Consider the following 57671-nt stretch of genomic DNA (forward strand, 5'->3'; position numbering starts at 1 on the left):
TAATGAACCAAAAGAACTTGCAATTTCAACGCCAAATTCAGTTAATAATGTTTCCCTAACAGCCTCACCGTCAACCCCTTCAGGAATCTCCACACAAGTAACTGTCACCATCTTACTTTTAGGATTGCCAAATAACGTCAAGCCCATAGCAATTAGCCCTTCCATCATTGCTTTCTCATTTAATTGATGGCGTGCGTATCGTGCTTCAAGCCCTTCTTGTTGAACAATTCTTAAGCCTTCGTGAATACCATAAATCATGGAAGTCATTTCGGTATGATGATTAATCCGCTCTGCTCCCCAATAGCGTTGAATTTGACTCAAATCAAGGTAATTACTTTGGATAAAATGGTCATTTCTAAATTGATCAGATAATCCTAATTCCATTTGATAACGATCAGTTAAGCATTCTTCCACTCGCTCATTATAAGTAATCGGCGCCATCCCTGAGGGAACACTAAGACATTTTTGAGTGCCACCAATGGCAATATCGATACACCATTCATCAACCTTAACTGGTGCTCCGGCAAAAGTTGCCACTGCGTCAACTAAAAATAAACATCCATTTTTACGACAAAAATGACCGATTTCTTTTAATTCTTGGATTTGACCTGTAGAAGTTTCACCATGAACCATAGCTACTATTTTTGGATTAAATTCTTTGATAGTGTCAATAACTTCTGTTGGTTCAAAAGTTTCTCCCCACTCTTTTTCAATTAACTTAATTTCTGCCCCTGCACGTTCTGCTAATTCAACAAACAAATAGCCAAAACGACCATAGGCAGGAATCAGAACACGATCGCCTTTTTCTATTAAGCCAAACATAGCTGCTTCTAAACCAGATCTTGACGTTCCATCAACAACAAAAGCTTGTTTATTCTTAGTTTCAAAAGGGGTTTTCAATAATGTTGAAACTTCTCCCATAATTTCAAAAAAAGCTGGATCATATTGCCCTAAAATAGGTGTTGCAAGTGCTCTTAAAACTCTTGGCTCTGCTTCAACTGGACCTGGTGTCATAATGGTTCTTTTCGGTACTGAAAGTTCTTTAATCATTGATATACCTCCCAAAAGTTTGACAATCTCTACTACTTTCTATTATAAAACAAAGGACTTTGTGATTCTTCATTCAAAGTATACAATAGATGTTTAAATCTATATTCAAAACGGCTAAAATAACGATTGACTTTTTAATTTACTATCGATAGAATAATACTATCTATTCTTTTAAGATATGGGGGAACTAATTTTATGACTACACTAGGGGAAATTTTGACAATTCCACGTTTTTCAACCATTCATACATTAAATAAAAAGGCGGATTTATCAAAAGTAGTTGATACCATTGAAATATCAGAAACACCTGATGTAGCGCTTTTTTTACCTAAAAATTCATTTTTACTTACAACTGCGATGGTCTTTGAAAATGATCCAGCTGGTTTGTGTAGCATGATTCAAAGCTTGCATGATTTACCTGCAGCTGGTATTGGAATCAAACTAGGTCGCTTTATTGATGAAATTGACCCAAAGGTACTTGAATTTGCAGATAAGCTTCAGTTTCCTATCCTCCAAATTCCGAGTACCGTTACTTTAGGAACGATTTCTCATCAACTGTTGTCTTATATTTGGGATCAACAAACAGAAAAACTCAACTATGCATTGGATATTCAAAAGAAATTTGCGAATATGATGATTAAGGACGCAACGCTAGCTTCTTTAATTCGTCACTTAGGCTCAATTTTAAAACGTCCTGTTTTATTAGTGGACTCTTTTCTTGAAATTGTTGCTGAATCCAGACACTTAAAACAACAACCTCACATTTTAGAGGCTCATTTTAATAAAATGATTCCTAAACTTAAAGAGGCGCAAAAATTAGGGAAAGAATACTCATTTATCTTAGAAAGTGATGCCGAACAGCAGCTTTTAGTTTCTGTATTCCCAGTTCAAACAGGTTCATATTTCCCTTATTTATTAGTTATTTTCAAAGCAGATCAAATTCCTTATCCTTTTTCACAATTTGCAATTGAACAAGCAAATATTGTGTTATCTTATACCTTATATAAAAATCAAAAATTGTTAGAAAGTAATTTGATATTACGAGAAGATTTCTTTCAACAACTGCTTGAACTAAGCAATAATGAAAAAATGCTCAACTGGTTAGAGTATGGAAAAGATTATGGACTTAAGTCGTCTACTTCTTATCAAATAGTTTTAGCAACAATTCAGTTAACTCTTGAAAATCAAGTGCCCCCAAAAAATCAATCGTATTTAGCTTATCAATGGTTGGAAAAACAGCTAGAAGAAGTCCTTCCAAACGCGTTACTATTTCCAATAAAAAATTCAAATTATTATGGGATTCTATTGCAGGACTCTACAGCCAAAATGACCAAACAGTTAGAAGCAATTCACCATAAATTAAAACATTTATTGCCTCTTCATTTAAGCTTTTTTATTGGAAATACAGTTTCTGAATTATCAGCTTTGCATTTTTCATATAACGAAGCTTTAGAAATCCTGCAACAACAAGAAAACAAGTTACATGAATGTACTATTTTAAATCATTACCAATTAAAAGGAATCAACAAATTGGTAGAATACGTGCCAAAAAAAGAAATTGAACATTTTTGCGCTGTTTACTTAAAAACGCTAGCTTTTCCTAAAGAAGAAACGTTAATTGAACTACGGAAAACATTAAAAGTCTATCTGGAGTGTCAGTGTGAAATTACTGAAACTTCCAAACGGTTATTTATCCATCGTAATACCGTAAAATATCGCATAGCAAAGTGTGAAGACTTATTTCAAATGCCAATCAACGATCCGGACTTTTCATTAAAAGTAAGACTTGCATTGGTTCTCTCGGAGCCTAAAAATGACTAACAACTAACGCAAAAACCTCCAAGATTTTTGGAGGTTTTTTTTCTTATTTATTTGGAACAATTCTTGTCCCTGCATGACCAGCTAAGGCTGCCACTGCTTCATCTAAAGAACAAATAATGGCTTCTTTTCCACCAGCTGCAAACGCAATCGCAGCTTCCATTTTAGGTCCCATACTACCATCTGCAAAATGCCCTTCACTCATATATCTTTCAGCATCTGCAAGAGCAACTTCTTCTAATTTTAATTGATCTGGTTTTCCGTAATTTAAATAAACATTAGGAACATCCGTTAAAATCATAAAGACATCTGCATCTGTTTGTTCAGATAATGTTAAGGCTGAACGATCCTTATCAATAACAGCCTCCACACCTTCTAATAAGTTTTGCTGATTTCGAATAACTGGGATTCCGCCTCCACCTGCACAAATGACGATTTGATTCTGTTCGATTAAGGTTTTAATTGCTTCAACTCCGTGAATTTTAATTGGTTTAGGTGAAGGAACCAAACGACGATAACCACGACCCGCGTCTTCCCCCATGGTCCAATTTTTTTCAGCTACTAGCTGTTTGCTCTCTTCTTCTGTGAAAAAAACACCAATAGGTTTCGTTGGATTTTGAAAGGCACTATCCGCTGGATCGACTTCGGTTTCAGTGACAAGAGTCACTACTCCAGCAGTTTCTCCGCTTAATTGAAGTGCATTTTTTAATGTTTGTTCCATCATGTACCCGATAAAGCCTTGCGATTCAGCACTGCAAACATCGATTGGTAAAGCTGGAACAACAGCTTTTGCTTCTTCATTTTGACGTAAAATATTGCCAACTTGAGGCCCATTTCCATGAGTAACAATCACTTTGTGACCTGCTTTTTTTACATTTGCAATTAAATCTGAACTAATTTGTACATTTTTTAATTGATTTTCATAAGTTGCTTCTTGATTTGGACGCAATATGGCATTTCCGCCAAGTGCGATTACAACACGTTTCCCCACTCTTATTCCTCCTAATATTGCTGTTTTTCTTTAATAAACAATCCCAGTAGAATTCCAGTCAATGTATCTAAACCAGAGGTATGTCCAGTTGTTGATAGTTGCTTGATAAGGTACTTCAATTGAGTATTCTGTTTTTTATTTGTTTTCAGTTCACTTAATAAGTCATTAATTGTGGTAGTGAATTGATTTGAAAGGGATACTTTTAAATAGGCTTTGCCAATGTCAGTTGTAAGGGTTTCGGTGGATAATAGCAGGTTTAATTGCTTTCTAACATTTTGGGATAATATTTGATAAGCTGTATCAACACTTAATAAACCGACTAGAAGATCATCTCCAGATGGTGTTTCCCCTTCACCGCGGCCTATAAAATAACGTAGCCCAGCTTCTATCTGATTTTCATCACTACTTTGTAATTGATTAAAAGCATTCGTAAATCGTTGGTCGTAGCCTGCCAACTCATGATTTAATGGTGGCTTGTTTCCAAAACCATTTTTCCCTGATAAATCATTAACGAAGCGTGTTAGCTCTTCAATTTGTAAAAAATCAACAGATGTTACTATTTCTCCCTCTGAACAAAAATCAATGGTATAATCTAATGAAATTTTTATCCTCTCATCCTCACTAAGCCACTTATTGTTTTTAAAAATAAATAGTTGATTTAAATGAAGTTGCTGGATTAATTCTTGAGTATGACTAAGTGTTAAATGGACTGCAAAAGGCAACTCCCCATTTTTATTTGTCCCTATAAAGAGCAAATCCTCCCCATTTGATAAATTCAAACCATTTTTAAAAAGACTGTGAACCCTCCAACTTGAGTTTTCATGTAAAAAAAATTTTAGATAACTTGATTTTTTTTGAGGATAGAATACTAACATCTGATGCGCCTCACTTTATTTAGATTTTCATACCTAATTTTTTAGCATAAGCAACAATTGCTTTTTCAAAGCATTCAACAGGTGGATGAACTGTTCCAGCCCCAATTTGTCCTGCTCCAGCTTTAATATTAGCAATTCCAGTATTGATTACTGGAGTAATTCCTGTTTCAACTACTTTTCTAGCATCAATTCCAAGACAAATACCTTGGAAATCCCATGTAGGAACTGGGAAATTTGGATTTTGATCAATCACGATTTCCAACATTTCATTGCTGATTGCTAGAGCATCATTAAAACCGCCTGTCCCAACAAAACGAGTCACGGCAGGAGCCGCAATCATCGCCATTCCTCCAACTCCAAAAGTTTCAGTAATGGCACTATCTCCCATGTCTGGACTAGCATCTTCCCCTGAAAAACCAGTAAAGTACAAACCTTGCGGAGTATTAACAGGACCTGTAAACCATTCGTCCCCCATTCCACTAATTCGGATACCAAAATTTTCTCCATTCCGGCACATTGCGGTTACAATTGTTCCTTCTTGAATCATACGGGCGCCGTCCATAATAGCTTTACTTGCTGCCATCATAATATTTAAGAAGAATTGATCCGTATCTGCTAAAAATTTGATGACTTCTTGACGTTCTTTTTCATCAATATCTAAACCGACAATAATCGGTGCCATTTCTTTAAGGAATGCAAGGGATGCTGCAATATTACGTTGGTGGAATTCATCTCCCATTGCAATTGCTTTTGCAATTAAAACATTTAAGTTCATCCCATTTTCAATAGTACGGATAGCTTTTCCTAATACTGGTCCTAAAACATCACGCATCCAACGTAAGCGGGTAATAACTTCATCTGAGTAAGCTCCAAAACGTAGTACCGCTCCAATTCCTTCGTTCATTGTACAGTAAGCTACATTGTGATCTGTTTTATTTTCTACAACAAAAACGGGCATATTTCCAGAGGTAATTCCCCCCATTGGTCCAACAGCATCAACATGGTGACACGGAATAAATTCAATGTGACCCTGTTCTAGTAACGTACGTGCGTCCTCTTCTGTCGTTTCCCATTCTTCAAATAAAACAGCTCCGATACAAGAGCCTTTCATTGGGTCTGGCATATTTTCCCATTTAATTGGAGGACCTGCATGTAGTAAAACTTTTCCATTTAATACTGGAATCACTTCTTTTGCTGGCACCACATCTAATAAAAAGGGAGAAGATGCCACTACTTTTGCTGCAACAGCTTTATTTGCTTCGTCAATTGTTTGATAAGTCATAATATCCTTTACCTCCTAAATAATTTAACCTAGATTCATTTTTGATTGTTTCTTTTTCTTATGCATGGTAATGATTTAAGAAGTATAATACTTTTTGTAATTTAAGATCGCCACCAGCAACTGGTTTCCAATTAAATTGAAGTGCTTTCCCACCTGTTTCACGAATTGCATCTGAAAAGCTCTTTAAACCTAAGTTGATAACATATGGTTTTTCAGATAACATGTCTAACACTCTTTCAGAAGGCGTATTTTCTTCACTTGTTGTTTCTTTTTCTATTGTTTTTATTTCTTTATGACTATCATTAATTTTTAAGCCTAAGATACCAAGTGCCGTACGAACAGCTTGATTGTTGCTATCACATACCAAAACACCAGCTTCTTCTAAGAGTTGTTTTTGATGGAAGAAATTTTGTGGATCACTTGTAGTACCCACAACGGTACCAATTACAATTAATTCTCTACCTTTTGCTTTCGCCTTTGCAATTGTTTCTTTAATAGTTGGTGCTAAGGCTGTCGCCATATCGTCATGTGCACCATACCCTAAAACAACATCCAGTAAAATAATCGCAGTTGTTTCATCATCGGCTGCTTGCTGAATCATTTCAATTCGTTTTTCTGGATCAATCATTGGATGAGGTTTCCCTTGAGTGTACATATCATCGCCTAAATCAATGACTTCATTTCCATCCGTTTTTAATACAAAACCATCTTTTTTAATTAAGCCATCTTCTAATTTCATTGCATCTGCAATCAACATTGCGGTTTCACTAGCCAATGTTCCACCTGAATAATACCCTTTAATGTGTTTTTGACTATCCTGTAAGTGAACCGTTGGAATTTCAATTTCTTCAGACATCACTTCGATTGGTTGATGATTTAAGAGGTCCACAGCAATTCTTGCGGTCTCTTCTAATGTATAAGCATGATATAAATTTTCTTCATGATACGTTGGTTTTTCACCTAAGAAAATCGTTACAACAGGCTTTGTTACATTACGAAGGGCTGCTAAAACTTTATCACGAACGGCTTTTGCAGGTGGCTTTGAAATGACTACGATTACTTCAGTATTTGCATCTTTTTCTAAAGCTGCAATACTATCTAACATCGTAATGCCGCCAATTTTTTCTGATAAATCGCGTCCACCTGTTCCGATTGCATTTGTAACACCTGCACCTAATTTATCAATTAAAGTAGATACTTCTTGTATACCTGTTCCTGAAGCACCAACAATCCCGATTTTCCCTGGTCGAACAATATTTGTAAATGCCATTGGTACACCATTGATAATTCCTGTACCACAATCTGGACCCATAACAAGTAGGTCTTTTTCATGGGCTTTTTGTTTTAAATGCAATTCATCTTCAATCGATACATTATCACTGAAAATAAAAACGTTTAGTCCTTCATCAAGAGCTGTTTCTGCTTCAAGCGCAGCATAGGTTCCAGGAATAGAAAGCATTGCGATATTTGCATCCTTACCAATTTTCATGGCTTTATCCCATGTATGAATCGTTTCTTCTGCAGCCTCATTGCTTGAAGTTGCTTGAGAAAGTAGGAAGGCATCGATTTCCTCTAAAACAGTAGGAACAATTTCTTCACTTTCAATGTCTAATACAATTGCCATATCGTTAGCCGATGCTGCTTCTAATTCAGGGGTTCTAAGACCGCTACCACCAAAAATATCTTTATTCGCTGGTGTTGCCATCATAATGGACACACGGTTGATTCCGTCCATTGTGTTGATTTTATTTGTTAATAGCATTAATACAACTGAATCTTGATAAGCATTTTCTTTAATTATTGTGTGTAACATATCTTATTTCCTCGCAATCTTATCATTTTAATTGAGTGAGTTACTCAGCAAATTTATTTTTATGGTCGTATTTATTCTCATGGATTGTGTCACTGATTAAATAAGTGTAAATATCATCTACTAATTCAATTCCCAATTCTTCATAGCGCGTTTCTCTTAAACGACCACGTTCTCCTGGGAAATTTACCTCAGTAAAGCCATTAGCAGGAGTGATTTCTTTTAATTCATCTAACATCTGTGAGATATTTTGCTTAAATTCTGTTAAATCAGTAAAAAATGCTGGATTGAACACTATATGCAGTTGTCCTAATTCACGCCCGTTGGATAAGTCATGATACATTGATGAAACATGTTTGCCAAAAGGTAAACCCAATAAAACACCTGATAAAATATCTACCATCATCATTAAGCCTGATCCTTTTGGACCAGCAATTGGAAGCAAAGCATTAACTTTGGTTGGATCTGTGGTTGGTTCGCCATTTTCATCTACTGCCCACGTATTGGGTATCGGTTCTTTTTTAGATCGAGCATGTAACACTTTTCCCCATGCTTGAACCGTTGTTGCCATATCAAAAGTAATCATCCGTTCATCGGCTGATGGTGCTGCAAATGCAATAGGATTAGTCCCGTAGTAGGCTTCACTACCACCAAAAGGAACCACCATTGGATCTGACTGACAGACTGACAAAGCAACTAAATCTTCTTGAGCCGCCATTTCAACAAAGTAAGCCAAGGCCCCACTATGAGACATATTGCGAATACCGACTGCACCTATGCCAGTTTCTTTTGCCATCTTCATTGCTTCACTCATTGCTTTAGTAGCAGCTACATGACCTGAACCGTTGTCTGCTTCAAAAATCCCACAACTCGGAGCTGTTTTTTTGAATTCAAAATGAGGTTGATTGGTAATCCCACCTTTTGCAATGCGTTCCGCATAATATTCCACCCGAACTGCGCCATGAGAATGAATGCCTCTAGCATCTGCAAAGGTTAAAACATCACTAACAATTTCAGCCTGTTCTTTACTTAAACCCGCTCGTTGAATTTTAGTTTGAATCAATTGATGTAGTTCTTTTTTTGATAGTTTCAAAGAAACCCTCCTTTAGTCCTTTTATTGGACTTTTTCACCAAAAGCACTTGCTTTGTTGTATTGATCAAAATGAATCGTATCACTTTGTAAATAATCATAAATCGACTTAACGATTGGAATGCCTTCTTTTTCATATTTAGCTTCAATAATTTCTGACAATTCACCTGGATAAAGCACTTGATCAAAACCATTAGCTGGTTTTGATTCGTGAAGTTCTTCCACCATTTGATTAATGTCTTTTTTAAATTGCTCTAAGTCAGTGAAAAAGCTTGGATTGATTACAATATGGAGTTGACCTAAGTTTCTACCCGCGGTAATATCGGTATACATAGACGAAACATGTTTCCCAAATGGCAAACCTAATAATGTACCCGATAAAATATCCACCATCATCATCAAACCATAACCCTTTGGACCAGCAATTGGCAATAGCGCTTTCACTTCATGTGGATTTGTTGTCGCATTTCCTTCACCGTCCACTGCCCACGTATCTGGAATATCAACATTTCTTGAACGAGCATCTAAAATTTTACCCCATGCTTGAACGGTTGTCGCCATATCAAATACGACGGGCGAATGACCAAAGCGCGGCGCTGCAAACGCAATCGGATTTGTTCCAAAATACGGCTCTGCCCCGCCAAAAGGAACCACCATCGGATCGGATTGACAAACAGATAGGGCAATCATGTCTTGTTCAGCAGCTTGTTTAACAAAATAAGCTAAGGCCCCACTATGTCCCATTTGATGAACACCGACAACTCCTATACCCGTTTCTTTTGCAAGTGTAATCGCTTCTTTTAAAGCTTCATTTGCTGCAAAATGACCGACTCCATTATCTGCTTCAAAAATACCGACACTTGGTCCCGTTTGATTAAATTTAAATTTAGGTGCTAAATTTGTGCCACCTTTTGCAATGCGTTCTGCATAATAATCGACACGAACTGCTCCATGAGAATGGATACCTCTTGAATCCGCGAAAGCTAGTGTATCTGCTACAGTATCAGCATGAATACTGGATAAGCCTGCTTTTTCTAATTTTTTTTGAATCAACTGGTGAAGTTCCTCTTTTGTTATTTTTACCATTTCTAATTCTGCCATGTCAAAAATCCGCCTTCTTTAATTAAATTTGTGCATCACGATTGCAATCTTTTGAGTATAAATAACTAAAGCTTTCGTCACGTCCTACTGCATATGTTGCTTGTGGTACGTATGCGCCCATAAATAAATAATCACCTTTTTGAATTGGAATCCATTCATTATCCAGTACATAAACACCTGAACCTGATAACATATATGCGCCATGTTCTTGAACATGCGTTTCAATATAACCATGACTTGCTCCTGGTTTAAACGAAAGAATATGGAAATTCATATCAAAACCTAACTCTTTTGGCAATAAATCCGTTAATAAAACATCTGACATTCCTTCATAATGTTCTGCTGCCATTTCATTTGTGTTGCCACTCACCACATGGGCGGTATGACCAGCAATCGCTTCGTAACGCTTTTTATATAAGAATAATTCAGTATTTGCTCCATTTACGTTTTCTAAATACATTTTTTTACCCGCTGGTAGATAAACATAACCACCAGTTGTATGAATGTATTCGGTTTCACCATCGCTTATTTTAACTTTTCCATCTAACACGTAAACAAAGGTTTCAACACCTTCTTCTCCAAATCCTAGTTCATTTCTACCATTTGGCAGCATTGTTACAATATAGTCTACGAAGGTTGCTCCTAATTTTGGTGTTGAAAGGATAGATAACTCACAGTCTTCAAAACCAGGAACTGTATTTTTTACTAGTCCGTCTGGTGGAATCAATGCAAAATTTCCTCTTCTAATAATTGAACGTGATGATAATAATTCATCACTATAACCAATACGATTATTTTTATAACCCACTTTAAAAACCTCACTTTATTATTTTTTGATTAGGAAATGGATGACTATTTTTAGTCATCCATTCCAGTTAAGCATTTTCTTTATTACGCATCATTAAATTAGCTACTAAGAATAAAACAGTTCCTACAACCATAATTAAGGCTGATAAATAAAATCCATTTACTTTAGATCCAGTAGCATCCGAAATCAATCCTGTTACCCAAGGAGCTAGTACAGATGAACTCATTCCGAAGAAGTTGAAGACGCCAAAAGTTGTTCCATAGCCTTTTTTAGGTGCTGTATCCGCAATATACGAAATAATAATGGGTTCTACAGCTAATTTTCCAAGTAATCCATACAAAATTAAGCCAACTAATAAAATTCCTGATGTTGGCGCTAAAACAGTTAAAACTAACATAACAGCTGCTAGTAGTTCCAACACAACGATAAAATGAATTTTTTTAGATTGAAATTTATCTGATAGTCGACTAAAGAATAGCGCTCCTGGAATTGCTGAAAAAGCAACTAATGCTGCTGAAAAACCAATTGCAACGCCTTGGAATCCGCGCTCTTGTTGTAAGAAGGAAGGCAGCCAAGTAACGACCATATAGTAGCCATAACAAGTTGCAAAATATAAAATATAAGAAGCAATCATATTAGGAGCAAATAAACGTTTCATTGAAACTTTATCTTCAGGTGCGTGCTCAATTTTTGTTTTAGAACCTTTTTGAACCACCTCATCTGGTGTTGAACGAATGACTTTAACAAAGGCAATCATAATTAAAATAACTAAACCAGCCACTAAATACATCATAATTTGCCACGGTAGATGCAATTGTTTTACTAGTAAGCTTGATAAAATCAAGCCAATTCCCATTCCGATTGCTGAACCACTATTAATAATTGCGGTTGAAAGCCCACGACGTTCGGCGGGGATACTTTCAGATGATAGCGAGTATGCTGAACCATAATAAGAGCCACAACCAATACCTGCTAACAAACTACCTGCGTAAACCATCGTAATCCCATTTGCATTGGCAATCAAAACTGCTGCTAATGCAAACAAAGTAAATCCTGGAATCAATACCATTTTCTTACCAAATTTATCAACTAAAATCCCGGCTGGAATTTGCATTCCTGTATAGCCAAAGAAATAAAAACTTGAGATGGCTCCTAGTGAAGCATCACTAATTCCACCACCTAATGAAGCATTTAATTCTGGGAAAATTGGGGATAGTGCTGAACGATACACCCAAATAATGGCCCACCCTAAACACAACATGACAATGATTTGTTTCCAGTATTCCATACCTTTTTGTTTGATTGCTTGACTATTCTCCATACCCTTCACTCCTTTTAATCTACGTATGCTAGCTCATACAAGACTAACGCCATTGTTTTAACACCTTCAACTAAATCTTCTAATTTCGTGTCTTCTGCTGGATTGTGACTAATGCCATCAATACTTGGGACAAAAATCATACCTGTTGGTATTTGAGGGGCAATAATTTGAGAATCATGACCTGCGCCACTATGCATCATACGATAATTAATGCCTTCTTTTTCAGCCACATTTTTAATAACCTCAATCATTTTTTTATCCATTGGAATCGGTGTTTCGTCCATCCATAAATCCACGGTTAACTCTAAACCTAATTCATCAGCAATTTGATGCATATCTTCTTCAATCTCCGCTGTAAAGTCATTTAGAATGTTTTGATCTGTATGACGACAATCCATTGTGAACAAAACTTCTCCAGGAACAACATTCACAGTATTGGGTTTTGGCTCTACTTTTCCAAAAGTCAGTACCAATGGTTCTCCAACTAATCGTGCTTTATCAATGGATTGGGAACAGATTTTACTAAATCCATAAATCGCGTCTTTTCGATACTTCATTGGAGTTGTTCCTGCGTGATTTGCTTGACCTTTTAAAATCATTGTATAGCGCTTTTGACCAACGATACTTGTCACCACGCCGACTGATTTATTTTCTAATTCTAATACATTTCCTTGTTCGATATGAATTTCCAAGAAGGCTTTAATATCTTTACGAAGCGTTTCTTCTTCATCTTTAAAATCAAAACCAGCGTTTCTCATAGCATCAACAAATTTCACTCCATTAAAATCGGCTATTTCAGATACGTCTTCTTTTTTTGCAAGACCCATCAAATTTTTACTTCCCCAAAAAGCAAATGGAAAACGGCTTCCTTCTTCTTCTGCCATTGAAATTACTTCAAGCGAACGAAGAGGTGTTCCGTATTGTTCTTTTAAATACTTAACTGCCAGATAAGAAGAAATAACACCAAATTGTCCATCTAATTTCCCACCATTTACCACAGTGTCAATATGTGATCCTGTTAAAATGGTTTCAGTTGGATACTTGCTTCCTTCCAAACGACCGAAAAGATTGCCTATTGCATCAAAACTTGTGACCATTCCAATATCAGAAAGCCTTTGTTTCACACCATTTTGAGCTTCTAACCAGAAATCAGAATACAACAAGCGAGTGGTTCCTCCGGTTGGATCTGCCCCTATATTTGAAAGCCATTTAACATTTTCTGCCACTTCTTTTGTTAAATCCATCATGTATCATCTGTCCTTTCTTTTATAAGCTTTCTTACTACACTTCTTATTGTAAGCGCTTATCAATGGAATTGCATTGTATAAACACGCTAAATAGTCTTATATCTTTTTGTTCATAACAAACAATTATCTTCTTTTTTTTAGATACTGTTGCTATATCATTCTTTTTCTATCATCCTTTACAATGAAGATAGAATTATTCTTAAGGAGGAAAATAAATGGATTATCAAGAATTTACGTATAGTACCTTACAAGGACTTCCTTTAATGGCTACTTTTTATCCATCAACACATTCCGAAGGCAGTCGCACTATTCTTTACATTCATGGTGGTGGCCTTGTTTGGGGCAGTCGCAAGGATTTGCCTGCTGATTATATCGACCTTTTTCATAAAGCTGGATACAATTTTTTAACTTTTGACTATCCATTGGCACCTGAAACCACTTTACCTGAAATAGTAGCCTCTATCAAACAAGGGATTCAATGGTTTCATAAGGTTGCGACTTCAGAGTTAAACCTTTCTTCTTCGGATTTTCATTTATTTGGCCGTTCAGCAGGTGCTTATCTAGCTTTTTTAGTTTGCAAAGATCAAACACTTCCTCAGCCTAAAAGTTTAATTAGCTTTTACGGATATGAAGCGATCAATGCTTCTTTTTACTCAAAACCAAGCCACTATTATTTACGCTTCCCTAAGGTTTCAGTGGAACTTAAAAATGCAATTATTGGAAATAAACCTCTTGCTTCCGGAGCAATTGAAGAGCGTTATGGCATCTATATGTACGCAAGGCAATCTGGTCACTGGCTAGACATGGTGCTGCCTGCTATTTTACAAGCAACAAAATATTCTCTAACCGATACGGATCTTCTGTCATTGCCTCCGACCTTTTTAGCTCAAAGTACTACTGACGAGGATGTTCCTTATGAGATTGGAGAATCCTTAGCTAAAAAAATCCCAATAAATCAATTTGTATCTGTTGAAAATGAGCCTCATGATTTTGATAAAAATCCTAAAAATCCAAAAGCATTAGCAGTTTATCATCAGTTGATTCAATGGTTAACCTCTCATGAAATAAAAAAGGATTCTAACTGAATAGAATCCTTTTGAATCTTATTTATTTTTTTCAATTAATTCAAGCGGTGAATCTACTTTTGCTTGAACGTCTTTTAAATTAAAGAAATCATAGGCCGTTTGCAAGGCAAGACGTCCCATTTCAGTTGGTTTTTGAGCGACGGTCGCATCTAATTTCCCTGATTTAATCGCTTTTAAGCCATCTTCCGTTCCATCAAAACCAATCACTTTAATCTCTTTTTTACCTGCTGCTTCAATGGCTTCAATTGCTCCTAGCGCCATTTCATCATTTTGAGCAAAAATAGCCGTTACTTCAGGATTTGATTGGAGCATATTTTCCATAACCGTTAATCCTTTTGCTCGGTCAAAGTTGGCTGTTTGTTTGGCAACAACGGTTAAATGTTCTTTTGCATAATCTTCAAATCCTTTACCGCGCTCTCTGGTAGCCGAAGCTCCTGGCACGCCCTGCAATTCTCCAACTAATGCCTTTTTTCCACTCACTCTTTCAAGATACTCTCCAGCCATCTTTCCGCCTTCACTATTATTCGAAGCCACAAGACTTAACAACTTGCCTGATTCACTGCTTCGATCAATAGCAATGACAGGAATATTGGCTTGATTCGCAGATTCAACGGCAGGAGCGATTGCAAAAGAATCTACGGGATTAATCAAAAGGACATCTACATTTTGTTGAATCAAATCGGTGATATCGTTACTTTGTTTAACTGAGTCATCTTGCGCATCGACTATTTTTACTGTCGTATCATGTTCCTTTGCCAAGTCACTAATCCCTTCTTTAACAGAGACGAAGAATGGATTATTCAAAGTTGATAAAGAAACGCCCACAACCAATTGATTTTCAGCTTTTTTTTCAGGTTTAAGCTCCTTCACATTTTCGCCTTCTAATGTCGCTATTTTACAACCTGACAAAACCAGCATACTGACAAGGAATAATGCGATTGTTTTTTTCATTTGTTATCCCTCCGTTATTTTTTCTTTCTATCCAATAAAACAGCGATAATAATCACAATACCTTTAACAATTTGTTGGTAAAAGCTAGAAACACCTAGCAAGTTTAATCCATTATTTAAGGTTCCAATAATCAATGCACCAATCAATGTCCCAAAAATACGTCCCTTCCCACCAGAAAGACTCGTTCCTCCTAATACCACTGCAGCAATTGCATCCATTTCATACGCTTGTCCTGCTGTAGGTTGGGCTGAGTTTAAGCGTGAAGTGATAATAATTCCGGCAACTGAAGCCATCATTCCTGATAATGCATAGATCAATGTTTTAACTTTATCAATCTTAATTCCTGCAATATAAGAAGCTTTTTCATTTCCCCCAATTGCGTAAGTTTTACGTCCAAATGTCATTTTGTGTAATAAAACATATAATAAAACAAAAGCCATTACCATTAAAATAACTGGAACCGGTATATTGAATAAATAGCCACGTCCAACAAATTTGAAAATAAAGCTATCGCCAATTCCCGTAATCGGGTTTCCGTCGGTATAGACTAGTGTTGCCCCACGGTAAATCGTCATTGTTGCTAACGTTGCAATAAAAGGTGCCATTTTGCCTTTAGTAATTAACAAGCCATTGACTGCACCTAAAACGCCACCGATGACCACACCAATAATCATTGCTAAAATTGGATCTAAACCGCTTGCAATCATTCCAGCCACTAATGCTCCACTTAATGCTAATGTTGACCCAACAGATAAATCAATCCCTCCTGTCAAAATAACAAAGGTCATCCCGAAGGCAATCAATGCATTTACCGATACTTGTCGTAATAAATTCAACAAGTTAATGGGTGCTATAAAATTTGGATTTAAAATGGTAACTATGACCATTAAAACAAGTAGTGCAAGAACTGGGCCTAATTTTCCTAACAACTCTTTTAACTGATTTTTTTTCATTGAATTTTCCATTTTAATAGCCTCCAGTTGCAAGTTTCATAATATTTTCTTGAGTGGCTTCTGATTTTGGGTATTCTCCGGCAATTTTTCCTTCATGAATCACAATAATCCGATCACTTACACCAAGTATTTCAGGTAAATCACTGGACACCATCACAATGGCAACACCACGTTCTGCTAGTTCATTCATTAACTGATAAATCTCACGTTTAGCTCCCACATCCACGCCACGAGTAGGTTCATCTAAAATCAATATTTTAGGACCAATGCCAATCCATTTTGCTAAAACAACTTTTTGTTGATTCCCACCAGATAAACTTCCTACAGATATGTCTTTATTTTGTGCTTTTACCGTTAAACGCTTCATTAGTAACTCTGCAAATTCATCTTCAGCTTTTTCGTCAATAATTCCCTTCACCGTAAAGCCGTCAATACTTGGTAAACTAATATTGTCTTCTATTGAAAAATCTAAAATTAACCCTTCTGATTTACGATCTTCTGTTAAAAAGCCAACCCCATTTAAAATAGCCGTGCTTGGATTTTTCAATACAACTTCTTTTTTCTCAATGTAAATTTTTCCTGAGTCGATGGGATCAATCCCAAATATAGCTCGCATAATTTCGGTTCGTCCTGCTCCCATTAAACCAGAAAACCCTACTATTTCACCTGAGCGAACAGCAAAAGAAACTTGATTGAATTTTCCTTTACTAGAAATATTTTTGACTTCAAATCGAACTTCGCCAATTCGTGCAGTTTTTTTTGGATAATAGTCACTTAACTCACGACCAACCATTTTGCGTACCACATCGTCAACGTCTGTTTCTGCCACTTTCATTGTGCCAACTGTCAATCCATCTCGCATAACTGTGATGCGATCACTAATTTGAAAAATTTCTTCCATTCTATGAGAAATATAAACAATTGCGACATTTTTTTGTTTTAGTAGCTCAATAATTTTAAATAAAGCAAGAATCTCTCGTTCCGTTAAAGCAGCAGTTGGCTCATCCATAATGAGTACTTTAGCATCTGTCATTAAGGCCTTAGCAATTTCAATCATTTGCTGTTGACCGACAGATAAATCGCTGACATTCGCTGACAAATCTAATTCGATGGTTAATTCTTCAAAAATAGATTTTGCTAACGCTTCCATTTTTTTGTTTTGAATGATTCCAAATTTATTTTTTAATTCTTTTCCAATAAAAAGATTTTCTAAAACGGTCATCTCTGACCATGTGTTCATCTCTTGATGGATAAAACTAATGCCGTATTCCTCTGCTTCTTTAGGATTACTAAAGTAACGCTCCTTGCCATCTATAAAAATAGTGCCTTGATCTTTTTTATGCAGTCCTGTTAGAATATTCATTAATGTGGATTTCCCTGCACCATTTTCTCCCATCAGCGCATGGACTTCTCCGCCAACACAGTCAAAATCAACGTTGACAAGTACCTTATTTTCTCCAAATGCTTTTGATATTCCTTGTAATAAAATATTCATTCTGATTCCTCCTAAAAAATAACCCCAGCTTCTAGTATGATATTGGAATATGGTGTGGCTTCACCAGTTCTGATAATGACTTTTGCTTCTTTAGTTTGTTCTTTAAAAGCTTCATGGCTTACAAATGTCAGTGGTCGGTCTAACATTAAAGCATGGATCGACTTTAACTGTGGCACATTCATTTGTTGAATCTCATCTGCTAAAATAGCTGATTCCACCTCCATTTCTTGAAGAAGAAGCGCCAATATTTTTTGAAAAGGAGGATCTTGTAGACTAAGAGCTAAGTCTATTTTAGCAACCCCTTTAGGAATCGGAAGTCCTGCATCGGCAATCACAATTTGATCGGTATGTCCTAAATCGGCTAATACTTTGGCAATCTCGCTATTTAAAATCCCATTCTTTTTCATAGTGATCACTTCCTTTCAACTCTTCTAGAGTAGGCATTCCACCTTGTGCACCAAATTTTTGAATTGATAAAGAGGCAGCTAAATTTCCAAAGCGAATGCTTTCTTTGAGAGACAATTGATTCATCAATCCCACCACAAATGCTCCGTTGAAAGTATCTCCAGCACCAGTTGTGTCTGTTGGATTAACTTGATATCCTGAAATAATCAGTTGTTCTTGACCATTGTGGTATACAACCCCTTTACTCCCTAATGTAACTAGTAATTTATTGGGGTACATCGCTAAGCCAGATTCAAGCGAATGATTAGGAAACAACAACTCAAATTCATGTTCATTAGGTGTAAGGTAGGTTACTTTATCGATTGTTTTTTTAGCAATTTGACGCGCTGGAGCCGGGTTTAAAACGGTTTGAATCCCATGTTCAAAACAATAATCAATAATGATTTCTACTGTTTCACTTGGAATTTCTTGTTGTAATATAACAAAATCTTCCTTATTTAAGGTTGTTAGTAACGGCTTAATCTTTTTTTTATTTATCGCGTTATTAGCTCCTGGTATCACTATAATACTATTATCCCCTTCAGATAGTGTAATGTGAGCTGATCCTGTCCCTATATGTGGAACCCGTTCCACATTTGTTACATCAATCTTTTCTTTTGATAAATTCTCGATAATTTCATCCCCATAAAAATCCTTGCCAACAGCTCCAATCATTTTTACCTTTGCTCCTAATCTTACCGCAGCAACAGCTTGATTGGCGCCTTTTCCTCCAAAGGTTGTTTGAAAATCTTGGCCTATTAAGGTCTCACCTTTTTTAGGGCGCTTTTCAGTTTTTACAACAAAATCTGTTGATGCACTTCCAATCACAATAATTTGGTTCATGATTACTCCTTCTTTCTTAAAGTTTCTCTTTGTTTTAATAGAACGGGTAGTTGAATTATTTTTTTATCAATAGGTTGGTTTTCCATGATGCGACATAATAATTCTGCTCCTTTATACCCCATCTCATAGGCTGGCTGAGCTATCGTCGCTAAACTAGGATAGACCATTTGACTAAATGGAATGTCATCATATCCAATGATTTGAAGCTCTTCTGGAACCTTAATTCCTCGACGTAAGGCTTCTTTTAAAATAGCTAACCCGTGTACGTCATTTGAAGCAATTACGCTATCCACTTTTGGAAACTGTTCAAATAATTCTAAGGAAGCTTTCTTTGCTGAATCAAATTGAAAAGAATCCGTTTGAAGCAGCTGATACGTTAAGTTTTCCTCTTTAAAAACAGAGACACTACCTTTTAAACGTTCCACAGAACCTTTAATTGATTTTGGTCCTACTAACAAAACAATTTCTTTTGGGCTTCCCTCAGCAATCGTTTTAGCTGCAAGTATTCCACCTTCAAAATCATTGCCATGAACGGCGTATTCTTTTTTTGTTGCCACGCGATCTAGTAAAACAAAAGGGATTTCTTTTAAATTACTGGTTCCACCATCCACAGCAGATAGTATTCCAGCAACATTGTTTTGCATAAATGCTTTTAAATAATCTTGCTCTTTTGCCATATCTTCTTGTACATTTCCTAGAATTAAATGATAACCTGCTTCATTCATTTTATCCTCTACCCCTTTTGCTAATAGAGGAAAAAAAGGATTGGAAATATCAGGCAACAGTAAACCTACTAATTTCGATTTTTTTTGATAGAGAGACCGAGCCACTTCGCTTGGATGAAAATCCAATTTTTTGATGGCTTTTTCAATTTTTTGTGCAGAGTCAACACCTACATAGCCACTTTGATTGATGGCTCTTGATACTGTCGCAACAGAGACACCTGCTAATTTAGCAACATCTTTAATGGTTGTCATTCAATGGATTCTCCTTCCTACCAAACATGTAACCGATTACACAACTATAGTAACACGCATATTTTTGATTAGCAAGTTTTTTTATAAAATCAATCTTGTAATTTAACACCAATCAGTTTATTAATCACTTGGCAAGGATAAGACCGCGTCGTTAGCAATGGGCCTGCTTCAAAATAACAATCTATTAATTGATCGACGGCAATTTCTTCTATCTCTTCTAAATAATCTATAGGAATCGTCAATCTTACACTTCCTTCATTGTTCTCATCTACAATACTTTTATGATAAAAATTAACACGCATTTTCATTACTTCTTCGTTTATTGATTCAATTTTTCGTATTTTAAAAGTGGCAGTTGAAAATTGGCTCACATTTAAATCTGTTTTCAAAATAAAACAACTCCTAACATTGCATTCCAAATCTTTTTAAGTATAACATCTCTAATGACACTACCTTACCAATTTAAGAAAATCTTGAGGTAAATTTAATACTTTAAATTAAAAAAAAATTAAATTTTTCCGGTTTTATTAACTTCTTATGTGAAAAACGCTATCAATGTTTATTTTACTATTCAATTATTGAAATTTTAGAGTATAATCTTACTTTATAGAACGCTTAAATTTGATAAAGCTAAATTGTTAGAATATTTCAAATTCAAGCGATATTGGAGGATGAATTCAAGTGAAAAAAGAAAAGACCTTCTTTGGTCAACCAAGAGGATTATCCACTCTCTTCTTTACTGAAATGTGGGAACGATTTAGTTATTATGGCATGCGCGCAATTTTAATCTATTATATTTACGATACTGTTGCAAATGGTGGACTAGGTTTTTCTCAAACACTAGCTGCTTCGATTATGGCCATTTATGGGTCGTTAGTTTATATGTCCAGTGTAATTGGAGGTTGGGTAAGTGATCGGCTTCTAGGTAGCCGTAAAACCATCTTCTATGGTGGTGTGTTAATTATGGTTGGTCATATTGTCTTAGCAACGCCATTTGGTGCCGGTGCTTTGTTTGCCTCAATAGCCATTATTGTTCTTGGAACCGGAATGTTAAAACCAAATGTTTCAGAAATTGTTGGAGGTCTTTACGATAAAAAAGACAATCGCCGCGATGCAGGTTTTAGTATCTTTGTAATGGGAATCAATATTGGGTCATTTTTAGCTCCTTATATTGTAGGAACAATCGGTCAAACTTATAATTATCATCTTGGTTTTTCCATTGCTGCAGTCGGAATGTTTGTAGGATTAATTCAATTCCATTTCCAAGGGAAAAAATATCTTGGTGAGTTAGGAATGAAACCAACAAATCCTATCAATGAAAACGAAAAGAAACAACTTTTAAAAAATCTTATTATTGGTGCAATTGTTGTAGTTGCAGTCTTTCTTATAGCGTTCTTAATGGGACAACTTACAATTGAATTCGTTATTTTATTACTAAGTATTATGGGTGTTGCTTTACCTGTCTTTTACTTTACGAAGATGATTCGTAGTAAAGATGTTGACGATACAGAGCGTTCAAGAATTTGGGCTTATATCCCACTTTTCATTGCCAGTATTTTCTTTTGGTCAATTGAAGAACAAGGCTCAGTTATTTTAGCAATTTATGCAGATAAACGTACGAACTTAGACTTTATGGGTGTTCACTTAATGTCAAGCTGGTTCCAATCGTTAAATCCATTATTTGTTATTTTAATGTCACCTATCTTCGCATGGTTATGGACTAAGTTGGGTAGACGTCAACCTTCTACTACAATTAAATTTTCAGTAGGGATTGTTTTTGCCGGACTTTCATTCGTCGTTATGGTGATTCCTGCCATGATGCATGGCGTTGATACACGTGTAAATCCAATGTGGTTAGTTTTAAGCTTCTTCTTAGTTATTATCGGGGAAATGTGCCTTTCTCCTGTCGGTTTAAGTGTTACTACTAAATTAGCTCCTCGTGCTTTCCAATCTCAAATGATGAGCATGTGGTTCCTTGGAGATGCTGCAGCTCAAGCAATTAATGCTCAAATCGTTTCATTATATAATCCAAACAATGAAATTGTCTACTTTGCAGCTGTTGGTGGCTTTACTGTAGTAGTTGGATTATTGCTATCCTTTATGAATCCAAGAATTAAAACGTTAATGCGTGGTTTAAATTAAACAAAAAGAGATCCTTTAAAAGGATCTTTTTTTTATGCTAGCTAATAAGTTAACCATAATTTAATTATGTAATCATTACAAAGTAACAGTTCCGTTAATAAAAGATTAAAGTTTTGACCATTCGACCTTTTTACTTTTAGAGCATGTTATAGTTAACAAAAATAGCTATAGAAAGTCAGGAATAAATATGTCGCCTAATAGAAAATGGATTAAATTTGGTTTGCTCGTAACAACGTTCATCATTGGAATTTTATTTATTAATGAGCGTTACATTAAAGCCGATCAAAAGAACGACACGATTGGAAATCAATCACCTCATCAAACAGAGAAAAAAGCTTTGTCTGTTCCAATAAAAGAATCTTCTCAACTTGATGTCCCTTTATTGTACCAATTTGATGAACCTAGTCTTTATAACGGATGTGAAGTTACTTCGTTAGCAATGATTTTAAATTATTACGATATTGAAGTGACAAAAAATGAATTGGCTGATGAAATAAAAACAGTTCCTTTATTAAATGAGGACGACGAATATGGGAACCCTCACAAGGGCTTTGTTGGAAGCATTAGTGGTGAAGAACCTGGTTTAGGCGTCTACCATGAGCCAATTGTAAAACTTGCGCAAAAATATGTTTCAAAAAATAAAGTAATTGATCTTACTGGCAGTGATTTTAACGAAGTTCTTGCAGCCTTATCAAGTGGTCACCCTGTTTGGACGATTACTACTGCTACTTTTAGCCCAGTTGATGATTTTGTAACATGGGATACAACTGACGGTGAAATAGATGTTACTTATAGTATGCACAGCGTTGCAATTACTGGTTATGATAGTGAAATGGTCTATTTTAATGATCCATATGGCGAAAAAGATTCTTCAATGGATCGCGATACATTTGAAGAGACCTATGAACAAATGGGCAGCCAAGCTGTTTACTTTAATCTATAAACAAAAAAGCTAAAATCAACCTAGTTGATTTTAGCTTTTTTTATTTATTCAGTTTTTATTCATTGGTAAGATTATCAATTGTTCTTTCCTTACTATGAATCGTCAAACTGGAAATCAGCAAATTTAAACGCTAGCGTTCATCTGAAAAACTTCTCCAATTGATAACAAACAAATATAGCTTTTTTTGACGGGTTTTCCTAAAATTGAGGATAATGCTTCCTGATACAAATTTAATTGACCTCGATATTTTTGAATAATTTTTTCAGTTCCATTTTTAGGAACATAATCTGTTTTAAAATCATACAATATAATATAGTCATCAAATTCAATAAACCCATCTACGATTCCGTGAATTAAAATTTTATCTTCTGTCTGCTCAGCCATATCATGGAAAATATCTTCCGCCCTCATTAATAATGAAAAAGGTTGCTCTCGACGCACTAACGAATGATAGTTAACTAATTGATTCCCTAGTTCCGTTTCGAAAAATTGCAGCATCTGATTGAGTGATAGTTTTTTTTCAATTTGAGGAGTCACTAACTCTTCTTCAACTAACTTTTTGATTAATTTTTCCAGTGATTGAAAAGTTGGTTTTTCTTTTAAATCAATTGATTGCATGACCAAATGAGTCGCTGTTCCAATTTCTGCAGCTGTTGGTTCAGTTAATTCTTGCATAAATTTAGGGCGAGCTAATTTTTGTTCAACAAATCGATTTCTTGGTTGATTGATATCAATTTTTACCATCCGTGTATCTTCTGGTTCTTCAAATAGACGTTTGATTTCTGAAACCGATTGATAACTTGTTGTTCGTGTTGCCCCCTCGTAAGGATAGGTGAAATCCATTAATTGGATTGCTTTTTGAAGTTTTTGATTCGCTTCAACTTCTTGAACATCATAGGTTTGTTCAGCTAACTCAACTAAAATATTTCGTTCTGTTTGACTTGTAACCAGCTTCATTGACTCTTGTATTTCCTCTTCATTTTTGAATTCAATCGAAAAAGAGGCTGGATGTTGACAAATTTCACCAATTGGAGCAATTTCTGTCACATAATCGTTTTGACTACTTGGATGACGAACAAGCGTTGAACCAATCCATTTCATCATATGACTGGCTGTTAATCGCATATCACTTGGTAAAACAACTTCTTTATGGTTGCTAACGCTTCCCCATTCCTTCCAAGCAGCTTCTTGACTCTCATAAGAACCTACTAGAAATAATTTTTCTTCAGCTCTTGTTAAGGCTACATATAACTTACGCATTTCTTCTGCTAAAAGTTTTTTCTTTTTCTCTATTTTCAAAGCGATTTCTGGTAAGGTTCGATAGGTAATTCGCTTTTCTAAATCTTTATAATTCGTTCCCACACCATATTCCTCATTGAATACATATGCGCTTCTTGTATCTTGTAAATTAAATCGTTTTGTTAAGTCTAAGATAAATACAACGGGAAATTCTAAACCTTTACTTGCATGAATCGTCATCACGCGAACTGCTTTTTCATCCGGTGCAACGGCAGTCGGCTCTGCTAAATCTTTATCTTTTTCTTGCATTTTTTCAATAAAACGGACAAATTGAAAGAGACCTTTAAAACTACTTGCCTCATAACGACTTGCGCGCTCATACAAAGCATGAAGATTGGCTTGTCTTTGTTTTCCGGCACTCATCCCACCAACGTAATCTAAAAAGCCAGTTTCTTCATAAATACGCCAAATTAAGCGAACCAATTCTTCTCGTCTCGCCATCTCTCGCCAGCTTAGCAATTGGCTACGAAACTTCGCAATTTTTTCATAAAGTGCAGTCGTAAAATGACTAGCTTTATCTCGACCTTCGTACTGATGATAAAAAGATTCTAATGCTTCATAATATTCTCCTGTTTTCTTAGTAATCCGGATGGATGCCAATTCATTTTCATCTAAACCCACAATTGGTGATCTTAAAACAGCCGCTAATGGAATATCTTGATAAGGATTGTCAATCACTTTTAGTAAAGACATCATAATTTTGATTTCAGTCGTTTGAAAATAATTTTGTGTATCATTGACATGAATAGGAATCTCCAAACGCTTAAAAATATCTAGTAATACTAAATTATTTTTTTTTGTCGGAGTTAGTAGTACAATATCTTGATAGTGAATTGGACGATTTTGTTTTAACTCTTTATCATAGATTGGAAATTCACTGGCAATTAATTGCTGAATTTTTTGCCCAACCATTAATAATTCCCCTTCTGTTTTATCATCAATTCGCATATTCCATTCAAGAGATTCAACTTCTGTTTCCTCTTCTTCTGATACACTCGTACCTTTTTCATAAATTAATATTTCCGGTTGATGAAGAGTACTTTCTGGAAAATTAGGAAAGCCGTGAATCAATTTTGCAGCTTCATCGTAAGCCATTTGACCAACGGTTTTATCCATTAATTGTTGGAAAATTAAATTGGTAAAGTGCAATACTTCTCCTCGTGAACGGAAATTTTCTGCCAGAATAATCCGCTCTCCATTTCGATGTTCCCCAAACTGTTCATATTTAGTTAAAAACAAGGATGGATCTGCTAAACGGAAGGAATAAATCGATTGTTTAACGTCTCCTACCATAAATAAATTGCCCTTTTCTTCCTCACCGTGCTTCGTCAACCAATAAACAATGCTTTCTTGTAGCTTATTGACATCTTGATATTCATCTACTAAGACTTCTTGAAATTTTTCACGGTAATAATCAGAAGCCGTTGTTCCTAACCACTGTTCATCCGTATATGTCGCTAAAATTTGATGTGTTAAATGCTCCAAATCATTGAAATCCAGTACGTTTCGTCTCGCTTTCTCCTTACGATAGGCATCTGTAAAGCGTTGGGTTACTCGTGCCATTTCATCAACTAACGGTGCTGCACTTGCCATAATCTCTAACATATTAATCGGTTTTGTGTAAAAATAGCTATCTTTTAATTCACCAAACCTTTTTTTATATTGATCCCGTAACATTTTTATCTCTTTTCCAGCTTCTTTAACCGCTTCATCCGCCGATTTTTTAACGGTAGGAATACGACCAAAACTAAAGTCAGAGATAAATTGAAACGCAGCATTATAGTTATTGGTATCAACTAATTCAACTAACTCTTCAAAAAAGACTGCTTCACTTGCTACTAAGTCGTAATGTTTTTTTAATTCTTCCGTTCCATCGGCTAAAACAACGGCCGAACGGCTTACTTGAATCAAGCTTTTAAGAATTTCAAGAATTTGTGGTTTTAGTAATTCTAAAAAAAGTTTAGATTTTCCGATGTCAGTTGAAGTGATGCGATACAAATCAGATAATTGAGTTAACCATAAAGCTGGGTTTGGATTTGCTCTTGAAAATTCATATAAAGAAAAAATCAACTTTGTTAACCCATCATCATTTCGATCTCCAGAATAATTCGCTGTTAGCTCATAAAAAGCATTTTTTTCTTCTCCATAAAGTTCTTCTCTAAGTTCTTCCCAAACATCTTCCTTCAATAACAACATTTCTGTTTCATCCGTTAGCAAACGAAACACCGGATCTAAATCAATTAGATAGTAATAACGTCTAATCACTTGTAGACAAAAAGCATGTAGTGTGCTGATAGAAGCCTGTGAAAGTAAGGAAACCTGTTTAACCAAGTGACGTTTTGATTCCGCTTCCCCTTCTTGTGTAATGGCTTTTTGAATCGCTACTTGAATACGTTCTTTCATTTCTCTTGCAGCACTTTCCGTATAGGTAACAATTAAAAGTTCATCTACATTCACTCCACTTTTAATTTTTTCAATTACTCGTTGCACTAAGACAGTGGTTTTTCCTGAGCCAGCAGAAGCCGAAACTAAAATATTGTGTCCCTCTTCATAGACAGCTTGCCATTGGCCATCGGTAAAACGACTATTAAGTGGCTTAACAGGTAAATTATGACTCATCTTTTTCACCTTCTTCTTTTAACATTCGCTCTAAAACATCTTTTTGACTTAGAGGATCGACACGGTGGTAGTTATTTTCTGGCAACATCACATCAAATTCACAAATCGAACGGAACGGGCACATCCCACATGCAATTCGTTGTTTGTCTTTGTAATAGGGATTTAAATCCGTATCTCCACTAATAATTTTATCTCCTGCTTTTTTAAACAAACGATTATTATGATTTCTTAAAGCTGCCATTTCATCATTCGTTACGAACTTCGCTGATTTTAAGGTTTCATCTTTTAATTCTCGGTAAGGATAAACAAGAGAGCTATTCGTTGGTTCTAATGATTGATCTAATTTTCGCAACATCGGATCATCTTCTAATAAAATCCCATCTAGCTTAAAGTTTTTTAAAAGAGAATCCTGATAATGCTCTTCATCGCTTGCGTCTTCATCATTAATAAAAGGATTTTTTACATGTAAATAAAAAGCACCGGCTGGTTTTGCTTCATGACCGACTAAACTCACTGAATTCATTAATGCAGTATCTAAATACGTAATCATTTGCATTGCTAAACCATAATACGCATCACGGTAATCAAATGTGTGTGCACTTGATTTATAATCAACAATGCTTAAATAATGACTTCCATCGACTTCCATTCCATCAACTCGATCAATTTTCCCACGTACATGAAGTTTCCCATCATTTTTTAGTGGTATTTCTAATCCTTCAATTCCTTTTTGACTGGCAATCTGACCAAATAAAACTTCCGTTTCAATTGTAGACATACCGGTCTTTCGACTTTGATTGGATAATGCCCACGCTACTCGTTGAATCGTTTGGCTTAGTTGGTATCGAATGTAATTCATTCGGTTAGAAACAGTTAAAATCGAAAATTTTGGTTTTCCATAAATCACTTGCAACACATCATCGGTAACTTTACTTAGGGTTTCTTCTGTTAATTCACTTAACAATATGTTTTGACTATGAAGGGATTTAAAAAGTTGGTCTAACGCATCATGGAAAAATTCCCCAGTACCTGCTGGCGAGAGTCCGAAGACTTCACGTTCTTTTAAACCTAATCCGTAGGTGACAAAATGTTTATAGTGACAAGAATAAAAATTTTCCATTCGTGAAACAGATGTATAGAGCTCTTTTCCGTATAACTCCGAGACAATTTCTGGCTTTAACGGTTTAGGAACATTTTTATACGTTAAACTTTTTAAAACTTGTTTGGTTAGCTCTTTCATTCCTCCAGATCCCGTTAAATATTGATAGATGCCATACCAAAAATGATTTAAAGGGCTATTTTCTTCTTGAGATTTTCTTAAAACAACTAACAACTGACTTAAGGTACTTCTTTTTGAACCAATAAACGCTAAAGCTTCCTCTTGCTCTTCTAAAATAGTTGTACTATCTTCTACTTTAGTTTGAATTGGAATGTCTAGGCCTGTGACAATTCGTTGAATATAAGAAGACAGTTGCGCACTCTGTTTTGAATCGTCATTTTTTGAATAAGAAAAAATCAAGCGCTCTGTTGATGAAAGAAAGGCAAGATAAGCTTGCAGCGGTTCTGTTGCTGTTAAAGACTCAACCGATGGTGCTAAAAATTTATCTTCTGGTAAAAATTCAGAAAAATAAGTGCGATCTTCTTGCGTCAAAACACTTTTGTTCTCAATTTTTGCTGGTAAATTCGTATCTGTCATTCCTAAAATAAAGGTGATTTTGGTTGCATTTCTTCTGGTTGTATCAAAAGGAGAGAACATGATTTGGTCAATTGTAGGGGGGACTAAATGATAACTTGCTCCCTCAAATCCTGCAATTAAAATGTCATTAAAGGCATCTAAATCGACAGATTCAGTACCTAAAATTTCAACGTATTCATCTAATAATTGTAGTAAAACATCCCATGTTTGCTCATGCTGTTTGGCTACTTCTAAATTATTTTTTTCAATTTCTTGGTCACGCCAAAAAGAGAGCTGTTGGCTAACGCCACTTTTTTCTAAAAATTCATAAAGCTCTTTAGCAAAGCTTAAGCCATTCGTTGCTTGATCCAATTTTTTAAAAAACGGCAATAAGGTTTTTTGTAAAAAATCTCTGACTTCATTGGCAATGCCTTCAATTCGTTGATCTTCCGTCGTTTGTCCTGCTGTTTCTTCTTGTACAAAGCGACTATAATGCCATGGTTTTTTTTGCGTCCAATAAAAACCTTCGTAACCATACATTAAAACCACATTTTCAGTAATATCAATCTTATTTCGAAAGTTGTTTATGTGGTTTTGTTTCATCAATACCCTAGTTGTACGGTCCACTGATTCTTCTACTTGTTGAAGTGGCAACAATAGTTCGGTTCGAAGTAAACGCATCACGTCTTGGTATCGCCAATTATTTTTCTTAATTGCTAGCATGGCTACTAAAAATTCAGCTAAAGGGTGATGACTCATCACCGCTGCATCATCCGTAAATACTTCTAATTCATTTTCTTTAAAAATAGGTTCCAAAATAGATTGGTATTCACTCATATCTCTAGCCAATACTAATATATCCTGATAACGATATTCTTTTGAAGCAATCAAGCGACGGATTTCTTTAGCAACATGTGTCACTTCAACTTGCTTGTTACTTGCTTGCCAAACCTCCACACAATTAGACATTGGAATTCGTTCTTGTTTTTTTCGGTAATCTATCGGTAAGAGTTTACTTGTTTCAACCCAAAAATCTTCTAATTGATTGATTTCTTCACTGTAACGGGCATCTGACTCTTTTAAAATCTTATCGTGTTCTACTTGAATCCCATCTCCTCTGGCTGCTTGATAAAGTTGATAGTAAGTTTCTCCCGTTGCTTGAAAAAGTTCAAACATAGACGGTTTTTCAGTTGGATAACCTTTATCTAAAGTCAAAGCGATGGTCACTTTTTTAGAAGCTTTCATTAAAGCTACTATTAATGCTTGCTCTTGAGCATTAAATCTTGTATAGCCATCAATATAAATGGTTGTATTTGATAAATCAACAGTTTCAATTTTAGTCGCTAAAGCCGTTAAAATATCTTCTTTTTCCAAGTATTTTCCCAATAGAGCATTCTCAAAAGCATGATACAGTAACACAATATCCTGCAATTTTAATTTTAAATCCGCTTCTTTTGGTGAATCTCCTTGCTGTTTTAACAACTCTTGTAAATCAGATTCCGTAATTTTTCCACTTCGTAATTCCAAAAATAATTCAGTTAATTTTTCTACAAAACCACTTTTTTTGACTTCTCCACGATAAATGGTTAACTCATTTTCATATTGCAACAATAACTTTCGGACAAGCATCGTTAATCCTGTATTTGTCAATTGAGGCTTGTGGTACAGAGATGAGTCTTGTAAAAAATACCAGGCTAAACGTCTAAAACTAAAAACTTGTAAATTCATCATTCCTATTAATTTTTGATTTTGAAAATTAGGCATTTTACCTAATCCTTCAAGTACAGACATTTCTGTTTGAAAAGACATATGCTCTGGAATTAAATAAAATAGCTTAGCTGTGGAATCCTCTGTTAAAGTTTGACCAATTTCATCTAATAAATAGTTTTGTTTAGCTGTATTTCCTCTTCCCAAAACAAATTGCAAACGCATCGTGATGGTCACATCCTTTCTTTAAAAATGTCCTATCTAAAAAAGAGGATAAAAGGAAATTAGTCACTCGTTTCCTTTTATCCTAAACAAATTCTACGTCTTTAACTCAATCAGTAATCCACTTAATTTTGTCACAGTTCGCCAGTTGCGAATGGTTGCTTGTTCTTTTTTTAAATATGGTGTTAATTGTTTTAACAAGGGCGAAGACAACTGATTGCCATAAATTTGAATAACTAAACAATTTTTGATCATTTCCCATTGTTCATTTGGAAAGTTAAAATTGACTAACTCACTCGTAACGAAAGCTGATTTTTTATAAACAATAAGAATTTCTTTCTGTTCTTGTAATTCTGCTTTAAAAAGGGAACATTTTTCTAAATTCTGAATAAATGTTTCTCCCGTTATTACAATAACTGGAATAGGAAAATCAACAATTGTTTTTAATTTTTCTTCAATTTTTGTAGCAATTAAATTTACATCTTGTGGCGCGCCTTTCATCACTGCGTTACCGCTACGTAAAACTGTTTTCACAGATTGGAACCCCAGCATTTCAAGGATCTTTTTTAAATCGCTCATTTTAAGCTGATGAGCTTTCCCGACATTGATTCCTCGTAATAAAACGACATAATTCTCCAAAAAAACACATCCTTAAACTCAATCAAAAGCCCTTATCTAAAAATTGGACGGTTAAATAAAAAATAAAGCATACCTAACATTAGGACTAACCCTAATAAATAAATAACTTTAAATTTTGTCACTCGGATTTTATGATGGAAGAGAACCATTCCTAAAATACCGCCTAAACCGCCGCCTAAAATACCAAATGAAAGCAATGTTTTTTCAGGAATACGCCACATTTTTTTCTTTGCACGGTATTTATCAATGCCCATTAAAACAAATAAAATTGCATTGACCGATCCAAAATAGAGAAGTGCGATTAAACGATCTTCCATCATCATTGGGCATTTAACTTAGCGATTTCAACAATTACATTTGTCGCTTTCTCCATGCTTTCAACCGCAACAAATTCATATCGGCCGTGGAAATTTTCGCCACCTGCAAAAATATTTGGTGTTGGCAGTCCCATAAAGGATAATTTTGACCCATCTGTTCCACCACGAATAGGTTCAATAATTGGTTTAATAGAAAGATTTTCCATTGCTGTTTTCGCTAAAGTAACAATCGATAAATCTTTTTCAATAATATCTTTCATATTATAATACTGATCTTTTAACTCTACTGTTACACGTTCTGTCTTGTACTTCTCATTTAGTTTCGCTGCTATTTTTTGAATCATTTCTTTACGAGCTATAAATTTATCATGATCGTGGTCACGAATAATGTAGACCATTTTGGCCTCTTCAACTTCCCCATTTAAATCATACAGATGATAGAAACCTTCACTCCCATCCGTTTGTTCAGGAACTTCATTTTGTGGTAACGCTGCATCAAATTCTAATGCAATTTTTAATGCATTAACCATTGTGTTTTTAGCTGTTCCTGGATGAACATTTTTACCTTGAATCTTCACAATTGCTTGTGCAGCATTAAAACTTTCATATTCCAATTCACCAACTGGACCGCCATCCATCGTATACGCAAAGTCTGCATTAAAACCAGCAACATCAAAACGATCTGCTCCAATACCTATTTCTTCATCTGGACCAAAAGCCACGCGAATTGTACCATGTGGAATTGAAGGATCCTTGATTAAAATTTCCATTGCTGTCATAATTTCAGCAATACCTGCTTTATCATCAGCGCCTAGTAGGGTTGTTCCATCTGTTGTAATCAATGTTTGACCAAGATAATTTTTTAAATTAGGAAAATCAACTGGCGAAAGAACAATGTTTTCAACCTCATTTAAAATAATTTCAGAACCGTCGTAATTTTCATGAAATTGTGGCGAAACATTTTCAGCATTAAAGTCTGCTGTATCCATATGAGCAATAAATCCAATGGTTGGGACTTCTTTTTCGCTATTACTTGGAAGTGTCGCTGTTACAAAACCATTTTGCTCATTGTAAGCAACATCACTCATGCCAAGTTCTTTTAACTCTTTTGCTAAAACTTTTGCAAATTCTACTTGTGTTTGAGTTGAAGGGACAGTTGAACTTGTTTCATCTGAACGAGTTTCGGTTTGAACATAACTTATAAAACGTGGCACTAAATTTTTATACATAAGAAAACTTCCTCTCAAATTTGGTTTATTTAAAACGGTACGGATCGGTATTTAAGTTGGATTGAATAATTTCGATTTCCCAGGATTCGCTAACTTTCCATTGAGTAAATAGATCAGCTAATCCTTCTTTACAAATGCTTTCAATATGATGTCCTGGATCAATCACTGTCAAACCATCAGCTAACATATCATGAGCAGTATGGTAATAAACATCTCCCGTAATATAAACATCTGCTTGTTTTTTTAAAGCGCTTGGATAGTACTTGCCTGCGTCTCCTCCACAAATAGCCACCCGTTGAATCATTTTTGAAGGATCTGTCGTAACAAGTCGTAACCCCTCTAATTGAAAAATAGCTTTTACTTTTTCTGAAAAATCATTCACTGAAATAGGTTCTGGTAAATCTCCAACTCTTCCTAATCCATAGGCATCTACAAAATTTTCAATTGTATACAAATCATATCCTGGTTCTTCGTATGGATGGCTCTCAAATAAAGCTCGTTCAATTTTAGCTGTTTTATGTTCAGGAAAAATCACTTCAATTCGAGCTTCTTCAACTTCTTCCGTTTGATTTAACGTTCCAATTGTCGGCATTGCACCATTAATGGGTGTAAATCTTCCAGTTCCTTCAAGTGTATAGCTACAATTTTCGTAATTAGGACCAATTTTCCCTGCTCCTGCTTTAGTTAAAGCCACTCGTACTTTTTCTTCATCCGACTTAGGAACATAAACAGCTAATTTTTTATAACCTGTTTGATTGGTAATATGCATAATTTCTGTATTTTTAATTCCAATTGCTTGTCCCAACCAGTCATTTAATCCATTTGTTGCTACATCTAGATTGGTATGAGCGCCATATACTGCGATATTGTGTTTCAATAAATCTGCATACATTTTATTTTGGGGATTGTCTGTAATTAAATTTTTAGCTGCTCTGAACATAATGGGGTGATGAGCAAAAATCAAATCAACCCCTTTTTCAATAGCTTCTTCAACTACTTCTGGGCGGATGTCTAACGTCACCAGTATTTTTTTGATTGGCTTATCTAACGTTCCAATTTGTAACCCTACCGGATCTCCAGCTTCAGCTAATTCCATAGGTGCAAATTCTTCAAATTTTGCTATAAATTCTTTTCCCGTCACTATGCTCATTGGATCAACTCCTCGATTTCTTTGATTTCTCTTTCGACTTGCTGAATTTTTTCACTTTGGTCCGTTGATGATTTTTTTAAACTTGCTAAAATTGTCCGACTCTTCTTTAATTCACTCTTCCATTTTTCAATAAAAATAGCTGAAGGAGTATTTTTTAAAAAGACACCGTATTTTAAATCTTGATTACTATAATTCTGTTTTTTTTCACTTTTTTCAGCAACAATAATTTCATATTTTTTTTGATCTTCTTCAATTAACTCTTCAGCAATAATTTGATAACTATGATGCATCAACCAGTTTCTTAGAGTGTATTCCCCAATATTCGGTTGTAAAATTAAGCGTTCTTTTCCTGAAAGTTGGTTTTTTTGAACTCCATTTTCTAAAATAGAGGCAATTAATGAGCCTCCCATTCCACAAATGGTAATAGCCGTAATTTCATCTTCTATCGTTAATACGTCTAAGCCATTCCCTAAGCGTACATCTATTTTATTTGTTAAATTTAATCGTTCTACTTGATCTTTGGCTGTTTGAAACGGTCCGATTACAACTTCTCCGGCAATGGCAAACTCAATCTGTTGATTTAAAGTCAATGCGCAAGGTAAATAGGCATGATCCGAACCAATATCTGCTAATCTCGCTTTTTTAGGTACATAAGAAGCGGCTTTTGCTAACCGCATCGATAATTGTTTTTCATCCATAAATTCGCTATCATTCCTTTCAGGCTTCTTTTCCATTATACAACAAATTGACTTATTTTTCTTCTAGTTTAAGTGAGAAGTTTTTGCAAGAAATAAAGAATTGGTCTCATTTTTCTCTACGCGTCTTTAATGAGATCTTTCAACGGGTATGTTTTAATGCTTTTGATTATTTTGACTTATCATTTGATTTAACAATTTTTAGATAACTTTAAAAGTCCGATGCTACTAATTAGAAGGAACTCTTTTATCCTTACCGAGTCTGCATCTCTTGTAGTATCGTTATACAACAAAAAAAGACAAAGAAGTAAGTTTCTTTGCCTTTTAGTAACGAATTTCATTTTATTTAAATCAACTTAAACAGTATGAATGGTTAATTGTTGACCGATAAATAATAGATTTTGTTTCATTCCGTTCCATTTTTTTATTTCAATTGGAGAAACATGATGTTTTAATGCAATACTATGAAGAGAATCTCCCTCAACTACTTGATAATTGATAGTTGCCGTTGCTTCACTTTTTTTGTCAGAACGTAAAGATGATGCTGTTTCATCAAATGCTAGTGAACCTTGTTGAATTTGTTGAAATTTAGTCGTTTCCTCAACTGAAGTTGATTTAGAGACATCCTTATTTATTACATCTTCTGTTGGTTCAACAGGTACCTCAGTCATCTCACCTTTTTTAGCAATAATTTCTTGATTCACAAATATAATATCTGATGTTAACTGATTCCATTCCATCAATTCTGCAACAGAAACATTATAAGTATTAGCTATGTCCCACAATGTATCGCCTTTGACAATTGTATGCATCAAGTCAGCTTCTTTTTCAACTGATTTTTTAACTACACCCTCATCAAATTGAGTTAAATCATACGTTTCAATTAATTGATTTAATTTCTCTGCATAACGAGTATCCGTCGCATATTTTCCTGTTAAAAATTGGGTAGCCTCACGATAAGAAGTTGTATTTGATTTCCAAGTTCCTGCATAAAAAGTTTCGTTGTATGAAGTTCCCCCTTTTAGAAGTTTAGCGTAATCTTCTAATGATTCCTTATAAGAAGGGTATTTTCTGAATTGACCGGTAATTTGGTAGTAATTACCAGAGCCATCATCTTCTAACGTCAACATTGCAACAGAATCTGATTCAAAAGTGCCCTTGATTCCAAATAAATTGTGGTTTGGTTCACTAGAGAGTGAACTATTTCCTGAACCACTTTCTAAAATAGCTTGTGCAATCATTACTGAAGCGTATAAATCTTGTTCTACTCCAATTTCAGAAGCAGATTCTGAAATTTTATCAATAAATTCTTGAGTTGATTGATTTTTAACAAACATAATTTTTTCAGCTTCTTCACGATTTGCTTCCGGAGCTTGAACTTCAATAATATTTTGACTTACAACTTCTTCTTTTGTGAATGGGCGTGTCGTTTCAACTTCTGTTTTTGGTGCTGGAGCTGGCGTCACTACAACTGGTGGAACTTCTTCAACTGGTGGTGAAATAGGTTCAACAGGTTTTGGTTGAGGATTTTCAGTAGTCCGTTCTTCAACTGGTGGGACTACTGGTTCCGTTGTTTCTGGTTCTGATTCTGAAATTTCAGGCATATCCTTTTCTAGACTATTTTTTTCATCAGAAGAGTTTAATTGTGATGACGCTGATTGATCTATCATCTCTTCAATCGCTCGATGACTTGTGGATGCATTCTCTTCAGCACTAGCTAAGACCGAGAAACTTGGCAATGCAAGTGAAGCAACAACAATTGATGTATTCAATAATCCAGAACTTTTTTTGATTATTTTTAATTGTTGTTCTTTTTTTTCTTTTAAAATTCTTGTTTTTCTACTTTTCATTTTACTTCCCCCTATTAATTAGTACGTTCGACCTAGTGTAATGTTGATTCAATTGCTGTTGTCATCTTTGTTACTAAAGAATCTATCTGTTCTTTTGATTTTAATAGTTCTCCTGTTAAATCTGACAACTCTTTTTTTAACCGTTCTTCCAACTGGTTAGGCTTTTTTTCTATATCAAAACTACTCCATCCTACTCTTTTCTTTGCATCAATCAACACTTCCGCAATCTCAGCCTTTGAATTTCTTAAGTCTTCGTACATTTTTTGATTTTGTTTTTCAAGTTCTTGAATTTTTTGTTTGCTTAATTCAAGCTCTTTTTCTAAATCTATAGTATTAGAATGCTTTGTTAGATGACTTTGTTCTTTTAATTGACGATTTTCTTGAGTTAACTGCTGAACAAATTTTTGAAGTTCTAAATAATCTTGTTCAATCGTTTGATAATGTGCAGGTAAGGCTTTTTCTTTGTAACTATCTGCTTCAATTTAATTTTTTTTTAATTTTAAAGATTTGTATTTTTCGTTGACGTTTTTTAACTGTCGTCTTACCTTGCGATTTTCTTTTTCTAATTGCGTTATTTTATCTGTCGAGAAATCTGGCATATTAACTATCCACTCCCTTTAACAAACTCTATAGCATAGGTTTTATATAATTTTATGTACCTTTTTTTTATTCACGAAGATATGGAAATGTTAGTTATTTTAATGATTCCTATAAATTATACCTTCTTTATTATACCATAATTCCTTAAAAAATGAACATTATCTCTATTCTTATTTTTTCGCTTTTGAACGTAAAAAAAAACCTAAAATAAGTTTATTTAGGTTTGTGAGGTTTAAATTTTTCAAGTTCATCTATTCTGTCATGTAATTCGTTTAAAAGATCTACTTGTACAGTTTGAATTTCAAGTAAGTGTTGCCATTGTTCGTTTAGCATATAATCCATTTTTTCATGCAAAAGTCGGATCTCTATTTCTGATTTTAAATTGACTTGGTAATCACTATTTGATTGTGCTCGATCACGAGACTCTTGTCGATTTTGACTCATCATAATAACAGGCGCTTGAATTGCAGCTAAACAAGATAAGACTAGATTTAACAATATAAAGGGGTAGGGATCAAAGGTTGGCTTGAATAGCGCGATTGAATTTATTAAAATCCAGACAACTAAAACGCCAATAAAAGAAAAAATAAAAATCCAACTACCACCAAATTTCGCAATCGAATCTGCTACTCTTTGTCCCAAAGTTAATTTGCTACTTAGTTGCTGATTAATATTTTCTGAAACTGTTTGACCTTCCTTAATGCTAGTTAATACTTTGCTATTTAATAAATCCATTTCTTTTGAATCATTTTGAATCATTTTTTCTATTGAACTTAATCGATATTCCACTAAATCATGATAACATATAAAATCTTTTTCTGTTAATGTGGGGTGCTCTTTTAGAATAAATTTTTTAAGTTTTTCTTCAACGTTTTGAATTTTAGTTCCTTCATTTAAAGCATATTTTTTATGACAAACAAAACATTGTTGATCTTTTTTATCCATTTTTCTTCCCACCTCTCATGAGTTTGATAAATCAATTTTATAAGCACTTGTATCTTCTTTAGAGGTAAAAGAAATCTTTACAATCTGACTTGGATTTAAATAAATAATCTGTGCTTCATTATTATAAAAACGAATTAATCGACTATGGAGTGTACCGTCACCATTTGAAACTTTTTCAAAAAATTCTTTTTCAGACATCATTAATGTTACTTTTTCATTATTACTTAATGTGACTAAACAGTGTGTCATCCTTTTTCCCACCTTTACAATCATACTATCACTCAACTACTACTATTTTATAAACATCTTTTCCTGGAATTTGAGGAGGCAATGACATCGTTGAAACAGGTTCTTTAGCTAATGTTATTTTCACGGTCATTCCACTCTTAACATCAATCATATCCACTTTTTCTTTTGTTTTTGCATTCAACAGATTTGTACCATCTGTAATCAATATAACGTCATTTGTTAAAACCGGAGGTGTCGTATTTTTTGAATCTACGGGTGTAATATCTTTTACTAAAATTCCTCCCTTTTCAGCAGCGCCGTCTTCTTTAACAACTGCCGTATAGACGATTGATTCTTTTTTTGTCTCTGTTGTTGAGGACTCCTTTTTTTTTGATTCTGATTCATTCGTTGCTTGCTTACATCCTGTTAACGCTAATATAGCAACTGTTAGGAATACGGCTATTTTTATTTTTTTCATCTTTATCCCTCCAACTCATTCTCTCTTCTCTAGTATCTTAAAGATTACACAAAAATGCAACTCACAAGGTAAAAAAAACCTATCTAAATTTTCTTAGATAGATTTTGTATAATTATTCTAAAAAGTCTTTTAATTGTTTTGAACGACTTGGATGACGTAATTTGCGTAATGCTTTTGCTTCAATTTGACGAATTCGTTCTCTTGTAACACCAAATACTTTCCCAACTTCTTCTAGTGTTCTTGTGCGTCCATCATCAAGTCCAAAACGCAATCTCAGAACATTTTCTTCACGATCTGTTAATGTATCTAATACATCTTCAAGTTGCGCTTTAAGATGTTCAAAATCGGTATGTGCTGCTGGACTTGTAGCGTCTTGATCTTCAATGAAATCCCCTAGATGTGAATCATCTTCTGCACCAATAGGCGTTTCTAGCGAAACTGGCTCCTGAGCAATTTTTAAAATTTCACGTACTTTATCTGTCGGCAAATCTAGTTCGGCACCAATTTCTTCTGGCGTTGGTTCACGACCTAAATCTTGATGCAATTGACGTTGAATGCGAACTAATTTATTGATTGTTTCTACCATATGAACTGGAATACGAATGGTTCTAGCTTGATCTGCAATCGCTCGTGTAATGGCCTGACGAATCCACCAAGTAGCATAAGTTGAAAATTTAAATCCTTTTTGATAGTCAAATTTTTCAACAGCTTTCATTAATCCCATATTTCCTTCTTGGATTAAATCTAAGAATTGCATTCCTCTTCCAACATAACGCTTGGCAATACTAACTACTAGACGCAAGTTAGCTTCTGCTAAACGCTGTTTTGCTTCCTGGTCTCCTTCTTCAATTAAGATAGCCAAATCAACTTCTTCTTGCCCACTAAGTAGCTTCACGCGACCGATTTCTTTTAAATACATCCGAACAGGATCATTAATTTGCACTCCTGGAGGCGCCATTAAATCATCTTTTATTTCAGCATCTTTTTTATTCTTTTCTCTGACTAACAATTGTCGATCCGTTGGTCCACCATCGTCTCCAACAACACTCACGCCACCATCTTCTACTTCCATAATTAGGTCGTCGATTTGCGTGACAGTTAATTTATAAGGCAATGCAATTTGTTTTGCTAACTCATCATAGTGTATTGAACCCTTTAATTTATTTTCTTTGATTAATAACTTGATTTCTTTTTTTAATTCTTGTTTTTTTGTTCCTTCTTCATTAGCCATCGAAAGCCTCCTAATTAAAATCCAACATGATAACTCAAGTTTACTGCTTTAATAATCGCGACAGATTTGTTATTTCCATTAATAATTGTTTTGCTTTATCAGAATCGCCCATCCGACTAGCTTCAATCAGTTCAACATTTTTATTTGCAATTTGTTCTTGTAGGGAAGATTTCCGTCCAATCATATCAAGATAATCTTCAATTTCTCCAGTCGAAACTTCTTCACTTAATTCCATTAGTTCAATTTCAACTAAAAGATTTTTTAAGTGGGGTTCCTTCACAAAATCAATAAAAGCTTCAATTGTAACATCGTTATCAACTGTCTCTTTAAAATTTTCAAATAAAATAAACAGCATTTCATAATCTTCATGTACAAAATTGAACGTTGTTTTTTGAGTTTGTACTCGAATCCAAGCTTCCTCGTGATGAAATAAGCGATTCAATAAATTTCGTTCAGCTACTTCAACCACATTTAATTTACGTTTTTGAGTGTGCAATTGAACTTGTAAAGGCGGTTCTGGATACTCTTCTTGATAACCATGAACCATTTCCATTGGTGGTTCTGGGTAATACTCTTTTTTATCAACCTTTTTTTTCGCTCTTTTTTGCTCGTATAATTGATGGTACTGAGTATTTAATGAATCTAATGAAATGTCAAATTCTACTGAGAGCTGTTTTAAATAGACTTCTCGTTCAACAGCTGACGTAATCGTAAGTAATTCATTTAAAATTACTTCAATATAAGCTAATCGCTCGCTTTCATTTTGCAAATTAATCCCTTTTCGGTAATAACGCATTTTAAAAGCAAAAACTGTATCTCGCCCATGAGCCAGCATTTCTTTATAGGATGCTGCACCATATTTATGAATAAATTCATCTGGATCAAGTCCTTCATTTAAACTGAGAACATCTAAATCAAAATGGGTCTCTTCTGATAATAAATCAACTGCTCTTTTAGTCGCTTCAATTCCTGCATTATCGCCATCATACGCAATTAATACATGGTCTGTTACTCGATCCAGCATATGAATCTGTTCATTAGTCAAACTGGTTCCCATCGAAGCCACGCCATTTTTAACACCTGCATCCCAGGAAGCAATAACATCCATAAAACCTTCAAACAATATGACTTCTTTTTCACGTCGAATATTCGCACGCGCTAAATCATAGTTAAAAAGCACATTTCGTTTATTAAATAAATAAGTCTCTGGACTATTCAAATATTTGGGTGCTGCCTTCCCGTCAGTTGGCTCTACTTTGAAAATCCGACCAGAAAAAGCAATTGTTTTACCTTGTTGATTTCGAATAGGAAACATAATTCGATTGTAAAAACGATCTAATAATTCGCCGTTATCCCGTTCGACAAACAAACCTGTTTCACTTAACAAAGTCTGATCGTATTCTTTTCCAGACAAATACTGATACAGCATGGTTCTTTCAGCAGGTGCAAAACCAATATTAAAGGTCTCTATTAACTCTCTAGTTAAGCCTCGATCTAACAAGTATTGCAAAGCCTCTTCACCGACTTTAGTATTCAGCAATACATGATGAAAAAGTTCAGCTGTATCTACATGGACTTTAATTAGTTTTTCTTTTTTGGAATCTGTTTTTTGTTCACCAAAATTATGGGCTGTTAAACTTTCATCCAACTTAACATGACTTAATTCAGCCGTTTTAAATACTGATTCAGGAAAAGATAATCCTTCTACTTCCATTAAAAAAGTAAAGACATTACCGCCTCTACCACAACTAAAACAATGAAAGATTTGCTTTTCTTCTGCAACTGAAAAAGAAGGTGTCTTTTCATCATGGAATGGACAGAAACCAAATAAATTCTTACCACTTTTTTTTAATTGGACATATTGACTGACAACATCCACAATATTTGTTTCTTGCCTTACTCGATTGACTACTTCATCAGGAATCATCATCGCCATGTAGTTCACCTCGTTTACATGATAAAAATATACTATTAAAAGTCGCTTCTATTATTTCGATTAAATAACTAACTTAAACGACTTGTTTTTATTCTTCTTAAATATTACTACAAGAAATTAATTGTAGCATAAAAAAGCCTTTATAACAACGTTTAAAATTTAAATTTCAATTTAAATCTCACTCTTTATAATTACTAAAACTATCTAAATACATAATAAAAAACTTATCAAAAATAAGTTTACCTTGCGCTAAAGCTTCTCTGTTTACAAGTTTTTTATTATGTAAACTTGTTTATAAGAAGGTACTTAAATTTTCCTCAAAAAGCAACTCATCTAATTGTTGGATTGATAAATGATGAGTGATTCCATAAATAATTGCCGCATCCCACTGATGTTTAGGATAAAGTTTTGCGTAACCTGTTTTTTTCATCAATAAGTCTGTTTCATCTAGCGTAAGTTCCATTCCAATCGCCAAAGCTATCATTTTTTCACGGGAAGGTTTGCGCTTCCCATCAAAATATTGATAGCCTGTAGCTTCAGTAATTTCAGCTCTTCTTAAGACAGCTGCTTTGCTTTTATTTTTTAAAATTAAACATTCATTTAAGTGCGTTTTAATGTCTTCTGCAATTAAATACTCTTGCTGTTCATTTAGGACAACTTTAAAATTAGCAGCTTTTTTCAATGAATGAATCAGCTGATCCGTGTCTTTTTCCAACAAATCAATCACTCCACATTTTTTATAACTTTCCTCCTACTAGTATACAATACTTAAATGGCAAAGAGGACTTTTTATTCAGTTAATTTTTGCTATAATAGAAAAGAGAACTGCCGAATTTAAAGGAGCGGACATACATTATGCTGAATGAAGAACCTTCCGTGGTTCACTATAAAGAATTAGAACCCTTGACTCATAAAGAAAATAGCCCGATTTTAGTGCGAAATATTGCCACCAAAGAATTTTTAGTTAAAAAAAAATATGATATCAGCCTATTAACCAATTTAGAACGATTGAAAGAAATTAATCATCCGAATTTACCTAGAATTTTTGAAATTGTCACTAAAGAGCAAGATTTATGGCTTTACGAAGAATACATTCATGGAAAAAACGTAAATGAATTGCTGTTACAAAATCAATTAACCGATACCCAATTAATTTTAGAGTTAGGTAAGGCTGTGACAGAAGCCTTAATGATTTTGCATGAGAAAAAGATCATTCATCGTGATATAAAACCCTCTAATATTATGGTTACAAACGATGGCCTTGTTAAATTAGTAGATTTCGATGCCATCCGTTTCTATGATGGTTCTAAGGAAAACGATACCACTCACTTAGGAACAATTGGTTTCGCCTCACCAGAACAATATGGTTTTGCTGAAACAGATAAACGCAGCGACCTTTATTCCCTTGGTGTTGTGTTAAATGTCTGTAGCGTAAAGGCTTTCCCAAAAGAACAATTAACAACTAATCCCTTTTTAAAGGAATTGGTAATTAAAGCCACTAAAATGGATCCACAAAATCGCTATCAAACAGCTTCTGAAATGCGCACTGTTATTGTAAATCAATTAAACCACCTAAATGACTCGACTAATTCAATACAAAAGACACCTTCAGTAAAAAAATACACTACTCAATTTAAAGATAAAAAAAACTCTGCTACTCCTTCTTTTTTATCAAAATTTTTAAGTGTTGTACCTGGCTTTAGAACAGGATATTATTGGAAAAGTATTATTGCAATTGTTTGGTAACTCATTGTTCTGTTAGCGATTGTCTCTTCTTGGACATCAGGTACTTGGTTTGATAAAGTTTTAGCTACCATTGATACAAATATTTTAGTAGTCTTGCCAACAATCATTGCAACTAATTTTATGGATATTCAAAGTCAAATCCCTTTTTTATCCTCAAAAAAGATTTATCATAAAATACCTGGATTTCTATTAGCTATTATTATTTGGATTTTACTATACAGTGCCTTCACATCAATTGCAACACCTTTTCACTCACCTGAATACTTAGAAACAAGAGCACAAACAAAATAAAACGACGGCCTATGCTTTTTGCATAAGACTTTCGTTTTTTTTTTTTGCATAATAGTTCTTGTCAGACGGACTAAATAACAAAGGAGTCGATCGAAATGAAAAAAAATAAAAAGGTGCTTGTTGGGTTAATGGTAGCAGGAGTTGCAGTAATTGCAGTCGCTTGTGGCGATTCCTCATCCAAAACGGATACTAAAAAAGAAGAAAAAGAAAAACCTACTACTGAACAAGTTACAAAAAAAGAAGCAACGGGGCCAACAGATAATGGTGATTTAGGAAAGTATTATGTTGCTATTCAAGATTTTACGCTAGCTCAAGATTACAATGGAGCAGATGTAGGAATTGTTCAATATGAATTTAAAAATAATAGTGATAAAAATGCCATGTTTATGGTAGCAACTCAGGCAAAAGTCTTTCAAAATGGTATTGCTCTAGAAAGTGCGATTATGTCTGAAGACGGTTATAACGATCAATCAACCGACATTCAACCTGGTGCTACAATCGTAGTAAAAGTTCCGTATAAATTACAAGATACTACGACACCAGTTAGTGTTGAAGTTAAACAATCATTTGGCATCGGCAAAGATATCTTAAAAAAAGAATTTACATTACAGTAAGCGAGGGGTAAAAATTGAAAAAAACAATTGGCATTTTATCCATTATTATCAGTGTTATCGTCGGGTTTCAATCTTTGATGGCTGGACTTGCGAATACACTTTCTGACAATGGAGAAACAGGTGGTTCAGTAGGCATTTTGCTGTCTTTTATCTTGTTAACAGCAGGTGTCGTAGTTTTAGCTTCTAAAGGAGCAAAAGGCATGCTGACTTTTAGTATGGTCTTCTATCTATTAGGTGGTTTATTAGGATTAATTGGAGCAGGTAGCTACAAAGATTTAGTTATTTGGTCCGCATTCAGCTTACTCTTTGCAGTTCTGCTTTTCTTTCAAATTCGAAAAATTGCTTAATGTCTACTGCTCAAACAAAAAAAAGTAACGCAATTGCGTTACTTTTTTTGTGTTATTTTACAATCAATTCATCTACATTAGCAAATGACAAGGCTAAATTTGCTAAACTCATTAGTAAAACTAAACGGTTATTACGAATCGCTTCATTATCTGCCATAACCATATTTTCATCAAAGAATGCTTCAATTTTAGCACGTAATGATTCTAATGTTTGATAGTCTACTTCCATATTACTATCTTCAAAAGCCGCTTCAGCTTCTTTTAGAGCATTGAAAAGAGTCGTTTCTGATGCTGTCTCAAATAAAGCTGGATCTATCTGTAAGTGTTTTTGAGCAACTAATTCTTTGCCTTTTTTCGCTAAATTCATCACACGAGTCATCGCTTCAATAGTTGGTTTAAACGTTGGTTCTGTTAAATGTTTTTCTAAAACAGCAGCTGCTTCTGTGATTTTAATTAAATCTTCTTGATTTGAAGTTAAAACTGCTTCAATTACATCATGGCGCATATTCAATCCGATTAAATGCTGACGCATTCTAGCTTTAATAAAATCAATTACCTCAGGAGCACTTTCAGCTAATCGTTTGCTTAATTCTTCTTTGTGCTGAGTAGCAGCTGTAATCATTTCTGAACGGATGGTTTCAATTGGGAAATACCAGCCTTTATTTTCAACAATCCGCACCACGCCATAGGCTTGTCTTCTTAATGCATAAGGATCATTTGACCCGGTTGGAATCATACCTACTGCAAAGAAACTCATAACACTATCTAATTTATCAGCAATCGCAAGAACTGCACCAACATTAGATTGTGGCAGCTCGCCTTCACTTGAAATTGGTAAATAATGCTCTCTAATCGCTGTCGCAACTGCAGGTTCTTCGCCTTGCATCAACGCATATTTTTCACCCATAATTCCTTGCAACTCAGGAAATTCACCCACCATGTTTGTGACTAAATCAAATTTGTAAATTTCACTAGCTCTTTTTAACTCAGTTAATTCTTGCTGGGTAAGTCCGACAATTTTCCCAATTATTTCAGCAAAATAGCCTACACGTTCCATTTTTTCAAACATGGTTCCGATTTTTTCGTGGAATGTCACTGTTTTCAATCGTTCAACGGCATCTTTGATCATCATTTGTTGGTCTTCCTCATAGAAAAAGGCGCCATCATCTAAACGAGCAGTTAACACTTTTTCATTGCCTTTAGCGACATTTTCAATATGACTGCTATTTCCATTGCGAACTGAAATAAAGTGAGGAAGTAAATTCCCAGCTAAATCACGCACTTCAAAGTAACGTTGATGTTCTTTCATTGAAGTCACTAGCACTTCTTCTGGAATTGCTAGATATTTTTCATCAAAGTGCCCAGAAAAAGCCGTTGGATACTCAACTAAATTGGTTACTTCTTCTAACAATTCTTTGTCTAAACTAACTTGCCATTGTTTTTCTTTCGCAATCTCTTCAATTTGTTTCATAATCATTTCTTTACGAGTTGAACTATTTGCAACAACAAATTGCTCTTTTAATTTTTCTTCATAGTCAGTAGCGCCATTAAAAGACGTTGTATCTCCTAAAAAGCGATGACCACGGCTTGTGTTGCTTGTTTCAATATCTAATAGTTTAAATGGAATAATTTCATTGTCTAGCATCACTGTAATCCAATGAATCGGACGAATGTATTTAAAACTATGATTTGCCCAATGCATACTTACAGGAAACGTCATAGAAGTAATGACCTTTTCTATTCCGGCCAAAATTTCTTTTGCTGGTTTGCCTGCTGTAAATTTATCCACATGAACATATTCGACGCCATTAAGTTCTTTAAACGTAATATCTTCCACGGATAACCCTTGTCCTTTAACAAATCCCATCGCGGCCTTACTCCAATTTCCTTCACTATCAAGAGCAATTTTTTTAGCAGGTCCTTTGACAACTTCGCTAATATCTTTTTGCTTATCTGCAACATCTTTAACAATTACAGCTAATCTTCTAGGTGTTGAAAAACGTTTAATTTCAGTGAATTCTAATTTGTTTTCAGTTAAAAAATCCGCCACTCGTTTTGCTAATTGCTCACTGCTTGGAGACACATATTGAGCAGGCATCTCTTCTAATCCAATTTCTAGTAATAAATCTTTCGCCATCTTAATTAGCCTCCTTTGTTGTTTCTTTTTGAAGTAATGGGAACCCTAATTTTTCACGCTCTGCTACAAAGGCTTTAGCTAAAGCACGCGCCATTTTACGAATACGAGCCAAGTAACCCGCACGTTCTGTTACAGAGACTGCTCCACGTGCATCTAAAAGGTTAAAGGTATGACTACATTTTAAAACATAATCATAGGCTGGATGCACCAAGCCATTTTCAATTTGGACTTGTGCTTCTTTTTCGTATGCATCGAATAAACTCAATAGTAATTCTTGATTACTCGTTTCAAAAGCATATTTAGAATGTTCATATTCTGGTTCGATAAAAATTTCCCCATATTTTACACCGTTAGTCCACTCTAAGTCATACACACTATCTACTTCTTGAATGTACGAAGCTAAACGTTCGATTCCGTATGTGATTTCACTAGTGACAGGTTTGCATTCCAATCCGCCAACTTGTTGGAAATAAGTGAATTGCGTGATTTCCATTCCGTCTAACCAAACTTCCCAGCCTAAACCTGCACACCCCATTGATGGGTTTTCCCAGTTATCTTCAACAAAACGAATATCGTGTTCCAATGGATCAATTCCTAATAATTGCAAACTTTCTAAATACAATTCTTGAATATTTTCTGGGGAAGGTTTCATTACGACTTGAAATTGATGATGTTGAAATAGACGATTAGGATTTTCTCCATAACGACCATCTGCTGGTCTTCTTGAAGGCTCTACATAGGCCGCGTTCCATGGTTCTGGTCCAATAGCACGTAGAAAGGTATAAGGGCTCATAGTACCTGCCCCTTTTTCAGTATCATACGATTGCATCAACATACAGCCTTGCTCAGACCAAAATTTTTGTAATGTCAAAATCATCTCTTGGATTGTTAATTTTTTACTCATAAATGATGTGCTCCTTTAATAGTTTATAGTCATAAAAATCTTTAATTGATGTTTTACTTAGTTTTTTTAATTAAAAAGTACTTTTCAACTCCTTTAAAAAAAAATACAACAAAAAAGTCCCTATGTTAACAAGACTTTCTGTTAACATAGGGACGATTTAATATCGCGGTTCCACCCTAATTCTAGCACAATCGCTAGCATCTTCATTGAACAAGCTCAAGAATGCCTTTCACAATTTCCTCTAGTTCTGGCTCTCACTCTCCCAGAATCGCTTTGCTAGCTAAAAATCCCTACTTTTTTCTCTCAACGCTTCGTATTAAGTTATGTTAATAATAGCGCTAAACAAGTCTATTTGTCAATCTTTTATTGCCTTTGTGTAAAAAAATTAGTTATTATCACTAAAAGCTGCTTGCTCTTTTTTTGATACTTTTGATAGTTCTGTCTTTTTTTCAAATTCTCCTTGGACAACTAATCGCTCTACACCAGCATCTGTGCTACATGTATACATTGTAATCATTGTCTCATTTTGCCTATCATCTAAAATATCAACTCTATCTGGTGCCACTATTTCTATGTTGTTGACTTTATACGTGTAAATAAACTGATCATCTTGTAAATAAATACGATTGCCTTTTTTTACATTAAATAAAGGACCAAATAAAGAGGTATCATCTCCAGGAACTTTATGAGCGGCCATTGGATAATTTCCCTTCCCCATTAGCTGTCCAATTTTATTAGTAGCTGCCCCTCGATAAAGATTTTTTTCCCCAACACCTTTTACAACTGGCAATTGAAGGTGAACCTCAGGTATCGATACTTGACCTAAATAAACTTCATCATCTGAATCGTCTAAAAATGTCTCTTTAGGTTGGTACGTAAATTCAATGCTCGATTGACTATTTTTTTGTGTTGTATCAGCTATTCTTTTTTTCTCCTGCTGTTTTTTTTCTAATTCTTCCTTTACTATTGCAATCTGTTCATTTGTTTTTTCAGCTTGCTTTTTATAGTAAAATTGGCTTCCTAACGCAACGAAAAGAGCTAATGCAGCTAAAAATATACTTATGTAGCGCCATTTATTAGGTGTTTTTTTTCTTTTTATTAAACTAGTTGGTTGAATAATCAACTCATAATTAGGTCGTTCTTTTTTTGACGGTACTTGATAATTAATCAGAATAAAATTAGTTTTTTCAACAGTATTTATTTTTTGTTTTTTGTCTATATTCCCCAATTAGATGTTCTCCTCCAAAACGAATAAAAATGAGTATCAGATTACTGACACTCATTTTTATTCAATTTACAGTGCTTATTTTTTACGACTTCTAAGAAATGCTGCAATTGAACCACCTAATAAACCAAAGCTACTGAATGCTGGCATAAAACCTAGACCTGCATTTGTTTGTGCTAATTTAGTTGGTTTTGCTGCTGGTGCTGATTTAGCAGGCGCTGGATTGCCTGTTGGAGCGTCAGTTGAAACTGTTTGACTCAATACATCTGAACCTGTTCCACCTTCTGTAAAGTTGAAATTAACCATATAAACGTTTTTAGCATTTAGCAAAGGCATTTCAACAGTAAATCTAAGACCTTTATAAATGGTAGAAGAAATTGTTTCATCTTGTACCACTTCACCAGTCTCTAAATTAGTTACTCTTAGTCCATAATTTGTTCCTGAAATATACCACACATCAAATTTTAACAAACCATCTTTTGATGTGTGGGTCGCTTTATTTGCTTCTGTATTTGTTGTTTTATTAATCGTTAATGTTGTTTCTTCCACAATTTTTTCTACCATCGAAGCATTGATGATTGCAACAGCTGATTGAAATTCCATTACTTGTGGTTCAATCATTGCTCTTTGTTCGTCTGACGTTATATTTTCAGTGATGGTGTATTTAACTGGATAAACACCAATTTTTGTTGTATCTACTTGTGAAACATCTGCAGTAATTGTTCCATCAAATGCTTTACCTGATGCATCTACAAAAGTAATTCCTTTTAAGGGATCAAAAACCTCGCCTACATAAGAAGTAGCAAAATTATTTTCTGAAACTGCTTTTCCATTGTACATAAATGAGAAGTCTGCAATGTTTTGACCAGATTCTTGTGGTTCTTCCGGTTTGTTTTCAACAAGTGTTTCAACAATTGTTACCTCTTCACCCGTCACTGGATCTTGATACGTGATTTCAAACTCATCATTTAATTGAGCTACTCCTGTAGCCAAAACTGCTTCTGGTTCTTCATCTGAAAATAATTCCCATGTAAAATTTACTTCATCTGTCATTGTAACGCTTAGCGAAAGTCCATTTCCTATATGAACTACTTGCGTATAGCCTGGATCAATGCGTTGCACACCGTTTGGTTTTGTAATAGTATGAACATTTTTCGGTGCCGCTTGAACTTCATTGTTGCTTAATAAGCCACTTGTTGAACTAAATCCTACCCCTAAAATAAAAGAACTTGCTACTACTCCTTTGATTAAACGCTTTTTAAAATTTGTCATAATTCTTGTTCTCCCCCTAAAAAATAAATATGTACAAAAAAATCGCAATTAAATTTATTTTGCACTATTTAAATTTTAACAAATCAGTCGTTTTTTTACTATATTGAAAAACACCTAGAATTTAATTAATTTCACTTTATGACGCTTTTGTGACCGCTTTATTAATTATACTTAATGTTCATACTAGGAAAAGATTTTAAAGTATTCAATCACAAACAAAAAAACGTCAACCGTTTTTCTAATGAATGATTGACGTTTTTTAATTTAGTGAATTTTTATCTTTCTTTAAGAGCATATCGCCCCAAGTATACATTTGATCAATAAAGGACTTACTTTTCAATTTAATACCTACTGATTCATCATAAATCATGTCAATTAAATGTCGCAACTCTTTTTTTGTCTCTTCTTTTACGGTAATTGTTCCTAATTTGTCCAATGAAATCCTTGAAAAAATTTGTAAAAAATAAATGGCTCTTGGGCTTGCGTGGTAGCGATGTTCATCTAAACTCCAATGCTTTTGACATAACAATCCGCCATAACTATCAGAGTAATCAAAATTTCCGTCCATTTCACCACAAACCTTACAACCTCGTAATTCAGGGGCCACACCAAAGTAAGGCAATAATTGGACTTCAAAAATATTCACCATAATTTCTGGATCATAGCCTTCATCAATATCCGTTAACGTCATTTCTACTTTATTAAATAAAACAGGGTCTACGACACCATCCTCTAAGGCTGCATCCGCTAAATTTAAAACATAAGTCGCATAGGCGTTTAAAAAGATATCTGTCTGCATCGCATTGAAATGTGTCACTTCTTTTGCATCTCGTAAAAAACACAACCCTGAATCACGAATATCTGCAATGTAAGATGCTTTCGTAAAAGGCAAAACGGCTGATTTTATTTTACTATTTGCTTTTCTTGTACCTTTCACAAAAAACATTCGTTTGCCAAACCGATTGGTAAAGATTTTAACTAGTTGATCATTTTCACGATGATTGCGAACAGATAAGACTATCCCTTCAATCTCTTCAAGCGGTCCCATAATTACCCTCCCTTACAATAAATACAAAAGCAGACCTTAAAAGAAAATTCTTTTAAGGTCCAGTTTCTATCAATAATCGTCTTTTTTATAACCATAGTCAGTTAAATAATTTTGTTTGTCGCGCCAATCTTTTTGTACTTTGACCCAAAGTTCTAGATAAATTTTATCGCCTAGCATAATTTCGATATCTTTTCTAGCCTTGATGCCAATATCTTTTAGCATTTTTCCACCTTTACCAATGATAATACCTTTTTGCGAAGAACGTTCAACGATAATAGTAGCTTGAACTTGAACTTTATCATTTTCATTGCGTTTCATACTTTCTACTACTACCGCAACAGAATGCGGAATTTCTTCACGCGTTAATTCTAACACTTTCTCACGAATTAATTCTGAAACAATAAAATACTCTGGATGGTCCGTTACTTGATCTTCTGGATAATATTGTGGACCTTCAGGTAAACGTTTCGTAATTTCAGTTAATAACGTCTCCACATTATTTCCTTCAGTTGCAGAAATTGGAATAATTTCTGCAAACTCTAATTGGCTTTGATAATCGTTCATAATTTCTAATAATTTTTCTGGATGAATTTTGTCAATTTTATTAATAATCAAAAAAATTGGGGTTTTATTTTCTTTTAATTTATCAATGATAAAATTATCACCAGGTCCACGTTTCTCTTCAGCATTCACCATTAATAAAATGACATCAACACCTCTAAGACTACTTAAAGCTGAATCTACCATGAAATCACCTAGACGATGTTTAGGTTTGTGAATTCCAGGTGTATCGATAAAAATGATTTGAGAATCATCAGTTGTATGGATTCCTTGGATTTTATTTCTAGTTGTTTGTGCTTTATCGCTCATAATCGCGATTTTTTGACCTACAACACGATTTAATAGGGTTGATTTCCCTACATTTGGTCTGCCAACAATGGCAACAAAGCCTGATTTGTACTCACTCATTATGTTAAATCCTCCGGTGTAAAGGCCCCAGGTAAAAGACGTTCAATCGTTGTCTCAAACTGATCTCCTTTTTTATTTGTTAATAATACAGGCATCTCTTTATCACAGAACTCTGCCATAACTTGTCTACATGCCCCACAAGGCGCAATTGGACCTTCTGTATCTCCTGTAATGACAAGGTAACTAAATTCCTTATGACCTTCTGAAACAGCTTTAAAAAAGGCTGTACGTTCGGCACAATTAGTTAACCCATATGAAGCATTTTCAATATTACATCCTGTATAAACAAGACCTTCTTTAGTAACCAAAGCTGCTCCAACTGGAAATTTAGAATAAGGAACATAGGCTTTTTCTAACATACCATTAGCTGCATCAATCCATTTTTGACTATCTTCTACATGTTTTTTCAACAGGGATTCTCCTTTAAAAAAATAATTTAATTACTTTTGGTAAAAAAATAACTATTGCCACTATCACTGCAAATCCAGCCGTCATTAATACAGCCGCTGCTGCCATATCTTTTGCTTTTTTAGCTAATGGGTAATAGTCATGATTTGTTATTAAATCAACGACATTTTCTATGACAGTATTCCACACTTCCATGACGATTACAAGAAAAATACTTAAAATCATCCATAGCCATTCAGACCAGCTAACCTTGAAAAACCAACAACAAATCAAAACAAATATGCCTAATAATACATGAGTACGCATATTTCGCTCTTCTTTAAAAACTGTGATTACTCCTTCAAAGGCATGCCTAAAAGAATCTAAAAAATGTTTGTTTTTTCCGCAATTTTTATTATCTTCCCAATCCATACGCATCTAATATCACTTTCTGCAAATCAAACATCTCTTTTTCATCAGCAAGCTCCATATGATCGTAACCATTTAAATGAAGGAAACCATGAAGTGCTAGAAATCCTAATTCTCGATCAAAAGAATGACCGTAATCAGCTGCTTGTTCTGCGGTTTTATCAATGGAGATAATAATATCACCTATGTTGCGAGGCATTTTCTCATCAAGTAAATCGAAATTGATTGCCTCTTCTCCTTCAACTTCATCTTCTAGAGCAAAACTAATTACATCTGTTGGCTGATCTTTACCACGATAGTCACGATTAATTACTTGAATTCCTTCATTGTCTGTAAAAGTAACCGACATTTCTGTATCTTCTGGTAAATTCAAGTGACTTCCTGCAAACTCTAATAACGATTCTACTAGTTTTTGTTGTTCGTCAGTTACTTTCGCTGTTTCATCATATAAATCAAGTTCCATATTAGGACTTCCTTTCATTTGTAGCATTGTTTTTCGTTAGCGTTGGATACTCAATTCTTGAATGGAATGTACCATTCAAGCCTTCACAAATTGACAATTCAACTTGATGCAATTCCTTTAAGGTAATATTACATTCATCAAACTGTCCATCTATAATACGTCCATTTACTAAATCGTGAACAAATGTCGCGATTTTTTCAGTCGTAGGTTGAGACATCGCTCGCACTGCTGCCTCACAGCTATCTGCAATATTAATAACAGCTGCTTCTTTTGTTTGAGGTTTTGGACCTGGATAACGAAAATCACTTTCTAGCACATTAGGATCTGCTTCTTTAGCTTTAACATAGAAAAACTTCATTAAAGTTGTTCCATGATGTTGCGCACAAATATCAATGATTCCTTTTGGCAACTTCGCTTCCTCTAACATTTTAACACCTTCTGTTACATGATTAAAGATAATTTCTTTGCTCTCTTCAGGTTTTAACATATTATGAGGATTTTCCATACCTTGTGGTAAATTTTCAACAAAAAAGAACGGATGCTTGATTTTTCCAACGTCGTGATAATAACAAGCAACTCTTGCAAACATTGAGTCTCCTCCAATTGCTTCAACTGCATTCGCACTTAAATTAGCAACCATCAAACTATGATGATAGGTCCCCGCTGCTTTCGTTAAAAGTTCTTTCAACAATGGTTGGTTTGGATTAGCTAATTCTGTCAATGTTAAAACAGCATTATCTTCAAAAAGCACTTCGATATAAGGGTTTAAAACAATTGCTAAGATATAAGAAGCTAATCCACTTAAAATTCCATAAAGTAAAATGAGCAACCCATCGCTTGAAAAAGGTTGCATATTTAAATAAAGAACAAAAGCAATTACGAATAAGCTATTAAAAATAGTTATCCAAATAAAGGTTGGCCATAACTGGCGATTGATTCTAGCTCTGCTTAACATCGTTCCCATCATTCCACTCAACAGATAGAATAACGTTACTACTAGACTAAAACTCGTTCCAGCTTCTCCAATAAATATAAAAATAGAAAAGGCTGCTAAAAAACCATTTGCAATATTCCCAAATCTTCTAGAAACAAAAACCGTAACTAGTAGAGGAATTAATGCAGCTGGATATAACATGGCTAAAAAATTAGCCCCTGATGATTGAATTAATTGCAATCCTTTCATTAATATTACACCAAATACCATAACAAAAGTGTATAGAGTAATATGTTGCCCTCGTTCAATCAAACGATTTTTTCTATTCATTTCCATATAATATAGAATGAGCATTTGTGTAATTAATACTAAAATCAATGCGTAGATGGGTCTGTATGATGCCGTTTTATCTAATAGTCCTAATAATTCAATTTGATTCATCGCATTGCTATCAATGATATGTCCCTCTTGAACCAATACTTGCCCTTGTAAAATCATGGCTGGTTGAACGCGTTCTACTGCCATTTGCCTTTGTTCTTCAGTTGCTTTTTCATTTAAAATATCGTTTGCAACAATACTATTTTCTAAAATTAAATTGGCAGTTCTTAAGTTATTCCCAGTTAGATTGCTATATTCTAATTTATCTTTTGCTTCTTGTTTTACCTCAGTTAAATCTGTATCTCTGATAGCTTTAGACATCTTTTCTTTAACAATTTTCCATGTATTTTCTTTAACGGATTTTAAAGTTGAACTATCCATATTTAACAATTGGACTATTGCCCAATCTGGCAAATCGTTTGAAAAATCATTAGCTTGATCTGTGGCTGCTTTCATTCTTTCACGAAAAGCTGCTGTTTTTTCTTTATTTAATGTATCAATCGAACTTTCTTTACTCTCAGTTGTTTCTTCTATTTTTTTAGTTTTATCTTGAAATTGTGTACGGATATCATCAATTGTAGCAAATAAAATTTCGATTTTAGATAATTGAGTATTCACGAGATTACTATTTAATTGATAAACCGGTTGAACACTCTCCGACGCTGCTTTTTGATTCTCTTTCGTTTTTTCTTTATCCTCAATAGTAGCATTGGAACGGATTGTTTCGTCGGCTACTTGATACAATCTCAAGTCCAATGATTTTGGTTTAACGCTATCAAAAATAATGAAAAAAAGAATGAGGGAAAATAGTGCAAGTACAAATGGAATGTAAAATTTCCCCATTTTCTTTTGTATGCTAACTATTATTCGCTTCATTCTTACACATCCTATTCTTTTGTGTTTCTGCTATTTTTTAGTTCATCTTTTGATTCTTTATCATAGGCCTCAATAATACTTGCTACAACAGGATGACGAACCACATCACTTGAATCAAACCGAACAAAACGAATGCCTTTGATTCCTTGTAGTGTTTTTTCCGCATGAATTAACCCACTATTTGCCCCTCTTGGCAAATCGATTTGAGTCTTATCTCCATTTACAATCATTTTCGAACCAAAACCCAGTCTGGTTAGAAACATTTTCATTTGAGCAGCTGTAGCATTTTGTGCCTCATCAAGAATGATAAATGCATCTTCCAATGTACGCCCGCGCATATAAGCTAGAGGCGCAATTTCAATCACTCCTCGTTCCATTAAACGAGTGGTGTGTTCTGTACCAAAGACGCTATTTAACGCATCATAGATAGGTCGTAAATAAGGATCTACCTTCTCTTTTAAATCACCTGGCAAGAAACCAAGACTTTCCCCAGCTTCAACAGCAGGACGAGTTAAAATAATCTTCTTAACGTCACCATTTTTTAACGCTGAAATAGCCATTACAACTGCCAAATAAGTTTTCCCTGTTCCTGCAGGTCCAATTCCAAAAACGATATCGTTCTTTTTTACTGATTGAACATACTCACGTTGACCACTATTTTTAGCACGAATTGGTTTCCCACTGAAGTCTTTTCCAATCTCTTCTTCATATAGACTAACAAAATAGTCTAAACTACCTTTTTCAGCCATTTTTACAGCGCTTAGAACATCTGCTTGTCCTATTCGAATGCCTCTTTTAATAAGTTCTTGTAGCTTAACTAAAATTTCTTCAACTAATTGAACTTGGCTTTCTTCTCCTATTAACTCAATTTTTTCGCCACGACTATTGATTGTGACTTCCATTGATTCTTCTAATAATAACAAATTTTTATCATGATTGCCAAATAAGGCGATGGCTAAATCTTCATTTTTTAATTGTAGTTCTCGCGTTACATCCTTTAGTTTGGTCAAACGACTGACACTCCTTTAGTTTTTAGAATAGGCTTTAATGAAATGATAGCATATTTTTTCAACAAAAAGAAGTATTCTATTACTACAATAAAAGCCATTACATTCTTTTTTATGTACTCCACACACACTAAGATTAAGAATTAGAAATAAAAAAGAACACTATTAGAATTTACACTCCAATAATGTTCTTCAAATCTTAACTTAACGATTCTTTCACAATACGATTAACAACATTCCCATCCGCAATTCCCTTAGTTTTAGGCATTACTGCACCCATTACTTTGCCAAAGTCCTTCATAGAAGAGGCTTCAACTGTTGCAATTGCTTCAGTGACTATTGCTTTAATCTCAGTTTCAGAAAGTTGTTTAGGCAAATATTTTTCAACAATCACAATCTCAGCTTGTGTTTTTTCAACTAAATCTTCTCGATCAGCATTCTTAAACTCTGCTAAAGAATCACGACGTTGTTTCATCTCACGAGCAAGAATCGTTAATTCTTCATCTTCGCTTAACTCTTTGCCTGTTTTAATTTGTTCGTTTTGTAATGAAGCTTTCAACATACGAATAACCGTCAAAGTTTCTTTATCTTTGGCTTT

52 protein-coding genes (2 of these 52 only partly in view) are annotated in these 57671 nt (G+C 34.6%); 8 read left to right on the forward strand and 44 right to left on the reverse strand.

Annotated elements, in window-relative coordinates; translation table 11 throughout:
- A protein-coding gene (locus BR52_RS04825; RefSeq protein WP_034569760.1) for a pyridoxal-phosphate-dependent aminotransferase family protein crosses the window boundary here: on the reverse strand, positions 1 to 1050 show its 5' portion. The gene continues 159 nt to the left of window position 1, outside the view; only the first 1050 of its 1209 coding nucleotides appear in the window; the start codon lies at positions 1048 to 1050; its stop codon lies beyond the left edge, outside the window.
- Positions 1051 to 1245: 195 nt separating this feature from the next.
- On the opposite strand from BR52_RS04825, the gene BR52_RS04830 reads away from it, so the two are divergent.
- Positions 1246 to 2871, forward strand: a complete 1626-nt coding sequence (locus BR52_RS04830) for a PucR family transcriptional regulator (protein WP_034569763.1) — start codon at positions 1246 to 1248, stop codon at positions 2869 to 2871.
- Between the two features lie 43 nt (positions 2872 to 2914).
- Here the strand turns inward: BR52_RS04830 and arcC are convergent, their stop codons facing one another.
- The 9 genes from arcC to allC all read right to left on the reverse strand — a co-directional run bounded on the left by arcC (position 2915) and on the right by allC (position 13390).
- Positions 2915 to 3859 (reverse strand): carbamate kinase, encoded by a 945-nt coding sequence (gene arcC, locus BR52_RS04835; RefSeq protein WP_034569765.1) that lies wholly within the window; start codon positions 3857 to 3859, stop codon positions 2915 to 2917.
- A gap of 11 nt (positions 3860 to 3870) precedes the next feature.
- Positions 3871 to 4734, reverse strand: coding sequence for an oxamate carbamoyltransferase subunit AllH family protein (locus BR52_RS04840; RefSeq protein ID WP_034569768.1), 864 nt, complete (start codon positions 4732 to 4734; stop codon positions 3871 to 3873).
- A 19-nt stretch (positions 4735 to 4753) separates the two neighbouring features.
- Positions 4754 to 6016, reverse strand: a complete 1263-nt coding sequence (locus BR52_RS04845; RefSeq protein WP_034569769.1) for a YlbE family protein — start codon at positions 6014 to 6016, stop codon at positions 4754 to 4756.
- A 58-nt stretch (positions 6017 to 6074) separates the two neighbouring features.
- Positions 6075 to 7829 (reverse strand): acyl-CoA synthetase FdrA, encoded by a 1755-nt coding sequence (gene fdrA / locus BR52_RS04850; RefSeq protein WP_034569772.1) that lies wholly within the window; start codon positions 7827 to 7829, stop codon positions 6075 to 6077.
- Positions 7830 to 7869: 40 nt separating this feature from the next.
- Entirely contained in the window at positions 7870 to 8919 is a 1050-nt protein-coding gene (gene allD / locus BR52_RS04855) for an ureidoglycolate dehydrogenase (RefSeq protein ID WP_034569775.1), read from the reverse strand.
- A 21-nt stretch (positions 8920 to 8940) separates the two neighbouring features.
- Positions 8941 to 10017, reverse strand: coding sequence for an ureidoglycolate dehydrogenase (allD, locus tag BR52_RS04860; RefSeq protein ID WP_034569778.1), 1077 nt, complete (start codon positions 10015 to 10017; stop codon positions 8941 to 8943).
- Between the two features lie 22 nt (positions 10018 to 10039).
- A complete protein-coding gene (gene allE / locus BR52_RS04865; RefSeq protein WP_034569781.1) occupies positions 10040 to 10825 on the reverse strand; it encodes a (S)-ureidoglycine aminohydrolase in 786 nt (261 codons plus the stop codon).
- 67 nt (positions 10826 to 10892) lie between these two features.
- Entirely contained in the window at positions 10893 to 12146 is a 1254-nt protein-coding gene (locus BR52_RS04870) for an MFS transporter (RefSeq protein WP_034569783.1), read from the reverse strand.
- A 14-nt stretch (positions 12147 to 12160) separates the two neighbouring features.
- Positions 12161 to 13390: an allantoate deiminase gene (allC, locus tag BR52_RS04875; protein ID WP_034573512.1), complete on the reverse strand. Its 1230-nt coding sequence runs from the start codon at positions 13388 to 13390 to the stop codon at positions 12161 to 12163.
- 218 nt (positions 13391 to 13608) lie between these two features.
- On the opposite strand from allC, the gene BR52_RS04880 reads away from it, so the two are divergent.
- Positions 13609 to 14478 (forward strand): alpha/beta hydrolase, encoded by an 870-nt coding sequence (locus BR52_RS04880; RefSeq protein WP_034569785.1) that lies wholly within the window; start codon positions 13609 to 13611, stop codon positions 14476 to 14478.
- A gap of 18 nt (positions 14479 to 14496) precedes the next feature.
- On the opposite strand, the gene BR52_RS04885 is transcribed toward BR52_RS04880, so the two are convergent.
- The 7 genes from BR52_RS04885 to BR52_RS04915 all read right to left on the reverse strand — a co-directional run bounded on the left by BR52_RS04885 (position 14497) and on the right by BR52_RS04915 (position 20530).
- Positions 14497 to 15429, reverse strand: a complete 933-nt coding sequence (locus tag BR52_RS04885; RefSeq protein ID WP_034569787.1) for a D-ribose ABC transporter substrate-binding protein — start codon at positions 15427 to 15429, stop codon at positions 14497 to 14499.
- A gap of 14 nt (positions 15430 to 15443) precedes the next feature.
- On the reverse strand, positions 15444 to 16394 hold the full coding sequence (locus BR52_RS04890; protein WP_034569789.1) for an ABC transporter permease subunit: 951 nt from the start codon (positions 16392 to 16394) through the stop codon (positions 15444 to 15446).
- Position 16395: 1 nt separating this feature from the next.
- Positions 16396 to 17877 (reverse strand): sugar ABC transporter ATP-binding protein, encoded by a 1482-nt coding sequence (locus BR52_RS04895; RefSeq protein WP_034569792.1) that lies wholly within the window; start codon positions 17875 to 17877, stop codon positions 16396 to 16398.
- Positions 17878 to 17888: 11 nt separating this feature from the next.
- Complete coding sequence (gene rbsD / locus BR52_RS04900) at positions 17889 to 18284, reverse strand: D-ribose pyranase (protein WP_034569795.1); 396 nt, start codon at positions 18282 to 18284, stop codon at positions 17889 to 17891.
- The gene (gene rbsK / locus BR52_RS04905) at positions 18259 to 19164 is read right to left on the reverse strand and encodes a ribokinase (RefSeq protein ID WP_034569797.1); all 906 of its coding nucleotides are present in this window, start codon (positions 19162 to 19164) and stop codon (positions 18259 to 18261) included. The genes rbsD and rbsK overlap by 26 nt, the downstream gene beginning before the upstream one ends.
- A 2-nt stretch (positions 19165 to 19166) precedes the next feature.
- On the reverse strand, positions 19167 to 20141 hold the full coding sequence (locus tag BR52_RS04910; protein WP_034569801.1) for a LacI family DNA-binding transcriptional regulator: 975 nt from the start codon (positions 20139 to 20141) through the stop codon (positions 19167 to 19169).
- Positions 20142 to 20230: 89 nt separating this feature from the next.
- Positions 20231 to 20530 (reverse strand): hypothetical protein, encoded by a 300-nt coding sequence (locus BR52_RS04915; RefSeq protein ID WP_034569804.1) that lies wholly within the window; start codon positions 20528 to 20530, stop codon positions 20231 to 20233.
- A gap of 286 nt (positions 20531 to 20816) precedes the next feature.
- Between BR52_RS04915 and BR52_RS04920 the strand changes: the two genes are divergently transcribed.
- Together BR52_RS04920 and BR52_RS04925 are read left to right on the forward strand one after the other, a co-directional pair.
- Positions 20817 to 22283 (forward strand): peptide MFS transporter, encoded by a 1467-nt coding sequence (locus tag BR52_RS04920; protein WP_436627660.1) that lies wholly within the window; start codon positions 20817 to 20819, stop codon positions 22281 to 22283.
- A gap of 187 nt (positions 22284 to 22470) precedes the next feature.
- Complete coding sequence (locus tag BR52_RS04925; protein ID WP_034569809.1) at positions 22471 to 23226, forward strand: C39 family peptidase; 756 nt, start codon at positions 22471 to 22473, stop codon at positions 23224 to 23226.
- A gap of 123 nt (positions 23227 to 23349) precedes the next feature.
- Here BR52_RS04925 and addA read toward each other — a convergent pair whose 3' ends face one another.
- From addA to BR52_RS05000, 15 genes are all read right to left on the reverse strand, one after another.
- The gene (gene addA / locus BR52_RS04930; RefSeq protein WP_034569812.1) at positions 23350 to 27144 is read right to left on the reverse strand and encodes a helicase-exonuclease AddAB subunit AddA; all 3795 of its coding nucleotides are present in this window, start codon (positions 27142 to 27144) and stop codon (positions 23350 to 23352) included.
- Positions 27134 to 30751 carry a helicase-exonuclease AddAB subunit AddB gene (gene addB / locus BR52_RS04935; RefSeq protein WP_034569814.1) on the reverse strand — a complete coding sequence of 1206 codons (3618 nt, stop codon included), beginning with the start codon at positions 30749 to 30751 and terminating at the stop codon, positions 27134 to 27136. Before addB ends, addA begins: the two co-directional genes overlap by 11 nt.
- A 93-nt stretch (positions 30752 to 30844) precedes the next feature.
- Positions 30845 to 31387 carry a DUF1697 domain-containing protein gene (locus tag BR52_RS04940; RefSeq protein WP_034569816.1) on the reverse strand — a complete coding sequence of 181 codons (543 nt, stop codon included), beginning with the start codon at positions 31385 to 31387 and terminating at the stop codon, positions 30845 to 30847.
- Between the two features lie 32 nt (positions 31388 to 31419).
- On the reverse strand, positions 31420 to 31710 hold the full coding sequence (locus BR52_RS04945; protein ID WP_366945580.1) for a DUF1294 domain-containing protein: 291 nt from the start codon (positions 31708 to 31710) through the stop codon (positions 31420 to 31422).
- A complete protein-coding gene (gene pepT, locus BR52_RS04950; RefSeq protein WP_034569819.1) occupies positions 31707 to 32933 on the reverse strand; it encodes a peptidase T in 1227 nt (408 codons plus the stop codon). Before pepT ends, BR52_RS04945 begins: the two co-directional genes overlap by 4 nt.
- A 25-nt stretch (positions 32934 to 32958) precedes the next feature.
- Positions 32959 to 34083: a Nif3-like dinuclear metal center hexameric protein gene (locus BR52_RS04955; RefSeq protein WP_034569822.1), complete on the reverse strand. Its 1125-nt coding sequence runs from the start codon at positions 34081 to 34083 to the stop codon at positions 32959 to 32961.
- Entirely contained in the window at positions 34080 to 34781 is a 702-nt protein-coding gene (locus BR52_RS04960) for a tRNA (adenine(22)-N(1))-methyltransferase (RefSeq protein ID WP_034569826.1), read from the reverse strand. The genes BR52_RS04955 and BR52_RS04960 overlap by 4 nt, the downstream gene beginning before the upstream one ends.
- Positions 34782 to 35134: 353 nt before the next feature.
- The gene (locus BR52_RS04965) at positions 35135 to 36628 is read right to left on the reverse strand and encodes a glucosaminidase domain-containing protein (protein ID WP_034569828.1); all 1494 of its coding nucleotides are present in this window, start codon (positions 36626 to 36628) and stop codon (positions 35135 to 35137) included.
- Between the two features lie 32 nt (positions 36629 to 36660).
- Positions 36661 to 36846, reverse strand: a complete 186-nt coding sequence (locus tag BR52_RS04970) for a hypothetical protein (RefSeq protein WP_147291894.1) — start codon at positions 36844 to 36846, stop codon at positions 36661 to 36663.
- A 595-nt stretch (positions 36847 to 37441) separates the two neighbouring features.
- Positions 37442 to 38173, reverse strand: coding sequence for a DUF1003 domain-containing protein (locus tag BR52_RS04975; protein WP_034569834.1), 732 nt, complete (start codon positions 38171 to 38173; stop codon positions 37442 to 37444).
- Between the two features lie 15 nt (positions 38174 to 38188).
- Entirely contained in the window at positions 38189 to 38422 is a 234-nt protein-coding gene (locus BR52_RS04980) for a hypothetical protein (RefSeq protein ID WP_034569837.1), read from the reverse strand.
- 28 nt (positions 38423 to 38450) lie between these two features.
- Positions 38451 to 38879 (reverse strand): PDZ domain-containing protein, encoded by a 429-nt coding sequence (locus BR52_RS04985; RefSeq protein WP_034569840.1) that lies wholly within the window; start codon positions 38877 to 38879, stop codon positions 38451 to 38453.
- 112 nt (positions 38880 to 38991) lie between these two features.
- Positions 38992 to 40110 carry an RNA polymerase sigma factor RpoD gene (gene rpoD, locus BR52_RS04990; protein WP_034569843.1) on the reverse strand — a complete coding sequence of 373 codons (1119 nt, stop codon included), beginning with the start codon at positions 40108 to 40110 and terminating at the stop codon, positions 38992 to 38994.
- Positions 40111 to 40150: 40 nt separating this feature from the next.
- The gene (dnaG, locus tag BR52_RS04995) at positions 40151 to 42046 is read right to left on the reverse strand and encodes a DNA primase (RefSeq protein ID WP_034569847.1); all 1896 of its coding nucleotides are present in this window, start codon (positions 42044 to 42046) and stop codon (positions 40151 to 40153) included.
- Positions 42047 to 42338: 292 nt separating this feature from the next.
- A complete protein-coding gene (locus tag BR52_RS05000) occupies positions 42339 to 42764 on the reverse strand; it encodes an XRE family transcriptional regulator (protein ID WP_236707200.1) in 426 nt (141 codons plus the stop codon).
- Positions 42765 to 42901: 137 nt separating this feature from the next.
- Between BR52_RS05000 and BR52_RS05005 the strand changes: the two genes are divergently transcribed.
- The 4 genes from BR52_RS05005 (at position 42902) to BR52_RS05015 (ending at position 45044) form a co-directional block, all read left to right on the forward strand.
- Positions 42902 to 43792: a serine/threonine-protein kinase gene (locus tag BR52_RS05005; RefSeq protein WP_051915635.1), complete on the forward strand. Its 891-nt coding sequence runs from the start codon at positions 42902 to 42904 to the stop codon at positions 43790 to 43792.
- 93 nt (positions 43793 to 43885) lie between these two features.
- Positions 43886 to 44083 (forward strand): hypothetical protein, encoded by a 198-nt coding sequence (locus BR52_RS12915; RefSeq protein WP_051915636.1) that lies wholly within the window; start codon positions 43886 to 43888, stop codon positions 44081 to 44083.
- 95 nt (positions 44084 to 44178) lie between these two features.
- Positions 44179 to 44697, forward strand: coding sequence for a DUF5067 domain-containing protein (locus BR52_RS05010; RefSeq protein ID WP_034569850.1), 519 nt, complete (start codon positions 44179 to 44181; stop codon positions 44695 to 44697).
- A 14-nt stretch (positions 44698 to 44711) separates the two neighbouring features.
- Complete coding sequence (locus tag BR52_RS05015; protein ID WP_034569852.1) at positions 44712 to 45044, forward strand: hypothetical protein; 333 nt, start codon at positions 44712 to 44714, stop codon at positions 45042 to 45044.
- Positions 45045 to 45096: 52 nt separating this feature from the next.
- Here the strand turns inward: BR52_RS05015 and glyS are convergent, their stop codons facing one another.
- The 12 genes from glyS to BR52_RS05075 form a co-directional block, all read right to left on the reverse strand.
- Positions 45097 to 47181, reverse strand: coding sequence for a glycine--tRNA ligase subunit beta (glyS, locus tag BR52_RS05020; protein ID WP_034569855.1), 2085 nt, complete (start codon positions 47179 to 47181; stop codon positions 45097 to 45099).
- A gap of 1 nt (position 47182) precedes the next feature.
- Positions 47183 to 48085, reverse strand: coding sequence for a glycine--tRNA ligase subunit alpha (gene glyQ, locus BR52_RS05025; RefSeq protein WP_034569858.1), 903 nt, complete (start codon positions 48083 to 48085; stop codon positions 47183 to 47185).
- 385 nt (positions 48086 to 48470) lie between these two features.
- On the reverse strand, positions 48471 to 49313 hold the full coding sequence (locus tag BR52_RS05030) for a class A sortase (RefSeq protein ID WP_051915637.1): 843 nt from the start codon (positions 49311 to 49313) through the stop codon (positions 48471 to 48473).
- Between the two features lie 75 nt (positions 49314 to 49388).
- Positions 49389 to 50582, reverse strand: a complete 1194-nt coding sequence (locus tag BR52_RS05035) for a hypothetical protein (protein WP_034569861.1) — start codon at positions 50580 to 50582, stop codon at positions 49389 to 49391.
- Between the two features lie 259 nt (positions 50583 to 50841).
- Positions 50842 to 51630, reverse strand: coding sequence for a DNA repair protein RecO (gene recO / locus BR52_RS05040; RefSeq protein WP_034569863.1), 789 nt, complete (start codon positions 51628 to 51630; stop codon positions 50842 to 50844).
- A 69-nt stretch (positions 51631 to 51699) separates the two neighbouring features.
- A complete protein-coding gene (gene era, locus BR52_RS05045) occupies positions 51700 to 52599 on the reverse strand; it encodes a GTPase Era (protein ID WP_034569866.1) in 900 nt (299 codons plus the stop codon).
- A complete protein-coding gene (locus BR52_RS05050) occupies positions 52599 to 53009 on the reverse strand; it encodes a cytidine deaminase (RefSeq protein WP_034569868.1) in 411 nt (136 codons plus the stop codon). Before BR52_RS05050 ends, era begins: the two co-directional genes overlap by 1 nt.
- Positions 53010 to 53022: 13 nt before the next feature.
- Complete coding sequence (locus BR52_RS05055; RefSeq protein WP_034569870.1) at positions 53023 to 53424, reverse strand: diacylglycerol kinase family protein; 402 nt, start codon at positions 53422 to 53424, stop codon at positions 53023 to 53025.
- The gene (ybeY, locus tag BR52_RS05060) at positions 53402 to 53878 is read right to left on the reverse strand and encodes an rRNA maturation RNase YbeY (protein ID WP_034569873.1); all 477 of its coding nucleotides are present in this window, start codon (positions 53876 to 53878) and stop codon (positions 53402 to 53404) included. Before ybeY ends, BR52_RS05055 begins: the two co-directional genes overlap by 23 nt.
- Position 53879: 1 nt before the next feature.
- Positions 53880 to 56066 (reverse strand): HD family phosphohydrolase, encoded by a 2187-nt coding sequence (locus tag BR52_RS05065; protein WP_034569876.1) that lies wholly within the window; start codon positions 56064 to 56066, stop codon positions 53880 to 53882.
- 11 nt (positions 56067 to 56077) lie between these two features.
- Positions 56078 to 57019 (reverse strand): PhoH family protein, encoded by a 942-nt coding sequence (locus tag BR52_RS05070; protein WP_236707213.1) that lies wholly within the window; start codon positions 57017 to 57019, stop codon positions 56078 to 56080.
- Between the two features lie 253 nt (positions 57020 to 57272).
- Positions 57273 to 57671, reverse strand: the 3' portion of a protein-coding gene (locus BR52_RS05075; protein ID WP_034569882.1) for a GatB/YqeY domain-containing protein. 45 nt of this gene lie beyond the right edge of the window; the window shows 399 of its 444 coding nt (coding positions 46-444); its start codon lies off the right edge, out of view; the stop codon is at positions 57273 to 57275.

Source organism: Carnobacterium divergens DSM 20623, from assembly GCF_000744255.1.
In the GTDB taxonomy this organism is placed as follows: domain Bacteria; phylum Bacillota; class Bacilli; order Lactobacillales; family Carnobacteriaceae; genus Carnobacterium; species Carnobacterium divergens.

Excerpts from the sequence above, each read along its gene's own strand:
- BR52_RS04830 (WP_034569763.1), top strand. The coding sequence starts at position 1,246 with ATGACTACACTAGGGGAAATTTTGACAATTCCACGTTTTTCAACCATT.
- BR52_RS04840 (WP_034569768.1), bottom strand. The coding sequence starts at position 4,734 with ATGTTAGTATTCTATCCTCAAAAAAAATCAAGTTATCTAAAATTTTTT.
- BR52_RS04845 (WP_034569769.1), bottom strand. The coding sequence starts at position 6,016 with ATGACTTATCAAACAATTGACGAAGCAAATAAAGCTGTTGCAGCAAAA.
- fdrA (WP_034569772.1), bottom strand. The coding sequence starts at position 7,829 with ATGTTACACACAATAATTAAAGAAAATGCTTATCAAGATTCAGTTGTA.
- allD (WP_034569778.1), bottom strand. The coding sequence starts at position 10,017 with ATGGCAGAATTAGAAATGGTAAAAATAACAAAAGAGGAACTTCACCAG.
- BR52_RS04870 (WP_034569783.1), bottom strand. The coding sequence starts at position 12,146 with ATGGAGAATAGTCAAGCAATCAAACAAAAAGGTATGGAATACTGGAAA.
- allC (WP_034573512.1), bottom strand. The coding sequence starts at position 13,390 with ATGGATTTAACAAAAGAAGTGGCAGAAAATGTTAAATGGCTTTCAAAT.
- BR52_RS04880 (WP_034569785.1), top strand. The coding sequence starts at position 13,609 with ATGGATTATCAAGAATTTACGTATAGTACCTTACAAGGACTTCCTTTA.
- BR52_RS04885 (WP_034569787.1), bottom strand. The coding sequence starts at position 15,429 with ATGAAAAAAACAATCGCATTATTCCTTGTCAGTATGCTGGTTTTGTCA.
- BR52_RS04890 (WP_034569789.1), bottom strand. The coding sequence starts at position 16,394 with ATGGAAAATTCAATGAAAAAAAATCAGTTAAAAGAGTTGTTAGGAAAA.
- BR52_RS04895 (WP_034569792.1), bottom strand. The coding sequence starts at position 17,877 with ATGAATATTTTATTACAAGGAATATCAAAAGCATTTGGAGAAAATAAG.
- rbsD (WP_034569795.1), bottom strand. The coding sequence starts at position 18,284 with ATGAAAAAGAATGGGATTTTAAATAGCGAGATTGCCAAAGTATTAGCC.
- rbsK (WP_034569797.1), bottom strand. The coding sequence starts at position 19,164 with ATGAACCAAATTATTGTGATTGGAAGTGCATCAACAGATTTTGTTGTA.
- BR52_RS04910 (WP_034569801.1), bottom strand. The coding sequence starts at position 20,141 with ATGACAACCATTAAAGATGTTGCTAAATTAGCAGGTGTCTCTGTTGCG.
- BR52_RS04925 (WP_034569809.1), top strand. The coding sequence starts at position 22,471 with ATGTCGCCTAATAGAAAATGGATTAAATTTGGTTTGCTCGTAACAACG.
- addA (WP_034569812.1), bottom strand. The coding sequence starts at position 27,144 with ATGAGTCATAATTTACCTGTTAAGCCACTTAATAGTCGTTTTACCGAT.
- addB (WP_034569814.1), bottom strand. The coding sequence starts at position 30,751 with ATGCGTTTGCAATTTGTTTTGGGAAGAGGAAATACAGCTAAACAAAAC.
- BR52_RS04945 (WP_366945580.1), bottom strand. The coding sequence starts at position 31,710 with ATGATGATGGAAGATCGTTTAATCGCACTTCTCTATTTTGGATCGGTC.
- pepT (WP_034569819.1), bottom strand. The coding sequence starts at position 32,933 with ATGTATAAAAATTTAGTGCCACGTTTTATAAGTTATGTTCAAACCGAA.
- BR52_RS04955 (WP_034569822.1), bottom strand. The coding sequence starts at position 34,083 with ATGAGCATAGTGACGGGAAAAGAATTTATAGCAAAATTTGAAGAATTT.
- BR52_RS04960 (WP_034569826.1), bottom strand. The coding sequence starts at position 34,781 with ATGGATGAAAAACAATTATCGATGCGGTTAGCAAAAGCCGCTTCTTAT.
- BR52_RS04965 (WP_034569828.1), bottom strand. The coding sequence starts at position 36,628 with ATGAAAAGTAGAAAAACAAGAATTTTAAAAGAAAAAAAAGAACAACAA.
- BR52_RS04975 (WP_034569834.1), bottom strand. The coding sequence starts at position 38,173 with ATGGATAAAAAAGATCAACAATGTTTTGTTTGTCATAAAAAATATGCT.
- BR52_RS04980 (WP_034569837.1), bottom strand. The coding sequence starts at position 38,422 with ATGACACACTGTTTAGTCACATTAAGTAATAATGAAAAAGTAACATTA.
- BR52_RS04985 (WP_034569840.1), bottom strand. The coding sequence starts at position 38,879 with ATGAAAAAAATAAAAATAGCCGTATTCCTAACAGTTGCTATATTAGCG.
- rpoD (WP_034569843.1), bottom strand. The coding sequence starts at position 40,110 with ATGGCTAATGAAGAAGGAACAAAAAAACAAGAATTAAAAAAAGAAATC.
- dnaG (WP_034569847.1), bottom strand. The coding sequence starts at position 42,046 with ATGGCGATGATGATTCCTGATGAAGTAGTCAATCGAGTAAGGCAAGAA.
- BR52_RS05005 (WP_051915635.1), top strand. The coding sequence starts at position 42,902 with ATGCTGAATGAAGAACCTTCCGTGGTTCACTATAAAGAATTAGAACCC.
- BR52_RS05010 (WP_034569850.1), top strand. The coding sequence starts at position 44,179 with ATGAAAAAAAATAAAAAGGTGCTTGTTGGGTTAATGGTAGCAGGAGTT.
- glyS (WP_034569855.1), bottom strand. The coding sequence starts at position 47,181 with ATGGCGAAAGATTTATTACTAGAAATTGGATTAGAAGAGATGCCTGCT.
- glyQ (WP_034569858.1), bottom strand. The coding sequence starts at position 48,085 with ATGAGTAAAAAATTAACAATCCAAGAGATGATTTTGACATTACAAAAA.
- BR52_RS05035 (WP_034569861.1), bottom strand. The coding sequence starts at position 50,582 with ATGACAAATTTTAAAAAGCGTTTAATCAAAGGAGTAGTAGCAAGTTCT.
- recO (WP_034569863.1), bottom strand. The coding sequence starts at position 51,630 with ATGGGACCGCTTGAAGAGATTGAAGGGATAGTCTTATCTGTTCGCAAT.
- era (WP_034569866.1), bottom strand. The coding sequence starts at position 52,599 with ATGAGTGAGTACAAATCAGGCTTTGTTGCCATTGTTGGCAGACCAAAT.
- BR52_RS05055 (WP_034569870.1), bottom strand. The coding sequence starts at position 53,424 with ATGCGTATGGATTGGGAAGATAATAAAAATTGCGGAAAAAACAAACAT.
- ybeY (WP_034569873.1), bottom strand. The coding sequence starts at position 53,878 with ATGGAACTTGATTTATATGATGAAACAGCGAAAGTAACTGACGAACAA.
- BR52_RS05065 (WP_034569876.1), bottom strand. The coding sequence starts at position 56,066 with ATGAAGCGAATAATAGTTAGCATACAAAAGAAAATGGGGAAATTTTAC.